The organism is Nocardioides stalactiti (assembly GCF_014180715.1).
In the GTDB taxonomy this organism is placed as follows: domain Bacteria; phylum Actinomycetota; class Actinomycetes; order Propionibacteriales; family Nocardioidaceae; genus Nocardioides; species Nocardioides stalactiti.
Genome location: NZ_JACEFC010000025.1, coordinates 1 through 45,417, shown reverse-complemented (window position 1 = coordinate 45,417; position 45,417 = coordinate 1). Strand labels below are relative to the sequence as shown.

Annotated in this window: 46 protein-coding genes and 1 pseudogene; 34 read left to right on the top strand and 13 right to left on the bottom strand. The window is 70.2% G+C overall.

Features of this window, described 5'->3' with window-relative positions; translation table 11 throughout:
* Window positions 1-194 precede the first annotated feature (194 nt).
* A complete protein-coding gene (locus H0487_RS07415) occupies window positions 195-842 on the bottom strand; it encodes a TetR/AcrR family transcriptional regulator (protein ID WP_183093594.1) in 648 nt (215 codons plus the stop codon).
* Between the two features lie 45 nt (window positions 843-887).
* A complete protein-coding gene (locus H0487_RS07410; protein ID WP_183093593.1) occupies window positions 888-2,042 on the bottom strand; it encodes an acyl-CoA dehydrogenase family protein in 1,155 nt (384 codons plus the stop codon).
* A 69-nt stretch (window positions 2,043-2,111) separates the two neighbouring features.
* Here H0487_RS07410 and H0487_RS07405 point away from each other — a divergent pair, with 69 nt between their 5' ends.
* Window positions 2,112-2,981: an HpcH/HpaI aldolase/citrate lyase family protein gene (locus tag H0487_RS07405; protein ID WP_183093592.1), complete on the top strand. Its 870-nt coding sequence runs from the start codon at window positions 2,112-2,114 to the stop codon at window positions 2,979-2,981.
* The gene (locus H0487_RS07400) at window positions 2,978-3,943 is read left to right on the top strand and encodes an acyl dehydratase (RefSeq protein ID WP_183093591.1); all 966 of its coding nucleotides are present in this window, start codon (window positions 2,978-2,980) and stop codon (window positions 3,941-3,943) included. The genes H0487_RS07405 and H0487_RS07400 overlap by 4 nt, the downstream gene beginning before the upstream one ends.
* Window positions 3,944-3,949: 6 nt before the next feature.
* Here H0487_RS07400 and H0487_RS07395 read toward each other — a convergent pair whose 3' ends face one another.
* Window positions 3,950-4,747: an SDR family NAD(P)-dependent oxidoreductase gene (locus tag H0487_RS07395; protein WP_183093590.1), complete on the bottom strand. Its 798-nt coding sequence runs from the start codon at window positions 4,745-4,747 to the stop codon at window positions 3,950-3,952.
* Between the two features lie 141 nt (window positions 4,748-4,888).
* Between H0487_RS07395 and H0487_RS07390 the strand changes: the two genes are divergently transcribed.
* The 15 genes from H0487_RS07390 (at window position 4,889) to H0487_RS23820 (ending at window position 17,541) form a co-directional block, all read left to right on the top strand.
* Window positions 4,889-5,656: an MlaE family ABC transporter permease gene (locus H0487_RS07390; protein WP_183093589.1), complete on the top strand. Its 768-nt coding sequence runs from the start codon at window positions 4,889-4,891 to the stop codon at window positions 5,654-5,656.
* Between the two features lie 10 nt (window positions 5,657-5,666).
* Window positions 5,667-6,506: an MlaE family ABC transporter permease gene (locus H0487_RS07385; RefSeq protein ID WP_183093588.1), complete on the top strand. Its 840-nt coding sequence runs from the start codon at window positions 5,667-5,669 to the stop codon at window positions 6,504-6,506.
* A 10-nt stretch (window positions 6,507-6,516) separates the two neighbouring features.
* The gene (locus H0487_RS07380; RefSeq protein WP_183093587.1) at window positions 6,517-7,587 is read left to right on the top strand and encodes an MCE family protein; all 1,071 of its coding nucleotides are present in this window, start codon (window positions 6,517-6,519) and stop codon (window positions 7,585-7,587) included.
* Window positions 7,584-8,600 carry an MCE family protein gene (locus tag H0487_RS07375; RefSeq protein ID WP_183093586.1) on the top strand — a complete coding sequence of 339 codons (1,017 nt, stop codon included), beginning with the start codon at window positions 7,584-7,586 and terminating at the stop codon, window positions 8,598-8,600. Before H0487_RS07380 ends, H0487_RS07375 begins: the two co-directional genes overlap by 4 nt.
* Complete coding sequence (locus H0487_RS07370; RefSeq protein ID WP_183093585.1) at window positions 8,600-9,661, top strand: MCE family protein; 1,062 nt, start codon at window positions 8,600-8,602, stop codon at window positions 9,659-9,661. The genes H0487_RS07375 and H0487_RS07370 overlap by 1 nt, the downstream gene beginning before the upstream one ends.
* Window positions 9,658-10,794 carry an MCE family protein gene (locus H0487_RS07365; protein ID WP_183093584.1) on the top strand — a complete coding sequence of 379 codons (1,137 nt, stop codon included), beginning with the start codon at window positions 9,658-9,660 and terminating at the stop codon, window positions 10,792-10,794. Before H0487_RS07370 ends, H0487_RS07365 begins: the two co-directional genes overlap by 4 nt.
* Window positions 10,794-12,047, top strand: a complete 1,254-nt coding sequence (locus H0487_RS07360) for an MCE family protein (protein ID WP_183093583.1) — start codon at window positions 10,794-10,796, stop codon at window positions 12,045-12,047. The genes H0487_RS07365 and H0487_RS07360 overlap by 1 nt, the downstream gene beginning before the upstream one ends.
* Window positions 12,047-13,213, top strand: coding sequence for an MCE family protein (locus H0487_RS07355; protein ID WP_183093582.1), 1,167 nt, complete (start codon window positions 12,047-12,049; stop codon window positions 13,211-13,213). Before H0487_RS07360 ends, H0487_RS07355 begins: the two co-directional genes overlap by 1 nt.
* Window positions 13,214-13,224: 11 nt before the next feature.
* Window positions 13,225-13,995, top strand: coding sequence for a hypothetical protein (locus tag H0487_RS07350; protein ID WP_183093581.1), 771 nt, complete (start codon window positions 13,225-13,227; stop codon window positions 13,993-13,995).
* Window positions 13,992-14,594, top strand: a complete 603-nt coding sequence (locus H0487_RS07345; RefSeq protein ID WP_183093580.1) for a cytochrome c oxidase subunit 3 — start codon at window positions 13,992-13,994, stop codon at window positions 14,592-14,594. Before H0487_RS07350 ends, H0487_RS07345 begins: the two co-directional genes overlap by 4 nt.
* 5 nt (window positions 14,595-14,599) lie before the next feature.
* Window positions 14,600-14,857, top strand: coding sequence for a cytochrome C oxidase subunit IV family protein (locus tag H0487_RS07340; protein ID WP_220793170.1), 258 nt, complete (start codon window positions 14,600-14,602; stop codon window positions 14,855-14,857).
* Window positions 14,858-14,885: 28 nt separating this feature from the next.
* On the top strand, window positions 14,886-15,941 hold the full coding sequence (locus H0487_RS07335; RefSeq protein ID WP_183093579.1) for an LLM class F420-dependent oxidoreductase: 1,056 nt from the start codon (window positions 14,886-14,888) through the stop codon (window positions 15,939-15,941).
* A complete protein-coding gene (locus H0487_RS07330) occupies window positions 15,938-16,642 on the top strand; it encodes a DUF4386 family protein (protein WP_220793169.1) in 705 nt (234 codons plus the stop codon). The genes H0487_RS07335 and H0487_RS07330 overlap by 4 nt, the downstream gene beginning before the upstream one ends.
* Window positions 16,643-16,759: 117 nt before the next feature.
* Window positions 16,760-17,281, top strand: coding sequence for a cytochrome c oxidase subunit 3 (locus H0487_RS07325; protein WP_183093578.1), 522 nt, complete (start codon window positions 16,760-16,762; stop codon window positions 17,279-17,281).
* A gap of 8 nt (window positions 17,282-17,289) precedes the next feature.
* Complete coding sequence (locus H0487_RS23820; protein WP_220793168.1) at window positions 17,290-17,541, top strand: cytochrome C oxidase subunit IV family protein; 252 nt, start codon at window positions 17,290-17,292, stop codon at window positions 17,539-17,541.
* Here H0487_RS23820 and H0487_RS07315 read toward each other — a convergent pair.
* Complete coding sequence (locus tag H0487_RS07315) at window positions 17,534-18,343, bottom strand: alpha/beta fold hydrolase (protein ID WP_183093577.1); 810 nt, start codon at window positions 18,341-18,343, stop codon at window positions 17,534-17,536. The genes H0487_RS23820 and H0487_RS07315 overlap by 8 nt on opposite strands.
* Window positions 18,344-18,450: 107 nt before the next feature.
* Between H0487_RS07315 and H0487_RS07310 the strand changes: the two genes are divergently transcribed.
* Window positions 18,451-19,806 (top strand): WS/DGAT/MGAT family O-acyltransferase, encoded by a 1,356-nt coding sequence (locus tag H0487_RS07310; RefSeq protein ID WP_183093576.1) that lies wholly within the window; start codon window positions 18,451-18,453, stop codon window positions 19,804-19,806.
* Here H0487_RS07310 and H0487_RS07305 read toward each other — a convergent pair.
* Window positions 19,799-20,398 carry a TetR/AcrR family transcriptional regulator gene (locus H0487_RS07305; RefSeq protein WP_183093575.1) on the bottom strand — a complete coding sequence of 200 codons (600 nt, stop codon included), beginning with the start codon at window positions 20,396-20,398 and terminating at the stop codon, window positions 19,799-19,801. The two genes, H0487_RS07310 and H0487_RS07305, sit on opposite strands and share 8 nt — an antisense overlap.
* Window positions 20,399-20,550: 152 nt before the next feature.
* Here H0487_RS07305 and H0487_RS07300 point away from each other — a divergent pair, with 152 nt between their 5' ends.
* A complete protein-coding gene (locus tag H0487_RS07300; RefSeq protein ID WP_183093574.1) occupies window positions 20,551-21,696 on the top strand; it encodes a phosphotransferase in 1,146 nt (381 codons plus the stop codon).
* Between the two features lie 34 nt (window positions 21,697-21,730).
* Here H0487_RS07300 and H0487_RS07295 read toward each other — a convergent pair whose 3' ends face one another.
* Together H0487_RS07295 and H0487_RS07290 are read right to left on the bottom strand one after the other, a co-directional pair.
* Window positions 21,731-22,549 carry an SDR family NAD(P)-dependent oxidoreductase gene (locus tag H0487_RS07295; protein ID WP_183093573.1) on the bottom strand — a complete coding sequence of 273 codons (819 nt, stop codon included), beginning with the start codon at window positions 22,547-22,549 and terminating at the stop codon, window positions 21,731-21,733.
* On the bottom strand, window positions 22,549-22,962 hold the full coding sequence (locus H0487_RS07290) for a nuclear transport factor 2 family protein (RefSeq protein WP_183093572.1): 414 nt from the start codon (window positions 22,960-22,962) through the stop codon (window positions 22,549-22,551). Before H0487_RS07290 ends, H0487_RS07295 begins: the two co-directional genes overlap by 1 nt.
* A gap of 89 nt (window positions 22,963-23,051) precedes the next feature.
* Between H0487_RS07290 and H0487_RS07285 the strand changes: the two genes are divergently transcribed.
* The 9 genes from H0487_RS07285 to H0487_RS07245 all read left to right on the top strand — a co-directional run bounded on the left by H0487_RS07285 (window position 23,052) and on the right by H0487_RS07245 (window position 33,286).
* Window positions 23,052-23,915, top strand: a complete 864-nt coding sequence (locus H0487_RS07285; RefSeq protein WP_183093571.1) for an IclR family transcriptional regulator — start codon at window positions 23,052-23,054, stop codon at window positions 23,913-23,915.
* The gene (locus H0487_RS07280) at window positions 23,912-24,904 is read left to right on the top strand and encodes an NAD-dependent epimerase/dehydratase family protein (RefSeq protein WP_183093570.1); all 993 of its coding nucleotides are present in this window, start codon (window positions 23,912-23,914) and stop codon (window positions 24,902-24,904) included. Before H0487_RS07285 ends, H0487_RS07280 begins: the two co-directional genes overlap by 4 nt.
* Window positions 24,901-25,950, top strand: a complete 1,050-nt coding sequence (locus H0487_RS07275) for an NAD(P)H-dependent amine dehydrogenase family protein (RefSeq protein WP_183093569.1) — start codon at window positions 24,901-24,903, stop codon at window positions 25,948-25,950. Before H0487_RS07280 ends, H0487_RS07275 begins: the two co-directional genes overlap by 4 nt.
* Window positions 25,951-26,051: 101 nt before the next feature.
* Window positions 26,052-27,503, top strand: coding sequence for an ABC transporter substrate-binding protein (locus H0487_RS07270; protein ID WP_183093568.1), 1,452 nt, complete (start codon window positions 26,052-26,054; stop codon window positions 27,501-27,503).
* A gap of 9 nt (window positions 27,504-27,512) precedes the next feature.
* Window positions 27,513-29,486 carry an ABC transporter permease gene (locus tag H0487_RS07265; protein ID WP_183093567.1) on the top strand — a complete coding sequence of 658 codons (1,974 nt, stop codon included), beginning with the start codon at window positions 27,513-27,515 and terminating at the stop codon, window positions 29,484-29,486.
* Complete coding sequence (locus H0487_RS07260) at window positions 29,483-30,319, top strand: ABC transporter ATP-binding protein (RefSeq protein ID WP_183093566.1); 837 nt, start codon at window positions 29,483-29,485, stop codon at window positions 30,317-30,319. The genes H0487_RS07265 and H0487_RS07260 overlap by 4 nt, the downstream gene beginning before the upstream one ends.
* Window positions 30,316-31,023, top strand: a complete 708-nt coding sequence (locus H0487_RS07255; RefSeq protein WP_183093565.1) for an ABC transporter ATP-binding protein — start codon at window positions 30,316-30,318, stop codon at window positions 31,021-31,023. Before H0487_RS07260 ends, H0487_RS07255 begins: the two co-directional genes overlap by 4 nt.
* A complete protein-coding gene (locus tag H0487_RS07250) occupies window positions 31,020-32,708 on the top strand; it encodes a hypothetical protein (protein ID WP_183093564.1) in 1,689 nt (562 codons plus the stop codon). Before H0487_RS07255 ends, H0487_RS07250 begins: the two co-directional genes overlap by 4 nt.
* 2 nt (window positions 32,709-32,710) lie before the next feature.
* Window positions 32,711-33,286: a hypothetical protein gene (locus H0487_RS07245; protein ID WP_183093563.1), complete on the top strand. Its 576-nt coding sequence runs from the start codon at window positions 32,711-32,713 to the stop codon at window positions 33,284-33,286.
* A 33-nt stretch (window positions 33,287-33,319) separates the two neighbouring features.
* Here the strand turns inward: H0487_RS07245 and H0487_RS07240 are convergent, their stop codons facing one another.
* Window positions 33,320-34,180 carry an NAD(P)-dependent oxidoreductase gene (locus tag H0487_RS07240; protein WP_183093562.1) on the bottom strand — a complete coding sequence of 287 codons (861 nt, stop codon included), beginning with the start codon at window positions 34,178-34,180 and terminating at the stop codon, window positions 33,320-33,322.
* Window positions 34,181-34,353: 173 nt separating this feature from the next.
* Here H0487_RS07240 and H0487_RS07235 point away from each other — a divergent pair, with 173 nt between their 5' ends.
* From H0487_RS07235 to H0487_RS07225, 3 genes are all read left to right on the top strand, one after another.
* Window positions 34,354-35,892 (top strand): adenylate/guanylate cyclase domain-containing protein, encoded by a 1,539-nt coding sequence (locus tag H0487_RS07235; RefSeq protein ID WP_183093561.1) that lies wholly within the window; start codon window positions 34,354-34,356, stop codon window positions 35,890-35,892.
* 105 nt (window positions 35,893-35,997) lie between these two features.
* Window positions 35,998-37,257, top strand: coding sequence for an LCP family protein (locus H0487_RS07230; RefSeq protein WP_183093560.1), 1,260 nt, complete (start codon window positions 35,998-36,000; stop codon window positions 37,255-37,257).
* Window positions 37,254-37,469 (top strand): hypothetical protein, encoded by a 216-nt coding sequence (locus H0487_RS07225; RefSeq protein WP_183093559.1) that lies wholly within the window; start codon window positions 37,254-37,256, stop codon window positions 37,467-37,469. Before H0487_RS07230 ends, H0487_RS07225 begins: the two co-directional genes overlap by 4 nt.
* 24 nt (window positions 37,470-37,493) lie before the next feature.
* Here H0487_RS07225 and H0487_RS07220 read toward each other — a convergent pair whose 3' ends face one another.
* The 4 genes from H0487_RS07220 to H0487_RS07205 all read right to left on the bottom strand — a co-directional run bounded on the left by H0487_RS07220 (window position 37,494) and on the right by H0487_RS07205 (window position 40,170).
* Window positions 37,494-37,835, bottom strand: a complete 342-nt coding sequence (locus tag H0487_RS07220) for an MscL family protein (RefSeq protein ID WP_183093558.1) — start codon at window positions 37,833-37,835, stop codon at window positions 37,494-37,496.
* 63 nt (window positions 37,836-37,898) lie between these two features.
* Window positions 37,899-38,573, bottom strand: a complete 675-nt coding sequence (locus tag H0487_RS07215) for an SAF domain-containing protein (RefSeq protein WP_183093557.1) — start codon at window positions 38,571-38,573, stop codon at window positions 37,899-37,901.
* A 76-nt stretch (window positions 38,574-38,649) separates the two neighbouring features.
* Window positions 38,650-39,726, bottom strand: coding sequence for a trypsin-like serine peptidase (locus H0487_RS07210; protein ID WP_183093556.1), 1,077 nt, complete (start codon window positions 39,724-39,726; stop codon window positions 38,650-38,652).
* Window positions 39,727-39,831: 105 nt separating this feature from the next.
* On the bottom strand, window positions 39,832-40,170 hold the full coding sequence (locus H0487_RS07205) for an FmdB family zinc ribbon protein (RefSeq protein WP_183093555.1): 339 nt from the start codon (window positions 40,168-40,170) through the stop codon (window positions 39,832-39,834).
* Between the two features lie 88 nt (window positions 40,171-40,258).
* Here H0487_RS07205 and H0487_RS07200 point away from each other — a divergent pair, with 88 nt between their 5' ends.
* Window positions 40,259-42,868 carry a penicillin acylase family protein gene (locus H0487_RS07200; protein ID WP_183093554.1) on the top strand — a complete coding sequence of 870 codons (2,610 nt, stop codon included), beginning with the start codon at window positions 40,259-40,261 and terminating at the stop codon, window positions 42,866-42,868.
* A gap of 123 nt (window positions 42,869-42,991) precedes the next feature.
* On the opposite strand, the gene H0487_RS07195 is transcribed toward H0487_RS07200, so the two are convergent.
* Complete coding sequence (locus H0487_RS07195) at window positions 42,992-43,567, bottom strand: 5-formyltetrahydrofolate cyclo-ligase (protein ID WP_312855853.1); 576 nt, start codon at window positions 43,565-43,567, stop codon at window positions 42,992-42,994.
* A 77-nt stretch (window positions 43,568-43,644) separates the two neighbouring features.
* On the opposite strand from H0487_RS07195, the gene H0487_RS07190 reads away from it, so the two are divergent.
* Complete coding sequence (locus tag H0487_RS07190) at window positions 43,645-45,030, top strand: UTP--glucose-1-phosphate uridylyltransferase (RefSeq protein ID WP_183093552.1); 1,386 nt, start codon at window positions 43,645-43,647, stop codon at window positions 45,028-45,030.
* Window positions 45,031-45,037: 7 nt separating this feature from the next.
* A pseudogene (locus H0487_RS07185) lies at window positions 45,038-45,417 on the top strand (gephyrin-like molybdotransferase Glp); the annotation flags it as partial.

Genomic DNA, 45,417 nt, shown 5'->3' with positions numbered 1-45,417 from the left:
TCGCTGCGGAGGCCGACATCAAGCTCCCGCCGCTGCCGCCGATCCCGCTGCAGCTCGAGCCGTCCAACGGCATCCCGCGCAAGGCACAGCGTCCGCCGGGCGAGTGGTGCCGGGTCAACGGCATCACGCCGCCGCCAGGGTCGTTCACCCCTCAAGCCGCAACCTCGATGGGCTGAGGCACTGAGGCAGACCGGTCAGGCGGTTGGGGCCAGGGCGTTCCGGACGAAGGCTTGGGCGTTGGCGACGACGCGGTCGATCGAGACGCGCCCCGGCTGCCACCACTCGGCGGTCCAGTTGACGGTGCCCATGACGAGCATCTGCGCGACATAGGGGTCGAGGTCGCTGCGGATCTCGCCCGCTTTGGCGGCCGACTGGAAGAGCTCGCGCCAGACGGCGCCGTACTTCTTCTCCTCCTGCTGCTGGCGCTCGCGGATCTTGTCCGGGAGCTGGCCCCCGTTGCGGATCACGGCCGTCGCGTAGTCGGAGATCTCGAGCTCGTGGCGCAGGTGGGCACCGACGGCGATGAGGATGCGTTCGAGACCGTCGGCGTCCTCGGGAGCTTGCTCGAGGGCGGTCGCGAGGTAGGCGCGCATGTCGGCGAGGCCGACCCACATGACCTCTTCGATGAGCTCCTCGCGCGAGGAGAAGTAGTAGTAGATCGCCGGCGCCTGGACCTCGGCGACCTCAGCGACGTCGCCGAGGCGCATGCCGGCATAGCCCTTGGCGCTCAGCACCTGCGCGGCGGCGTCGAGGATGCGCACTCGCGTGCGCGCCGACTTCTTGTCGAGGTTCTTCTCGTCATCTGCTGTCGCAAGCATCGGGCTCCCCGACTTCTTCGCCATGCAACGGATTCTAAGGGCGGTTCATTTCGAATCAGGGGAGGAGGTTCAGCGCAGCCCGCCGCGCTTGACCAGCTGGCCGGCGATGACGTTGCGCTGGATCTCGTTGGTCCCCTCGCCCACGATCATCAGGGGAGCGTCGCGGAAGTACCGCTCGACGTCGTACTCGGTGGAGTAGCCGTAACCGCCGTGGATCCGCACCGCGCTGAGGGCGACCTCCATGCCGACCTCGGAGGCGTAGAGCTTCGCCATCCCGGCCTCCATGTCGCACCGCTCGCCCGACTCGTACTTCTCGGCCGCGTGCAGGATCAGCTGTCGTGCCGCGGTGAGCTTGGTCGCCATGTCGGCGAGGTAGCCGCCGATCGCCTGGTGCTGCCAGATCGGCTTCCCGAAGCTCTCGCGGACCTGGGCATAGGCGAGCGCGTCGTCGAAGGCGGCCTGGCCGACCCCCAGTGCTCGCGCCGCCACCTGGAGGCGGCCGGTCTCCAGGCCGCGCATCATCTGGGCGAAGCCCTCGCCCTCGGTCGGGCCGAGCAGAGAGGACCGGGGGGTGCGGAAGTCGTCGAAGGCGAGCTCGCAGCTCTCGACCCCCTTGTAGCCGAGCTTGGGCAGGTCGCGCGAGACGGCCAATCCGGGCCCGTGCTCGACGAGGAGGATCGAGACGCCCTTGTGGCGGGGGGTGGCCTGGGGGTCCGTCTTGCACAAAAGGGCGATGAGTCCGGAACGGCGCGCGTTGCTGATCCACGTCTTCGAGCCGTTGACGACGTAGTCGTCGCCGTCCTTGCGGGCGACGGTCGTCATCGCCTGGAGGTCGGACCCGCCGCCCGGTTCGGTGAGCGCCATCGTGGCGCGCAGCTCGCCCGTGGCCATCCGGGGGAGGTAGGTCTGCTTCTGCTCCTCGGTGCCGTAGGCGACGATGAGCTTGGACACCACGGTGTGGCCGCCCATCGCACCGGCCAGGCTCATCCAGCCCCGCGCGAGCTCGGCGGTGACCTGCACGTAGCAGGGCATCGAGACGGCGACCTCGCCGTACGGCTCGGGGATCGCGAGCCCGTAGATCCCGAGCTGCTTCATCTGCTCGATCCACTTCTCGGGGTACTCGTTCGCGTGCTCGAGCTCCTGGACCTTGCCCTTGACGTCGCGGTCGATCCAGTCCCGCACGAGTGCGACGACTTCCTGCTCCTCGCTCGTGAGCACTGCCATGGTCCTGGGCTCCCCTACAGATCGCGCGGCTGTGTTGCCGTCCTACTGAGTTTAATCTAGATTCAAAACATGCAACAGGTCAATCTGCGCCGGAGGTCCGTCCTCTGCGTCCCCGCCGGGGATCCCCATCGCATGACCAAGGCGCTCGCCTCGGGGGCGGACGAGGTGGTCATCGACCTGGAGGACGCGGTGGCGCCCGCGGAGAAGGCGGTGGCGCGCGAACAGCTCGCTGGTTTTTCGTGGCCCGAGGATCGGCCCTCTGTCGTGGTCCGGGTCAACGCCATCGGGTCGCCCTGGTGTCACCGCGACCTCGAGGTGGTCGCCGCGCTGCCTCAGGTGGGTGGCGTCGTCGTGCCCAAGGTCGAGTCCCGTGCCGACCTCGCCTTCGTGGAGAGGTTGCTGGACGGACTCGAGTCCGAGGTCGGACGACACGAACGGGTCGCGGTGCAAGCGCTGGTCGAGACGGCGGCGGGGATCGCCGACCTGCGGGAGATCGTCAGCGGCCCCCGTCGCCTGGCGGCTGTGATCGTCGGCTACGCAGACCTGGCCGCGTCGTTGGGCAGGAGCAGGACGATCGGCCAGGGCGCGTGGCGCGGTGTGCAGGACGCGATCATCGTGCACGCCCGGGCGGCCGGGGTCGACGCGATCGACGGCCCGTTCCTCGGCACGGCCGTGGACGACGCCTTCCTCGGCGTCGTCGCCGACGCGGCAGCGCTGGGCTTCGACAGCAAGTGGGTGATCCATCCCCGTCAGGTGGACGCCGTCAACGCGGGGTTCACGCCGTCGGAGGCGGCGATCGCTCACGCGCGGCAGGTGATGGAGACCCTGGACGGTGCTCACGGCGCCGGCGCCGGCGCCATCGCCCTCGACGGAGCGCTCGTCGACGAGGCGATGGCACGGGACGCCCGACGGGTGCTGGCCAAGGCAGGGGACCGATGAGCGCGGTCGAGGTCGGTGGCCCCTTCTTCGACGACCTCGAGGTCGGCCGGGTCTTCGACACGGCGCCCGGGTGCACCCTCACCGAGGGGCGCGCTGCGCAGCACCAGTCGATCGTCGGAGACCGGTGGCGGCTGGCGCTCGACGACGACCTGGCTCGCCGTGTCGCCGGAGGTGCGGTCGCGGCACCCTCCCTGGTCTGGAACGTCGCCATCGGACAGTCGACGCTGGCCACCCAGCGGGTGCGGGCGAACCTCTTCTACCGACGGCTCGCGCTGCTGCGGCAGCCGGCGATCGGTGACACGCTGCGGACGACGACCACGGTGGTGGGGCTCAAGGAGAACTCCCGCCGCGAGGGTCGGCCCGCGACCGGGCTGGCGGCGCTCCACATGGTGACGTCGGACCAGGAGGGCCGGTCGGTCCTGGACTTCTACCGCTGCGCGATGCTGCCGGTCCGCGGTGGTCCCACCGGACGTGCCGACGACCTCGACGCCATCGGTGCCGGCACTGGCGGGACGGACCTGCTTCCGGTGCCGGACTGGGACAGGGACGCGTACGTCGCCGGCGGCACCCCGGTCGACCTGCCGTCGGACGGCACGGTGCTCGAGGTCGCCAGCGGCGACGTGGTCTCCAACGCTCCTGAGCTCGCCCGGCTCACGCTCAACATCGCGGCTGCCCACCACGATCGGCACGTCAGCGGGCAGCGGCTGGTCTACGGCGGTCACACGATCGCCGTGGCCGCCGCGCAGCTGTGCCGCGCGCTCCCGGGCCTGGCGACGGTCCTGGCGTGGGACTCCTGCGACCACGTCGGTCCGGTGCACGAGGGGGACACCCTCACGAGCCGGTTCACGGTGGAGCGCGTGGCGGGCGCCGGGGACTGGCGCACCGTCGAGCTCCGCGCCGAGGTCCTCGCCGATCGGGAACGTCCCGTTCTCGACTGGCGGTTCACCGCGCTCGCGCCGTGAGCGCGCTCACGGCATCGTGTAGCCGCCGCTCACGCTGAACAGCTGCCCCGTCACCTGACGGGCCGCGCGGGCCGAGGAGAGCCAGAGAACGGCGTTGGCGACGTCCTCGGCCGTGGTGAGGCTGCCCATGGGGGTGTCCTTCAGCAGGTACTGGGCCTGGTCGTCGGTGAAGACGTTGTCCTTGCCGACCGACCACAGGCTGTTGGCTCCGACGGCCTCCGGACCCTCGGGAACCACCAGGCCGGGGCAGACGATGTTGGAGCGGATGCCGTGACGGCCGTGCTCGCGGGCCGTCGTACGGGCGAACGCGACGACGGCTGCCTTCGTGGCGCCGTAGACGCCCTGCCGGATCTGTCCGAACGCTGCCTCGCTGGCGACGAACACGAGTGATCCGCTGCCCTGCTCCCGCATCGGGTCCAGCGCGGCCTGGGTCGCGGCGATGGCGGTGTAGAAGTTGATCTCGACCGTGCGCTGCCAGTTGTCGCGGTCGCGGTTCTTGGCGACGAAACCCGGGGTGCTCCACCCGGCGTTGTTCACCAACGCATCGAGGCCGCCCCACGAGCTGACGGCTGCGTCGACCGCACGCTGCGCTTCCCCCTCGCGGGTCAGGTCGCCGGCGACGACCTCGACGGCCGCAGCACCGCGGGCCAGTGCCTCGGTCTTCACGCGCTCGGCCTGGTCCTCGTCGATGTCGGCGATCACGATGCGGCTTCCCTCGGCCGCGAAGCCGTGCACGATGCCGCGACCGATGTTGGACGCCCCGCCGGTGACGAGGACGCGCGCTTCCTTCAGGCCCAGGTCCATCTCGTTCCTCACTCTCGTTCGAGCGGTGACGCTTGACACACCGCAGCGAGCCGTCCTACCTTTCCATAAGTCAACTTACCTTAATCTAGGTTCAAAAGTCTGCAGTCTGGGCTGCGGCAGGAGCACGGGGGCGAGCAACCGATGGCGAGTGGCCTGGAGCTGGCGGCGAAGCCGACCCGCGCGCTCGGAGACGTCCTCGCGATGTCGCTCGACGCACTCGTCATCATGTTCACCCGCCGCTTCTCGTGGCGCGAGGCTATCCAGCAGGCGTGGTTCATCGCGAGGGTCTCGCTCGTACCCACCCTGCTGGTGATGCTGGGCTTCACCCTCCTGGTGATCTTCGAGGTGAACCTGCTCCTCAAGGACCTCGGTGCCCTGGACCTCGCGGGCGGGATCGCCGGGATCGCCTCGGTCCAGCAGATCGGTCCCTTCGTGACGGTGGTGGTGGTCGCGGGCGCCGGGGGGACGGCGATGTGCGCCGACCTGGCCGCCCGGACCATCCGCGAGGAGATCGCCGCCATGCAGGTCCTCGGGATCGATCCGATCCAGCGCCTGGTGGTGCCGCGCATGGTCGCGGCGGTCCTGGTGTCGCTCGTCCTGAACATCCTGATCTGCGCCGGCGGGCTCGTCGGTGGCTACTTCTTCTCGGTCTACCTCCAGGGCGTCACGCCCGGTGCCTACGTCGCGAGCATCCCGCTGTTCACCGGCATCCCCGAGCTCTTCGTCAGCATGTTCAAGGCGTTCGTGTTCGGGCTGATCGCCGCGATCATCGCCTGCTACCGCGGGCTGAACGTGGCCGGCGGGTCCAAGGGCGTGGGGGACGCGGTCAACCAAGCCGTGGTCATCACGGTCGCGGTCCTCGTCCCCGTGAGCCTCTCCATCAGCCTCGTCCAGTTCGCCGTCCTCTAGCGAGATGATCATGTCGACCACGTTGCCCCGGCTGGGGTCCCTGCGTTCCGCCTCCGAGCGAGCGATCGAAGCGATCGGCGCCCAAGGCCTCTTCTACGCCCGCGTCCTGGGTGGCATCCCGCGCGCGGTGCGCAAGCACCCCGGCGAGATCCTCAAGCTCATCGCCGAGCTCGGGACCGGGACCGGTGCCCTCGCCCTGATCGGCGGCTCGGTCGTGATCGTCACCTCGATCACGTTCTTCGCCGGTGCCGTGGCCGCGGCCCAGGGCTTCGAGTCCTCCTCCAGCATCGGGGTCGGTTCCCTCAGCCCGCTCCTGGCGGCGTTCTTCACCGCACGGTTGTCCACTCCGCTGCTCGCCGGCGTCGCGCTCTCCGTCACCCTGGGGGCGGCGACGACCTCGCAGCTCGGCGCGATGCGCATCAGCGAGGAGATCGACGCGCTGGACGTCATGGCGATCCCCTCGCTGCCCTACCTCGCGACGACGCGGGTCGTCGCCGGGATGATCGTCATCACCCCCCTCTACGTCTTCGCCACGCTCGGCGGGTTCCTCGCCGACTACCTGCTGCTCGTCTTCTTCTACGACGTCGGGCAGGGGAACTTCTCGCACTACTTCTTCCTCTACCTGCACCCGCTCGACATCGTCTTCTCCTACATCCAGGTGCTCGGCATGGTCGTCGTGGTGATGCTCGTCCACACCTACTACGGCTACAACGCCAAGGGCGGCCCGGCAGGCGTGGGCGAGGCGGTCGGCCGGTCGGTCCGCGCCTCGCTCAGCGGGGTCATGATCGTGAACCTGCTCATCGGCATGGCCATCTACTCCAACTTCAACACCTTCCACCTGGCGGGCTGACGCGATGAGGATGAACGAGTCGAACAAGGTGCGTCTGGGCGCCCTGGCGATGGTGCTCACCATCGCCGCGGGGTTCAGCCTGACTGCGGCCTTCTACACGCGCGCGTTCGCCGACCCCGTCGAGGTCACCGTCGTGACCGCGCGCGCCGGTCTGGTGATGGACCCGGGCAACAAGGTGAAGCTGCGCGGGGTCGAGATCGGCCGGGTCGGGTCGGTCGAGCTGGTCGACGGCGAGGCGCAGATCGTGCTCGAGATCGATCGTGACAAGTTCGACCAGGTTCCCTCCGACGTCGTCGCCGACATCCGGGCTTCCACCGTCTTCGGCGCGAAGTACGTCGAGCTGGTGTCGCGGTCCGGCGACGGCCGGCTCAGCGAGGGAGCGACGTTGTCGACGCTCGGGGTGACGACTGAGGTCAACACCGTCTTCGACAGCCTCCAGCGCGTGCTGTCGGGCGTCGACGTCGCCGACCTGAACCAGACGCTCACGGTCCTGGCGACGACGCTGAGCGGGCGTGGTGACCAGATGGCCGCCTTCGCTGCGCAGGCCGACGACTACCTGACCAAGCTCCAGCCGCTCCTCCCGCAGCTGCGCGAGGACCTCCTCCAGGTCGCCCGCTTCGCCCGGGTCGCCGTCGAGGTGTCGCCGGCCCTCATCTCCATCCTGCGCAACGCGACCGTCACTGCGGGGACGGTCGTCGACAAGGACGCAGCCCTGGAGACCCTCCTCCTCGACCTCACGATCCTCGGTGGTCGCGGCGCCGAGGTCCTGGGCCTGAACGCGGACGCGCTCGGCGCCTTGGTGCGGGGCCTGAACCTGCCCTCCGGGACGCTGCGTGCCTACGCCACCGAGCTGCCCTGCTTCATCCTCGGCCTCGACCGCACCCGCCAGATCATGGCCGACGTGATCGGCGGCACGGACGCGACGCTGCGTGCGCTGGTGAGCGTCCGCTCGAAGCTCTCCAAGTACACCGCGCCGGACGACCTGCCGAGCTACCCGCGTGGTCGAGGCCCGAACTGTCACGGCCTGCCGGTGCTGTCCCCGAGCCAGGTCCCGGTGCCCGAGAGGGGGACCCCCCAGTGAAGATCCGCGGCGACGCGATCCGGTTGGCCGTCTTCGGCATCGTCGGAGCGCTGACGGCAGCCCTGCTCTACCTCACCCTCGGGGAGGTACGGCTGGGCCCGAGCAACGACTACCAGGTCGAGATGAACGACGTCACCGGGCTGCAGGCGGGTGATGTCGTCCGGGTCGCCGGTGTTCGGGTCGGTCAGGTCGACGGGCTCGAGGTCATCGACGACAACATGGTGCGCGTCTCCTTCCACGTGGAGTCCGGCCAGACGCTGACCGACCGCACCCAGGTGCTGGTGCGCTACGAGAACCTGCTCGGTGACCGCTACCTCGAGCTGCGCCAGCAGCCGGGGGTCGGAGAGGAGCTCGAGCCTGGCTCCGTCATCCCCGCTCGGCTCGCAACGCCCGCGCTGGACCTCGACGTCCTGCTCAACGGGTTCCGCCCGCTTTTCCGCGGGCTCCAGCCGGAGCAGGTCAACGAGCTGGCGACCAACCTCATCTCCACCCTCCAGGGCCGTGGCGGCACCATCGAGTCGCTCCTCGCCAGGACCTCGTCGCTGACCAACGGCCTCGCCGACGACAGCGAGGCCATCACGTCCCTGATCGACAACATGAACGTCCTCCTGGGCAGCCTGGACTCGCGCGACGCCCAGCTCCGACAGACGATCACGCAGTTCAAGAGGCTGGTGACGGGGCTGGCAGAGGACCGGGACCCGATCACCACGTCGGTCGTGGCCATCAACAGCATGGCTGCGGAGCTGACCGACCTGTTCGGGCGCGTCCGAGGTCCGTTCCGGTCCACGGTGATCGCCGTCGACCGGCTGGCGGGACTGCTGAACACGAACACGAAGACCCTCAACAAGGTCCTCGACTCGTTGCCGGCCGCCTACCAGACCCTCGACCGGATCGGTTCGCACGGAACGTTCTTCAACTTCTACCTCTGCTCGGTGCAGATCAAGATCACCGGCCCTGGCGGCAAGCCCATCAAGACGCCCGCCGTGCAGAGCCAAGTCGAACGGTGCAACTGATGCAGATCAAGATGTTCCGCGAGCGGAACCCGCTTCCGCTGGGCCTCATCGTCGTGGCCTGGCTGGTGGCGAGCGTCCTCCTCGTCCTCAACTTCTCCTCGGTCCTGAGCCTCTACGGCCGTCACTACCAGGCGGTCCTGCCCGAGGCCGCCGGCCTCAAGGCCGGTGACCCGGTCCGGGTCAGTGGCCTCCACGTGGGTCGTGTGGACAGTGTCGAGCTCGGGGACGAGGGCGTCGACGTCGAGTTCACCATCACCGAGACCAGTGTCGAGCTCGGCGACGAGACGACCGCCGAGGTCAGCATCGACACGGTCCTCGGCGACAAGGCGCTGGAGCTGGTGAGCTTCGGCGAGGGCGCTCTGGCAGAGGGCGCGGTCATCCCGGTCGAACGCACCTCGGTCCCCTACGACGTCACCGAGGCGCTCACGGACCTGGAGTCCGAGACCTCGCAGATCGACGTGAAGCAGGTCGCGAAGGCGCTCGAGCAGGTTGCCGTCACCGTCGAGGGCGCCACCCCGGAGATCCGCCAGGCCCTGCGCGGCGTCAGCCGGATCTCCGCGACCATCAACGGCCGTGACGAGGCGCTCCGACAGCTCCTCGACCGCGCCGACCAGTTCAGCGCGATCCTGGCAGACCGCAGCGACGACATGACCGAGATCATCGGCCAGGGCAACCTGTTGTTCGCCGAGCTCGTCGAGCGACGCGACGACATCTCGGCCCTCCTCAACAACCTCTCCTCGATGTCGCGACAGCTCAGCGGGTTCGTCGCCGACAACAAGCAGAGCCTCGGCCCGGCGCTGGACTCGCTCGACACGATCATCCGGACCCTGCAGGACAACAAGGACAACCTGAGCAAGGCACTGAGCGGGATGGCCGTCTACGCGACCGGTCTCGGCGAGGTCGTCTCCTCGGGTGAGTTCTTCACCGCCTACCTGCAGAACCTGCTGCCCGGCAACCTGCTGACGCCCAACGTCGACTTCGCCGATGTGCTGCCCCGACAGGCGCCTGCTGACGTCACTCGCGAGCAGAGCTCCGACCGAGACCGAGGGGGTCTCCGATGACCGGGAACCGACGCTTGTCCCGCCCGCAGAAGCCGTGGCTGGTGGTGCTGCTTGTCTTCGTCGTCCTGCTCGGGGTCGTCGCAGCCGGGTGGAACCGCTCCGATCGCACCGACCTGGTCGCCTACTTCGAGAGCACCGACGGCATCTACGCCGGTGACGAGGTCCGCGTCCTCGGTGTGCCCGTCGGCAAGATCGACGACATCGAGCCGGAGGACGGCCGGGTCCGCGTCGAGTTCCACGTCGAGGGCATCGACGTGCCGGCCGAGGCCAGGGCCGTCATCGTCGCGCCGTCCCTGGTGAGCAGTCGCTACATCCAGCTGACGCCGCAGTACATCAGCGGTGCCAAGCTCCCTGACGGTGCGACCATCCCCGAGGAGCGCACCGCGGTCCCGGTCGAGTGGGACGACATCAAGGGTCAGCTCAACGACATCGCCGTCGCCCTCGGCCCGCGGGGCGCCAACAAGGACGGGGCACTCTCCGACGTCATCGACGCGACCTCGGGCGCGCTGCGAGGACAGGGCGGAACGCTCAACCAGACGATCTCCGACCTGGCAGGCGCCATCGAGGTCCTCAACTCCGGCGGGGACGACGCGTTCTCCGTCGTACGCAACCTCCAGGTGTTCGTGACGGCGCTCGGGCAGAGCGACGTCCAGATCGGGGAGTTCCTGGAGCGGCTCGACGCCGTCTCGCAGCTGCTCGCTGACGACAAGCACCTGGTGCGGGCGGCCCTCCGGGACCTGTCGAAGGCCGTCGGCGACGTCGAGGGGTTCGTCGCCACGAACCGCGGCGGTCTCACCAAGGCCATGCGGGGACTGACGGACGTCATCAGCGTGGTCGCGCGCCAGCAGGGCGACCTGGCGCAGATCCTCCACGTCGCTCCGAACGCTCTGGAGAACCTCACCGAGTCCTACCACCAGAAGCAGAACGCCGTCGGTGTGGACCTGCACGCTGCCAACGTCAACTCGCCGGGTGCGCTCATCTGCGGTGCGATGGGTGGGGCTGCAGGCACCAACGCCCAGGGGACGCAGGAGCTGTGCGACCGACTCATCGGTGACCTGCTCGACCAGGTCGCCGGCAGCCCGCAGTCCCAGCAGCTCCTCAGTGCGTTGCTCGTCCTCCTGGGAGGCATGTGATGACGACTCCGCGCAAGGGAATCCGCAGGCCCGCGCACACGACGGCGGTCGTGGCTGCCGCTTGCCTCGCGTTGGTGGGATGCCGCTTCGACGGGGTGGGGGAGATGGCTCTCCCGGGCGGCACGGGCACCGGGGACGACGCCATCGAGGTCGTCGTCGAGCTGCCTGACGTGGGCACCCTCACCCCCAACGCCCAGGTCAAGGTCGGCGACATCGCGGTCGGCACGGTGCGCGAGATCAACGCCGTCGACTGGCACGCCGAGGCGGTCCTCAGCATCGAGCCCGACGTCGAGCTGCCGGCGAACGCCGTCGCGAGCGTCGGCGTCAACACGCTGCTGGGAGCGTCGTACGTCGAGCTGTCCGCGCCGGGTGACGCGAAGGGCGTGCTCGCCGACGGCGACCGGATCCCGCTCGAGCGAGGCCACGCCTATCCGTCGACCGAGCAGGTGCTCTCCGCTGCGTCGGTCACCCTCAACGGTGGGGGCCTGGAGCAGATCAGCACGATCACGACCGAGCTCAACCGGGTGCTCGCTGGCAACGACGGCGCGGTCGGTGACCTGTTGCCGCGACTCGACGGGTTCCTCGGAGCGCTCGACGAGCAGCGCGACGACATCATCGCCACCGTCCGTGACCTGGCCACCGTGTCGAAGAAGTACGCCGGCCAGCGTGAGGTCATCACGCGCGCGCTCGACGAGATCGGCCCCGCGCTCGCCGTCCTCTCGGACCGGCGCCCCGACCTCACCCAGGCTCTCCAGGCCCTCGACGGTCTTGCCGAGGTCGTGGTGCCGCTGGTCCGCGATGTGCGCGACGACCTCGTCGCCGACCTCGAGAACCTGCGCCCCGTGTTCGAGGGGATCCTCCGGGCCGGAGACGCCACGGTGACCGCTCTGGGCTTTGCCGTGACGTTCCCGTTCGCGCCCGAGACGGTCACCAACGCCTGCCGTGGCTCCTACTGCAACCTCGGCCTGGTCCTCGATCTGACCAACTCGGCGCTCGCGAACGGGTTCATCACCCCGGACGGCACGCCGGGCCTTCCGGGCTTCCCCGGGTTGGACGTCGGCGCGCTCCTCGACTCGCTCGGCCTCGGGGGAACCCTGAGCGGCGTCACCGGGCTCCTCAACGGGCTCCAGACGACCCCCAGCCAGCAGGGTGGCGGTACGTCGGCGGGCGAGCAGTCGAACGAACAGTCAGCCGCCCCCGGTCTGCCCTCGCTCGAGGGTCTTCTCGGCGGCCTCACCGGAGGAGGGAACTGATGAAGGGCGCCTCGCCTCTGATCAAGAAGCAGCTCATCGCGTTCGGCATCGCGTCGGTCGTCGGCATCGTCGTGCTCGCGATGACCTTCCTGCGGGTGCCCGAGACCTTGGGCTTCCAGCGCTACGAGGTCGACGCGGAGTTCAAGGAGGCAGCCGGGCTCTACGAGGGTGCGGAGGTGACCTACCTCGGCCACCCGGTGGGCAAGGTGGAGTCGCTGGAGGTCGAGGGCGACCACCTGGTCGCGCGGTTGAACCTCGCCACCGGTACCGACATCCCTGCCGGGGTCGGGGCGGAGGTCCACAGCCGCTCCGCCGTCGGTGAGCAGTACGTCGACCTCGTTCCCGCGGGCGACGGCGGTGACGACGTCCTGGCGGACGGCGACGTCATCCCCCTCTCGCGCACCTCGGTGCCCGTCGAGATCGGCCCGGTCCTCGACAACGTCTACGCCCTGGTGCAGAGCCTCGACGAGCAGGAGCTGTCCGTCCTGCTCCGGGAGACGAGCAAGGGTCTGGACTGGCGCACGGGTGACCTGCAGACCATCCTCGACGACGGGGCTTCCCTGATCCGGCTCGCCGATGCCAACTTCGAGCAGACGGCGGCTCTCATCCGTGGTGCCGGCCCGCTGCTCTCCACCATCAACGGTCGCTCGGCCAACATCGTCAGGCTGACGAGCAACCTGCAGCAGGTGACCGACGAGCTGCGCGCCGGCGACGACGACATCCGCGCGCTCCTCGACGACGGCCCGCGGTTCACCGCCACGACCAACCTGCTCCTCGACGACCTCGAGGTGGACCTGCCTCCCCTGCTGCAGGCGACCAACACGGTGTCGCGAGTGCTCAACCGCTACGACCCCTACCTCCAGCAGATCCTGAGCGACTACCCGTTGGCGGTGGCGACGGTCCAGTCGGTCACCCTGCCGGCGCTCGACGACAAGGCGGTCCGGCTGACCTTGGCCAACTTCGACGACCCGCCGGAGTGCATCGAGGGCTTCCTGCCGGTCTCGGAGTGGGCATCGCCGTTCGACCTCGAGCCTCGGAAGACCCCGCTGGTGTTCTGCACGGCACCGCACGACGACCCGCGCTCCGTCCGAGGCGCTCGCAACATCCCCTGCCCCCAGGACCCGGCCCGCCGCGAAGGCGACGCCGCTGCCTGTCTGCGTCCCTGAGGAGACCTGAGATGACCATGAGCGACACCCGCCCCACGTCGGCGGAGACCGCCGCCCAGACGCGCGCGGACTACCTCATCACGAGGATCGGCCTGCTGCTCGTCGTGCTGTACGTCGTCCCGGGACTGCTCGGGTTCGCCGTGTTCGCGGGATTCTGGCCTCCGCCGGGGCCCGACCTGACCGCGCAGCAGATCGCCGACTACTTCGTCGAGCACCAGACCGGACTCACCATCGGCATGGTGCTGATGGCCTTCTGCGGGCCGTGGTACGTCGTCTGGAGCGCTGCCATCAGCCGCGTCATCGAACGGATCGAGGGCCCCATGGGGATCCTCGCGCACGTCCAGTTCATCGGCGGCGTGCTCACCGGCCTGGTCACCTTCACGCCGGCGACGATCTGGATCACCGCGGCGATCCGGGCCGAGGACCACTCGCCGGAGACGATCCAGACACTCTACGACTTCGGCTGGATGTTCTTCGACACCACCTTCGTCTGCTCGGCCATCCAGAGCATCGCCATCGGCGTCGCGGTCCTCATCGACCGGCGCGCGACCCCGTTGTTCCCGCGATGGTTCGCCTGGATGAGCTTCCTGACGGCCGCGTGCTACGTGCCCCTCATGCTGATGCCGTTCTTCCGGACGGGCCCGGTCGCGTGGGACGGCGCGGTCAGCTTCTGGGTCGTCTTCGTCGAGTTCTTCGCCTTCACCGCGGTCGCGACTGTGCTCACCTGGCGTGCGTTGAAGCGGCTGGAGTCCGAGGACCTGCTCGAGGCTGCCGCCGGATGAGTGCGCTGATGGAGCGCAGCGACCAGGGCGCCCCCGCCGGGAAGGGCAGCCGTCGCACGATGCCGGGCATGGACGGGTTCTGGGTCTTCGTCGCCGGCGACCTGGCGATGTTCACCCTCATGTTCGTCACCTTCGCGCTGGCGCGTGCCGACGACCCCGCTGGCTTCGAAGCGGCGCGCCTGACGCTCGACGCGGACCGCGGGGGCATCAACACCCTCGTCCTCCTGACCAGCTCGGCGTGCATCGCGTCGGCACTGACGGCACTGCGCCGCGACGCGGTGGGTCAGGCTCGCCGCTGGATCCTCGCGGGGGTGGGCGGGGGAGCGGTCTTCGTGGTGCTCAAGTCTCTCGAGTACGCCGCGGGATTCGACGCCGGGCACGCGCCCGACACCCACGAGTTCTACGTCTACTACCTCACCCTCACGGGTGTGCACCTCGGCCACGTGGTCGCCGGGTGCGTCCTGCTCCTGGGGTTCTGGGTGCGGCTGGGCCGTCGACCGGAGGGAGGAGTCGTCGGCTTCGAGACCGCCGCGGTCTTCTGGCACCTCGTCGACTTCCTCTGGCTCCTCATCTTCCCGCTCCTGTACCTCGCGAGGTGACCACGGTGCTGACCGAACGACCGACCTGGATGACGTGGGGCCTGCTCGCCGCCGCGAGCATCGTCACGACCTGGATCCTCAGCGCTGATTCCGTGGACCGGCGCTGGGCGCTGGTCGCCATCTTCGTGGTCGCCGCCTGGAAGGTCAGGCTGGTGATGACGGACTTCATCGAGCTCCGGCGAGCACCCCTGCTCGGCCGGCTCGCCTTCGAGGGCTGGGCCGTCCTGGTCCCGCTGACCCTCGTCGTCCTGCTGTGGCAGTGAGCCCGGCACCCGAACGAAAGGACCACCCGTGCGACTCGGCATGATCATGGACTACTCCGGCGGCTTCGCAGAGACCGTCGAGCTCCTCCAGGAGTACGAGCGACAAGGTCTCGAGCTGGTCGCCGTCGCCGAGGCGTACTCGTTCGACGCGGTGAGCCAGCTCGGCTACATCGCGGCGAAGACGGAGTCCTTGCAGCTCCTCTCCGGGATCCTCCAGGTCTACTCGCGGACCCCGTCCCTGACGGCGATGACCGCTGCGGGACTCGACTACGTCTCGGGTGGCCGCTTCAACCTAGGACTCGGGGCCTCTGGTCCCCAGGTCGTCGAGGGATTCCACGGCGTGAGGTACGACGCGCCGCTCGGTCGTACCCGCGAGACGATCTCCATCTGTCGACAGGTCTGGCGGCGCGAGCCGGTCGAGTTCGCGGGCGAGCACTACCGGGTGCCGTTGACCAAGGAGGACGGCGGCTCCGGGCTGGGCAAGCCGCTCAAGCTGATCAACCACCCGGTCCGCTCCGAGATCCCGATCTCTGTCGCGGCGCTCGGACCCAAGAACGTCGAGCTCGTCGCGGAGGTCGCCGACGGGTGGCAGCCGCTGTTCTTCCACCCGGGTCGGGCGAAGCAGGCTTGGGGGGAGGCGCTCGACGCCGGTACGAGCCGGCGTGATCCCTCGCTCGGCGAGCTCGACATCCAGCTGCAGGTCAGCTTCCACCTCGGCGCCCCCGACCCCGAGGCGATCGCGACGGTTCGCAACCAGCTCGCGCTCTACGTCGGGGGCATGGGCGCGCGGGACAAGAACTTCTACAACCAGCTCGCGTGTCGCTACGGCTACGAGACCGAGGCCAAGGAGATCCAGGACCTCTACCTCGCGGGCAAGAAGCGTGAGGCCGCGGAAGCCGTGCCGGGCGACCTCGTCGAGGCGGTCACCCTGATCGGTGACGAGGACAGCGTCCGCCACCAGGTCGAGGAGTTCCACGCTGCGGGGGTACGGACCCTCCTGGTCAACCCTCTCGCGAGAACTGCGGACGAGCGCGTCGAGCAGGTCGGTCGCCTCGCCGGCATCCTCCGGGGAGGGACGAAGTGAAGCGCATCCTCGACATCGCGGCCCTCGGGGGACCGGCGGCCGTTGTCGTCACGCTGGTCGGATGGCTCATCGCGGGGATGCTGCCGCTCCCGATGGGACCAGGCGAGAGCACGCCCGACGTCGTCTCGTTCTTCACCGAGGAGCCCAACCGGGTGATGGCAGGTTTCGTCCTGTCCTCGATCGGGGTCGTCCTCATGATCCCGATGCTCGTGCTCGTCTCGGTGCACCTCCTGCGCATGGAGGGTCGGGTGCCCTTGATGGCCTTCACCCAGCTGCTCGCCGCTGCCGTGACGGTCGTGATCAACATGTTCCCGCAGCTGATCTTCGCGATCGCGGCCTTCCGGACCGATCGCGACCCGGGTGACATCGTCCTGCTCAACGACCTCGCCTGGCTGCTGCTCTTCACCGGCATCACCCCGTTCATGGTCCAGAACGTCGCGATAGCCCTGGCCATCCTCCGCGACAAGTCCGAGGTGTTCCCGCGATGGCTGGCTTACCTCAACTTGCTGGTGGCGTTCGCCTTCATCCCCGACGTCCTGGCCTACTTCTTCAAGAGCGGTCCGTTCGCCTGGAACGGGGTGTTCGTGTTCTGGCTGGCGCTGACCGCCTACTGCGCCTTCCTGGTCGCGATGAGCTATGCCTGCCGCAAGGCCAACGAGACCCTCATGGTCGATCGTGACGTCGTCCTGGCAAAGGCCTGATCGTTGATCGCCGAGAGTGCGTCCTTCCTCTGGACGGAGGATCCGCCGGCGCCGGCTCCTCAGCCGGCGCCGGGTCGCACGCCCGCCGCAGGCCTGCCGGGTGAGGTGGGCCTGTGGGTGTTCGTCCTGGGAGACATGTCGATCTTCGGGGCGTTCTTCGCCGTTTTCTGCTGGGAGATGCGAGAGGACGAGGCGGGGTTCGCCGCGGCTGCCGCTGATCTCCACCAGCCGATCGGGGTGGTCAACACCCTGCTGCTGCTCCTCGGTTCGTACGCCGTCGTGGCAGCGCTCCAGGCGCACCGCCGCGACCGCCCGGGGCCGACCGCCGGCTGGCTCCGTGTCGCAACGGGGACCGGGTTCGCCTTCATCGCCGCCAAGGCGGTGGAGTACTCCCTCGAGATCAGCGGCGGTCACACCCCGGGGACCAACACGTTCTTCACGTTCTACTTCGTGATGACCGGCGTGCACCTGCTGCACGTCGTCGTCGGCCTCGTCCTGCTCGGCACCTGGTCCCGGAGGACGAGGGCCGGTCGGCGACCGAGCCGTGTGTTCGTCGAGGCGGCCGCCGTCTATTGGCACATGGTCGACCTGCTGTGGGTGGTCATCTTCAACCTGCTGTACCTGGGGCCGTTGTCGTGATCGGTGGGGTGCCCGCGCGGGTCCTCGCGGTGTGGCTCGTGCTGGTCGCGGTGACGGCGATGACGTTCTGGATCGGGACCGGGCACCACGGGCCGGCGGACCTCGGTCCGGCGGTCGTCGTCGCTGCCGGCTTCGTCAAGGCCTTCCTGGTGGGTCGTCACTTCATGGAGGTCCGGGAAGCGCCGCGCGCCCTCCGGATCGCACTCGCCGCATGGACGTCGACCTTCGGCGCGCTCTGCGTCGCGTTCCTCCTCAGCTGACCTTGCGCGACGACTCGGCGCGGGCGACGGCGTCGGCGATCAAGCGGGCGACCGCCTGCGGGTCGTCGAGCATCGGCAGGTGGCCCAGCCCCGCGAGCTCGAGCTCGTCGGCGCGGAGGTGGTCGAAACCGTGGCGAGCCCGACGCCTGCTGAGCACGCGGTCCTCGCCCGACCACGCGATGCGGGTCGGCGCGGCCAGGGAGTCGACACGGGCGAGCGCCCGTGCGTCGGGGCTCGCGAGCGCCAGGCGCAGTGCCTGGCAGTCGGCCATGTCCCGCACGAACCGTTCCACGTCTGCGGCGGGCACCTTGTCGGGATCCGCGACCACCGGCGCCAGCACGGCATGGCGTAGGCGGGGAGAGCCGAGGAGGGCCGGGCGACGCGCCAGCGCTCGGGCAGCCTGTTGCCCCAGGGCGAACCTCGAGATGAGCAGGCGTTCGAACACGCTCCCTGGCTGCCAGCCTCCCGCGGGAGCCAGGCACAGGACGCTGAGTGCCCGACCTCGCTCGGCCAGGCGAAGGGCGAGCCACCCCCCGAGCGAGTTGCCCACCACGTGCAGGCGTGCGATCCCGCGCTGGTCGAGGGCTGCCTCGATGTCGTCGAGCATCTGCTCCGAGGCGCGCCGGTCCGCCGCAGCAGCGAGCGGCGTGCCGCCTCGGTGTCCGGCGATGGTGACCGCAACAGCGACGAGGTGAGCGGGCAGGTGCTCCTCGACGGAATCCCAGACCCAGGGTCCGCACCCCATCCCGTGGAGGAGGAGCACGTGGTCGGTCGCATCGCGGCCTGGCGGTTGCTGTTGCACGTTCCCTCGTCTCAGGCTGCGGTGTGCGCAACGACACTCTATCTTTTTTTAAGTTAGATTCGATAGATTGTCCATGCTCCTGGACGATCGAGACGGAGGTCGCGACCTTGACCAACATTGCTGTCGGCGATGCGATGTTCCTGCTCGGTGAGGCGGCCGGCCGGCCGGCCCAGGTCATCACGCTCCAGCTGTACCGCCCTCCGGTGGACGCTGATCCCGACGAGTGGGTGGCCGACTACTTCCAGCACCTCCTCGCGAGCGACGACCTCAAGCGCGTGTTCCGGCGCCGGCCGGCGCGTTCGGCGGTCTCGCCGTCGACGCTGCGGTGGATCGATGACGAGCCGGTCGAGATCGACCACCACGTGCGGCGCTCGGCTCTGCCTGGCCAGGGACGGGTCCGCGAGCTCCTCGAGGCGGTGTCCGTCCAGCACGGGATGCCCTTGGACCGTCGCCGGCCGCTGTGGGAGTTCCACGTGTTCGAGCGTCTGGAGGGTGGCCGTTTCGCGACGGCCTTCAAGACCCACCACGCCATCGCGGACGGGATGTCCCTCGCCAAGCACGTGCTGGGCAGCCTCTCGCCCGACCCGGAGAAGCGGGACTGCCTGCCGCCGTGGGCAGTGGACCCCAACGTGATCCAGTCGCCCCGCAAGCCGCGGCCGTCCGAGAGCAGGCTCGCCCCAGTCCTGCGCAGCGCGTCCGTGGTCCGTTCACTGGTCGACATGGCGCGGGACGACAGCTCTCGGGTGCCGTTCGAGGCGCCGCCCTCGCCCCTCAACGTCAAGGTGGGCGGAGCGCGACGGTTCGCCGGAGACCAGTGGCAGGTGGAGCGGCTCAAGGCAGTCGCCCGTGCTGCGGGCTGCACGGTCAACGATGTCGGGCTCGCGATGGCGGGGGGCGCGCTCCGGGCCTACCTCGACGAGATCGGGACCCTGCCGGACCGATCGCTGATCGCCATGGTGCCGGTCTCGGTGCGCCGCGAAGGGAGCGACTTCGCGGATGGGGAGGGCAATGCGTTCGGCGCGATGCTCTGCGACCTCGGCACGGCCGGGGACGACCCGGCTGTGCGCCTGGGCTCGATCCACGCGCAGACGAAGGCGGCCAAGGACCGGTTCGGCGCGATGTCGCCGGCGGAAGTGATCGCGGTCAGCAAGCTGATCATGGGCGGGGCGATCATCTCGTCCCTCACCGGCATCTCCGCGCTTCCCCGGCACCCCTTCAACCTGATCATCTCCAACGTCCCGGCGACCAACGTCCCGCTCTACTCCAACGGGGCGCGGATGACGGACATCTACCCCGTCTCGATGATCTCCGAGGCGCAGGCGATGAACATCACCCTGACCCGGTACGACGACCTGATGACCTTCGGCATCGTGGGGGACCGGCGGGCGCTCCCGCACCTGCAGCGCATGCTGATCCACCTCGACGAGGCGTTGACAGCGCTGGAGAAGGCGACCGCTACCTGAGGTAGATCGACCGGGTCCAGATCAGCGACAGCGAGTCGGCGAGGTCGCGGTCCGGCGGGCTGCCGCCGACGATGGCGCGGACGTCGCGCCCCATCGCGTCGAAGGTCGTCTCGACCAGAAGCCTGGTGATGCGGTCCGTGGCGTCGCCCAACATGGTCGCGTCCGCGCGGACCACCGGCAGCGCTCGCTCGACGTAGGCGTCGATCCAGCCGTCCAGCACCCGGCGGGCTGCGGGGTCGGCTGCTGCGGCGCGCACGACCGCGTCCATCACCTGGGAGTGAGCCCGCCATAGGTCGACGGTCGCGGCCATCCCCGCTCGGAAAGCCGCGGACTCATCTGCGCTGCCGTGCTCGTACCAACCCGTGGCGACCCCGGTGAACTGGTCGAAGAGCCGCTCCATCAGCGAGGAGAAGGCGGCGCCGAGCGACTCGAAGTGGAAGTAGAACGCCGGCCGGGTCACGTCGGCGCGGCGGGTGACCTCGGCGATCGTCACCCGCTCGTACCCCAGTTCTTCGATCGCCTCCTCCAGCGCGGTCAGGATGCGCCGGCGCGTGGCCGCTCCCTTGCTCTCGCGAGGGTCCGGCCGCTGCATGGGGTCTGTCTACCGCACGCGCTCACGGTGGCGGTCGATCCTCCAAAAAAATGAAAATGTATTAGAAATTAATTGACGCCCGTAAATTCGAGATCTACCGTGAAGGCCTGCGGTCGCGAGAGCGCGACCGCACGGGATCGAAGGGGAACCTCATGCGACACGGACTGGCGTCGGCACGCGACCTGGCTCTGGGGGTCTCGCCCTGGGTGCCGAGGCAGGGGCGCTACGGCCTGGACTCGATCACGACGGCCGAGCTCGGTCGGGCGATCGGACGCGGCGTGCCCGGAGCGCGGCTGGAGTCCCACGAGGTGGTGATCGACTCGAGGGGCACCACGGATCGTGCCCGGATCATGCTCCGTTGGAACCAGGCGGGCACGGACGCCGGGCTCCCCGCGTCCGCCTTCGCGAAGGGGACCTCCACCCAGGTCGCACCGCGCGGGATCGTCTCCGGCTTCGGCTGCCACTCCTACGAGACGCGGTTCTTCCAGCAGATCCAGCCCTCGCTCGAGGACCTCACGGTCCGGCCCTTCCTCGCTCGGCACGGCATCGGTGGCCGCTACGTCATCGTGTTCGAGGACCTGGCTCTCCGCGGCGACGTAACCTTCCTCAACGCCGACGACGAGTGCACCAAGGAGCATGCCGAAGGAGTGATCGACCTCCTCGCGAAGCTGCACGGCCGGTTCTGGCGCTCGCCGCGCTTCTCGACGGACCTGGCCTGGCTCGAGACCTACTCGCGTCGCCCCGGATATCCGTTCATGCGACAGCTCTTCAAGTGGAGCGAGAAGAGATTCATGAACCAGGACCGCGAGGTCCCGGACTCGGTGCGGCGCCTGACCAAGACCTATGTCGACAACCAGGACGTGTTCGTGAAGGTCTGGGAGTCGATGCCCATGACGTTGTGCCACGGAGACACGCACCTGGGCAACACGTTCAGCGACCCGGACGGCACGGCCGGGATCTATGACTGGCAGGTCTTCCACAAGATGAACGGCCTGCGCGACGTCGCGTACTTCCTCATGCACTCCATCCCTACCGAGCTCCGGCGAGCAGAGCAGGAGAACCTGCTGCGGCGCTACCTCGCTGGGCTGGCAGAGCACGGGGCGGGCGGCGAGGTGCCGTCCTTCGACGAGGCCTTCGACCGCTACCGGCTGCTGACGATCGACGGATGGATCGCGATCGTGTTCAGCCTCGCCGCCGGCGGCATGCAGCCTGACGACCGGATGGAGGTCACCGCCGTGCGGGCGATCAACACGCTCATGGACCTCGACGTCGAGAAGGTCGTCGACGCCGAGCTCTGAGGGTGCCGCCGCGACGAGCCGCTCGTGCTGACACTCAGTCGGCTGGGCCCATCGCCTTCGCGCTGGCTCTGGCCATCAGCCGCGCCATCCGGTTGCGCCCCATCGGGAACATCGCGCGCGACCCGAGACGCATGGTCCGGTTCGCCAGGTAGACCGGGCCGTCGGTGAGGTGCGCGAACGCGTCGGCGACGACCTGCTCGGGGGTCGAGGCCCGGCGGACCGGCTCGTCGGGGCCCGACAGTCCGCGCTGGTGCCGCACGCGGCGCAGGCCGGGGGTGTCGGTCTCGCCGAGCACCAGCCCGAGGACGTCGACGCCGTGCGGTCGCAGCTCGCCGTACAGGCCCTCCGCGAAGACCATGTCGAACGCCTTGGTCGCGCCGTAGACGGCCATGTTGGGTGCTCCGGCGAAACCGGCTCCGGACCCGAAGAGCACGATGGCGCCGCGGCCGCGCTCCACCATCGGACCGGCGAACGCGTGGCACAGCTGGACCATCACCGTGCAGTTGCGATGGATCATCGCGTCGGCCGCCGCCACCGGGCCGGCCAGCAGCGGGCGGTAGTCGGCGTCGGCACCGGCGCAGTAGACGAGGTAGCCGATCTCGAGGTCGGCGAGCGCGGTCGTGATGGTCGCCGTCGCGTCGGGCCGGGCGAGGTCGACGGCGAGCGTGCGGACCTCGGCACCCGTGCGGCTCCGGATGCCGGCCGCGACCTCGTCGAGCGCCGCCTGGCGCCGGGCCAGGACCACCACGTTCAGGCCGCGAGCGGCGAGCTCCTCGGCGTACAGCGCACCGACGCCCTCCGACGCCCCGGCGACGAGCGCCCAGGGGCCGTACTGCGCGGCGAACGTCGGCATCACACGCTCGCGAACCGGGCGGGGGTGAAGACCCGGTCCGAGATCCGCCAGCCGGTCGTCGTCCGGACCAGGCGGTCCTCGTAGGAGCCGGCTGCCTGCACGCCGCCGGTGCCCTCGGGGTTCATCAGGAGGGCGTCGACGTACGCCGTCGCGGTCGCTGTGTCCCCAGTTGCGCCATCGACCTGAGCGACGACGTTGGTGATCCGGTGCAGCGTCAGACCGGCGCCGAGGTGGGCCTCGACCATGAAGGCGACCAGCTCCTCGATCCCGTTCCAGCGGCCGACCGGGCCGTAGTCGATGGTGCAGTCCTCGGTGAACACGGTCCGGAACAGGTCCCAGTCGCGGGAGTCGATCCCGGTGGCGTAGCGGACCAGGACGTCGGCGATGTCCTGGGCGTCGTGGTGGTGGCTCATGCGAGCGCCCGTCTCCTTGACCCTCGAATATCCGAGAACTAGATTCGAACTATCGAGAAACGGTAAGGCTGCGCGTCGAGGAGGTCAAGGTGTCCGCATCACCGCCGACCGCGCGTGCGCTCGACGTGCTCGAGCTCCTTGGGCGTCCGGGCGCGGGCGACCTGCGCTTCTCCGACATCGCCCGCGAGCTCGACCTCACCCAGGCCACGGGCCACGCCATCCTGACCACGCTCGAGGAACGCGGGTGGGTCGTCCGCGACCCGCTCGAGAAGACCTACGCCCTCGGCCCTGGTCTGGCGGTGCTGGCCGGTCGCGCCGAGACCGCACGACCGCTGGTCGTCGCGGCCCGCGCCCGGGCGCGCGAGCTCCAGGTCGCCCACGGGTGTCCCGCCTCGGTGATCGAGCGAGTGGCGGGGTCGGTGGTCGTCACCGCGTTCGAGACCGGGTCGCCCGGGGTGACCCTCCCGGTCGGCGACCACCTGCCGTACGCCGCACCCCTCGGGACCGCGTTCGCCGCGTGGGAGTCCCCGGCGGAGCAGCAGGCGTGGCGGGAACGCAGCGGCGTCACCGACCCCGGGCTGATCGCGCGCCTCGACGCGCACCTCGCGACGGTCCGCGAGCGCGGCTACGAGTACGACCACATGACGCCGGCGATGGCGCCGCTGGTCGGCCTCGTCGGCACCCTGCGTGGCGAGGGCGTCTCGCCGGCGATCCAGTCCGTCGTCCAGGCGCTGCTCGGGCAGATCGTGGCCGAGCAGATCGACGGGCCCCATCGCGACCACGAGGTCAGCACCGTCTCCGCGCCGGTCTTCGGCCCGGACGGCCGGGTGGCGCTGCTGCTGTCGGTGCACCCCGGCAAGCGGATGACGCAGCGTCAGGTGGCGACCCTGGCGCGCGAGGTGACCACGGCGACGGCCGACCTCCAGCCGTCGACAGGAGAGGGAGCCAGATGAGCAGGACCACGTTGGTGATGGGAGGCAGCGGGTTCCTCGGCTCCCACGTGATCCGACAGCTCGTCGCGCGCGGCGACGCGGTGCGGGTCTGGCTGCGTCCGTCCAGCTCGACCGCTGCGATCGACGACCTCGACGTCGAGATCGTGCGGGGCGAGCTGTCCGACGGCCCCGCGCTGCGAGCCGCGATGACCGGCGTCGACGCCGTGCACTACTGCATCGTCGACACCCGGGCCTGGCTGCGCGACCCTGGGCCGCTGTTCGCCACCAACGTCGACGCCCTGCGGGGAGTGATCGACGCGGCGCTTGCTGTCGTCGTCCCGCGGTTCGTGTTCTGCAGCACGGTCGGGACCATCGGGATCGCCGATCGCGGGCTTGCCGACGAGTCGACGCCGCACACCTGGCGGCACCTCGGCGGTCCCTACATCGAGACCCGGATCCAGGCCGAGGACCTGGTCCTGGAGGCCGCGCGCGACCGCGGTCTGCCGGCCGTGGTCCTCAACGTCGGCACGACGTACGGTCCGCGTGACCTCGGGCCGACGCCGCACGGCGGACTCGTTCGCGCGGCCTCCCGCGGCAGGATGGCGGCGTACGTGAAGGGCGCGGCGATGGAGGTCGTCGGCATCGAGGACGCGGCGCGTGCGTTCCTGCTCGCGGAGGACAAGGGGCGGGTCGGCGACCGCTACATCATCTCCGAGAGCTACCTCTCCATCCGCGACCTCTTCTCGGTCGCAGCGGACGAGGGCGGCGTCGAGCCGCCGAGAGTCGGGTTGCCGATCCCGGTGATGAAGGTGCTCGGAAGCGTCGGCACGGCGTGGTCGCGGATCTCCCGGAAGGACACCGTTGTCACGCTGACCAGCGTCCGGTTGATGCACATCCAGTCGGCGCTCGACCACGGCAAGGCCATCCGCGAGCTCGGCTGGGAGCCGAGCCCGACCGAGGAGTCGATCCGCGCCGGGGTGCGCTGGTTCAACGACAGGAGACCGTCATGACTGCTCAGCCGCCGTTGCGCGTGGTGCAGTGGACCACCGGCAACGTCGCCCGCGCCACGGTGCAGGCGATCCTGCGTCGCACCGACCTGGAGCTGGTCGGCTGCTACGCATGGAGCCCGGACAAGGTCGGGCAGGACGTCGCCACCCTGTGCCGGCTGCCGGAGACGTGCGGGGTGACCGCGACCGACGACGTTGACGCGCTGCTGGCCCTGCGGCCCGACTGCGTGGTCTACACACCGCTCCGGTTCGACGTCCCGACCGTCGAGCGGATCCTGCGGTCCGGCGCCAACGTGGTGACGACGGCCGAGTTCCTCACCGGGCACAGCATCGCCGGGGCGCGCGAGGCCCTGGCCGCGGCCGCCGAGGCCGGCGGAGCGAGCCTGTTCGGCAGCGGTATGAACCCGGGCTACGCCCAGCTGCTCGCGGCCGTCGCCACCGGTATCTGCAGCGAGGTCCGCCACGTCCGCTCGGTCGAGTCCGTCGACGTGAGCAGCTTCGCCGGCGACTCCAACATGGACGGGCTCGGCTGGGGCCGGCCCCTCGACGACGCTGGTCACGCCGACGACATCCGGGCGGCCGTCGCGGTCTTCGAGGACGGCGTGCACGTCCTCGCCGACTGTCTCGGTGTCGACCTCGACCGGGTCGACTGCCGCGTCGACGTCAGCGCCGCCGTCCGCGACCTCGACCTCGTCGGCCGCCCGATCGCGGCCGGCACGGTGGCGGGTATGGACGTGCGGTTCCTCGGCGTCGCCGGTGGCCGCGAGGTCATCGAGCTCCACCAGCGCTGGGTGATGTCGGGCGAGCTCGACCCGCCGATGCCCGCCGAGCACGGCTACAAGATCGAGATCGACGGATCGCCCCAGGTCTCGCTGACGCTCGGCCTGCTGCCCGACCAGCCGCTCGAGACACTGACCGTCGAGGACATGCACGGCATCGGCATGACCATCACCGGCATGCCCGTCGTGCACGCGATCCCGCACGTCGTCGCAGCGCGTCCGGGCCTGGTCTCCTATGCCGACATCCCCACCCCCGCCGCTCGAATGTGAGCCAGATCACATTTTGAAGAACGTGTCCCGGGTCACAGTCGCTCGTTCTTACTAGAACGTGTTCTAGCCGCCATTCCGGCGGCGCGCTGAGAGGTGCCCCCGTGGTTCGTGCTCGCAACGCCTTCGTGGCGTCGGTCCTTGTCCTTCTCCTCGCAGCCTGCGGTTCCCGGCTCGATCCGGAGACGGTGGCGCAGGCCGGGGGTCAGCAGCCAGGCGGGGACACCGCAGTCGACGGTGTTCCCGGCGCCGACAGCGGGGTGGACGCCGGCGCGGACCCCGGATCCGATACCGGGGCCGGCCCGGGCACGGACAGCGGAACCGGCACCGACAGTGGCACCGGTACCGACACCGGGGCCGGTGACCCGGGGGACACGGGTGCACCTGGTACCAAGAACGACGCGACCGGCGGGGCGAAGCAGGCCTCCTGCGACGGGTTCAAGAACCAGACCGGGGTGACCGACGACAAGATCGTGCTGGCCAACGTCGCCGACATCTCCGGGCCGGTCCCGGGCATCTTCGAGTCCTCCCAGCTCGCGGTCCGGGCGTATGCGGAGTTCTTCAACTCCCAGGGCGACGTCTGCGGGCGCAAGCTGGAGATCCTGCCGCTGGACAGCCGGGCCGACGCGGGCGCGGACCAGCAGGCCTACGCCAAGGCGTGCGACGAGGCGTTCGCGGCGGTCGGGTCGATGGGGGCGTTCGACTCCGGTGGTGCCTCGCTGGCTGAGGACTGCGGCCTGCCGGACATCCGGACGGTCAGCACGACCTCCGAGCGGGGGGCATGCACGACCTGCTACGCGACCTACACCACCCAGCCGTTCCTCATCCCCGACTCCTACCCGAAGTGGTTCCTCAAGGAGCACAAGGACGCCACGCAGAGCGTCGGCGTCCTCTGGATCAACGGGGGTGCGGCGCCGGAGAACGCGAACTACCAGGCCGATGCGTGGGAGAAGGTGGGCTGGGACGTCGACTACCGCCAGAGCATCGATGTCGCGGAGTTCAACTTCGCTCCCTACGTCCAGCAGCTCAAGGACAAGGGCATCAAGATGGTCGTCTACACCGGGCCCTACCAGAACACGGTGAAGCTCCAGCAGGCCATGCAGCAGCAGGGCTACGAGCCGGAGGTCTACCTCCAGGACCCGACGATCTACGACGGTCGGTACGTCGAGCTGGCCGGAGGCCTCGCCGAGAACGTCTACGTCTACTCCACGACCGACCTCTTCGAGAACCGGTCCAACCCCGAGATGCAGAACTACCTGGCCTGGTTGCAGCAGGTGAAGCCGGGCGCGGTCCCGAACTTCTACGGCCTCTACGCGTGGTCGGCGGCCCGGTTGTTCGTCGAGACCGCGATCGGGCTGGGTGGCAAGCTGACCCGATCGACAGTGCTGGGGGAGATCTCCCGGACCAAGGGCTGGACCGGGAACGGTCTCCACGCCCCGCAGAACGTCGGCGGCCGCGTCACGGGTCCGTGCACGATGGTCATCCAGTACGACGGCGGCTGGCGCAAGGTCTCGCCCGGCACGTTCATGTGCGGAAGCGTCGTCAACGCCAAGTGAGGGCCTGATATGAGCTCACTCTTCGCCTTCACGCTGCTCGGGCTGTTCACCGGTGCCGCCTACGCCATCGTGGCGTCCGGGATGGTGCTGACGTACACGACGACGCGGGTGTTCAACATCGCGCACGGTGCGTTCGGGATGCTGCTGGCCTTCACGTTCTGGGACTTCACGGTGCGGCAGGGGATGCCGACGCTGCTGGGGCTGGCGTTGGTGCTGTTGGTGGTGGGGCCGGCGATCGGGTGGTTCACGCAGCGTTTCATCGCGCGGGGGCTGGGTGAGGCTCCGGTGTCGGTGTCGTTGGTGGTCACGGTGGGTCTGCTGGTCGGTCTGATCGGTCTGACCCAGCAGATCTGGCCGCCGGAGCCGCGGATCGTGCTGCCGTTCCACCCCGAGACCGGCTACCAGATCGGCGACACCTACATCACCTTCCACCAGGTGGTCACGATCGTCTGCTCGATCGTGGTCGCCGGCCTGCTGTACGGCCTGCTCAACTTCACGCGGATCGGGACCGCGATGCGCGCCTCGGTGGACAACCCCGAGCTGCTCAAGCTCTTTGGTGGTCGGCCGGACACGGTCGCGGCCCTGTCGTGGGCGATCGGGATCTCGCTGGCGGCGCTGGGTGGCATCCTGCTCACGCCGACCGTGGGCCTGGACTACTTCGCGCTGACGCTGCTGGTGATCAACGCCTACGCCGCGGCGATGCTCGGCAAGCTGAAGAGCCTGCCGTTGACGTTCGTGGGGGCGATGGGCCTGGGGATCGCGGAGTCCTACGCGGTGGCCTACCTGCCGACCGACGGGTTCCTGTCGACGTTGCGGCCGGCGATCCCGGCGCTGTTCCTGTTCGCGGTGATGATCCTGATGCCGCAGGCCCAGCTGCGGATCGGTCAGGTCAAGGGCATCGTGACCGCGCCGGTGCCGCCGTTGCGATCAGCAGGGGCCTGGGGGGCCGGCCTGCTGGTCGCGGCGGCACTCCTCGTGGCGGGGCTCTCGACCGCGAACCTGCTGCTGGTGGGCACCGCGGCGACGTACGCGATCGTGATGCTCTCGATGGTGCTGCTGACCGGGTACGGCGGGCACGTGTCGCTGGCCCAGTTCACCTTCGCCGGCGTCGGTGCGCTGACCTACGCCAAGCTCGAGGAGCCCAACCTGTTCGCGGTCGTGATCGCCGGGCTGGTCGCGGGCGCGGTCGGTGCGCTGGTCGCGATCCCGGTGCTGCGGCTGACCGGGCTCTACCTGGCGCTGTCGACGCTGGCGTTCGCGGTGCTCATGGACAAGGTGATCTTCCAGCAGGACTGGGCGTTCAAGTTCAACGGCACCCTGAACGCCGAGCGGCCCTCGTTCCTGGGGATCGACCTGTCCGGCGACGCCGTCTACGTCTGGACGATGGTGCTGGTGTTCGTGCTGGTCGGGATCGGTCTGCTGGCGGTGCGCCGCGGCGTCCTGGGCCGACTGCTGGTCGCCATGCGCGACAGCCCGTCGGCGTGCGGCACCCTCGGGCTGGACATGCGGTGGTTCCGGGTCGGGCTGTTCGGTCTCTCGGCCACGATCGCCGGCGTCGCGGGCGCGCTGTTCGCCGGCCTTCGGGGCACGGTGGGGTCGGCGGACTTCCTCTACTTCCAGTCGTTGCTGATGCTGCTGCTGGCGGTGGTGTTCGGGGTGACGTCGGTGACCGGGGCCGCGCTGGGTGGCGTGGCGCTGATGCTGATGCCGGTCTGGCAGGCCGACAACCCCGAGATCGCCGGAGTCCTGTTCGCGATCGTCGGGTTCGGTGCGGTGGCGCTGGGTCGTGACCCGAACGGTGTGGCCAACCACCTCTTCAAGCTCGGCCGCCGGATTCGCGCCCGCTTCGAGCCACAGATCCGCGAACGGCTGGACGGACTGATGCCCAAGGGCCACGTGTCCAGCGACGAGCTCGCCGCCGCCGGTGCTGCCGACGTGCCGCTGGTGTCGGTCGGCGCCGAGGGGAAGGGGGAGGAGCGATGACGCTGCTCGAGGTCGACAACGTGGTGGTCCGGTTCGGTGGGGTGACCGCCGTCAACGAGGCCAGCTTCAGCGCCGAGCCCGGCGCGATCACGGGACTCATCGGCCCCAACGGTGCGGGCAAGACCACCTGCTTCAACGTGATCAGCGGCCTGCAGAAGCCGACCAAGGGCAAGGTCCGGTTCCGGGGGAAGGCGATCACCTCGATGCCGGTGCACCGCCGGGCCCGCAAGGGCATCGGCCGCACGTTCCAGCGGCTGGAGGCCTTCGGGTCGCTGTCGGTGCGGGAGAACGTGCGGGTCGCCTACGACATCCACCGGGGCTTCGCCGGCATCATCAAGCCCGGCGCCGCCGACGTGGACGCCCTGCTGGAGCGGGTCGGGATCACCGCCTACGCCGACGAGCGCGCCGACTCCATCCCGACCGGCACCGCGCGCCTGCTGGAGCTGGCCCGCTGCCTGGCCTGCGACCCCCACCTGCTGCTGCTCGACGAGCCCTCCTCGGGCCAGGACGAGGCCGAGTCGGTCGCGTTCGGCCAGCTGCTCAAGGACCTGGCCGACGAGGGCCGCGGGATCTTGATGGTCGAGCACGACATGGACCTGGTGATGAGCGTGTGCGACCAGATCCACGTCCTGGACTTCGGCTCGGTGATCGCGTCGGGCACGCCGGCCGACATCCGCGCCAGCGACCGGGTCCAGCGTGCCTACCTGGGCTACTCCGACGTCGACACCGACGCCGTGGAGGCGATGACCGCGGTCGGTTCCGCCGCTGGTGTGCGGCTCGACGACACGACTGACACCGCGGTGATCCCGGCCGTGAAGGAGGGGCTGGCATGAGCGTCCCGATCCTGGAGGTCATCGACCTCCACGCCTCCTACGGCCGGATCGAGGTCCTCCGCGGCGTCGACCTCACCATCCCCAAGGGTGCGGTCATGGCGCTGCTCGGCCCCAACGGTGCCGGCAAGTCCACCCTGGTCAAGGTCGTCTCCGGCCAGAAGTCGCCGACGTCCGGCGACATCCACCTCGCCGGCGTGCACGTGAAGAACGCCGGGTCCGACGACCTGGCCCGGGTCGGCCTCTGCACGATCCCCGAGGGCAGGTCGGTCTTCCCGAACCTGACGATCGAGGAGAACCTCCGACTGATGTCGTACGCCGGCATCCCCGCCGGTGCCGTGCTCGACACCGCGTTCTCCTACTTCCCCCGGCTCCACGAGCGCCGCCGCCAGCTGGCCGGCACCCTCTCGGGCGGCGAGCAGCAGATGCTTGCGATGTCCCGCGCGCTCGCGTCGGACCCGGCCCTGCTGCTGCTCGACGAGCTCTCGATGGGACTGGCTCCGATCATCGTGGAGGAGCTCTACGAGACCGTCGCGCAGATCGCCAACAGCGGCGTCTCGATCCTGTGCATCGAGCAGTTCGCCCGGACCGCGCTCAAGGTCTCGGACTACGCAGCCGTCATGACCGGCGGCCGCATCGTCGCCTCGGGCGAGCCCGGAGAGATCCTCGACACCATGGCCGACGTCATCCTCGGAGGAGCCGCATGAAGCCTCGCCTGCTCGCCCACGGCCACCAGCACACGCCGGAGTGCGCCCGGCCCAGCCGTGAGCGCCGGTCGCCCGTCGTTCCCACACTGCGTGCGCTGGTCGCTGCGGGTCTGGTCGCGGCGGTGCTGCCGACCACCGCGCCCGCCGCGCACAGCGACCCCCGGGCCGGCCGCGGTGCGCCCGCTTCGACTGCTGCGGCCGAGCCCGGTTACGGCGGCTTCAGCTCGACCGCCTGGGCCACCCCGGTCCGGGTCGAGGTCTTCGAGCCGTCCATCCCGATCCCCAGCACCCCGCAGCTGGAGTTCAAGCTCGCCTACACCAAGACCGTGGCCGACTCCGGCAGTGCGAAGGGCCGGGCGAGCTACTTCTGGCCCGGCGACCCGGTCGGGGAGGGTCTGGTCACCTTCGCCGAGCAGCTGGGCCTGCCGCCCGAGGCGTTCGAGGGTGGCTATCCGGTCCAGGTGAACGCGAGCTTCCCGTCGGACCAGACCAGCCAGAAGGACGAGCCGTTCCCCGGCATGGTGATGCGGACCGAGGCCGGGGACAAGACCGCGACGGCCCAGTCCGGGTTCTCCCCGGACAGCGGCGTGTCCGACCCCGATCCCGGCGGTGCCGACGGCGGCGAGGGTGGCGAGGGCGGCGACGACGGCGGACTGCCCGGCCTGCCGGGGCTCCCCGGCCTGCCCGGGGTCCCGGGCACGGCGACCACCGCGGAGGAGACGCCGGGCGTGCCCGGTCTGCCCGCACCGCTGGCCGCCCTGGTCGACCTCGAGGGCTATGTGTCGACCAGCAAGGCGACCGCGGTCGACGGCCCGGTCGTCGGCGCGTCTCGCGCGATCCTTGGCGACGTCCACCTGCTCGGCGGGCTGGTCACCCTCTCCGGCCTCGACGTCCGCGCCCGCGCGGAGTCCGACGGCGCGACCGGCACCTCGGGTGGACGCTCGGACTACGGATCGATGCTGTTCGCCGGCCAGGAGTTCGCGATCGGTCCCGACGGCATCATCGCCGGCGGCTCCCCGCTCAACCTCCCCGGCCTGCCCGTGGATCCCGCGACCGCGCTGCTCCAGCTCGGCATCAGCATCCAGGTCCCCGAGGCCCAGCGCACCGTCGAGGGGGACCTGGCCACCAGCGTCAGCCAGGGCCTGGTCGTCGTCATCGACACCAGCATCCTCGCCCCGCTCCTCCAGGCCCTGCCCACCGCGGCCCTCGCCCAGCTCCTTCCCGACGAGGCCGGCCCGCTCAAGAGCCTGCTCGGCGGGTTCGGCTCGCTGAAGCCGATCATCGTGACCACCCTGGGGATCGCGACCGCCGCGGTCGACACCCAGCCGCCGATCGTGATCGAACCCACCGACCCGGTCGACCCGACCGACCCGCCCGAGGACCCCGGCACCGACGCCGGCCCGAAGGGCAGCGACCCGGGACCGGCCGCCACGGTCGACCCGCCGGCACCGGACGCCGGTCCGGCCCCGAGCGTCGACACCGCGCCGTTCGTCCCCACCGCGGCCGACGCCGGCCCCGGCCTCCCGCCCCTGTTCTCCATCCCCGGGATGCTCCTGCTCCTGGCCTTCGCGGGCGCCGCGTTCGCCGGCAGCTGGTTCCGCCGGATCGGGGCGATGGCGCTGGGCACCGGCGGTGCCTGCACCCACGGACTCGACACCGGTCTCCCCGACCTCCGAAAGGCATGACCATGACCGCATCCAACGTCGGCACCCCTGCCAGCGGCTCGCGCATCGGCGCCGGCACCGCCCTCCCGCGCGTCGGATCCTCCTCCCGCAGCGGCATCGCGCCGCTGCGGGACCAGCACTACGCACTGCTCCAGGTGATCCTGTTCTGGGCAGGTGCGGTCCTGCTCCCGCTCGGCCTGGTGGTCATCGTCCTGGGCTGGTACGGCGCCGCCAACACGCCGTACCAGTACGACCAGCTCTCCTACCTGGTCTCCGGCGGCCTGCTCGGACTCGGCCTGACCTTCATCGGCGGGTTCCTCTACTTCGGCGCCTGGCTCGCCCGGATCGCCAACGACGGGCGGGAGTCCTCCAAGCGGCTCGCCGACACCCTGCTCGTCCTCGCCGACGTGACCAGCCGGGTCGCGACCACCGACGACCGCGGCGTCGACGTCGGCTCCATCCCGGTCACGGCGGGTGGCGGTACGACGATGCACCGGCGCGACTGCGCCCTCATCGCCCACCGCGAGGACCTCACACCCGTCGGGGACGGCGACGACCACCTCACCCTCTGCCGGATCTGCAACCCCGGCGGCCGGTGACGGTCTGAACGCCCCGAGAGGCCGAGGACGAGGTCAGTCGCGGTAGCCGAGGCCCGGGGCGAGGTGCTCGAGGGCCAGCCGCGCGAGCGGTACCTCGATGCCGAGCTCCTCGGCCAGGGCGATGCCCTGCGTCAGGTCCTTCCCGGAGAGCTGGCGCAGGTGGTCGAACGCCTGGTACCAGAACGACCCGGGCTCGAGCGGCTCCGTGGAGTCCCGGTGCATGATCGCGCCCGGCCCGCCGGTGATCGCGTCGGTGTGGCGGACGACGTCGCCGAGGGCGACGATGTCGAGCCCGGCAGCCTCGGCCAGTCGCTGTGCCTCGGTCGCGGCGGCGAACGCGGTGTAGTGCATCAGGTTGCGCGCGAGCTTGAACCTCGTGCCCGCCCCGATCGGGCCGGCGTGGACGACCTTGGTCGCCATCGCTGCCATCACCGGGCGGACCCGTTCGAAGGCGTCGTCCGAGCCGCCCACCATGATCGCGAGGGTGCCGGCGGCCGCGCCCGCGGCACCACCGGAGACCGGTGCGTCGACGAGCGACGATCCGCGCGCCGCGGCGTCACCCGCGAGCTCCGCGGGGGTCGACGGGGCCACGGTCGAGTGGATGGCGATGGCCGGAGCGTCGCCGTCCCCGAGTGCCGCCAGCAGGTCGGCCACGACGCTGCGGACCTGGGCGTCGGTGTTGACCTGCACGCTGACGACGTCGCAGGAGGCGAGTCCGGCGACCGAGCCGACGGCCTTGGCCCCGGCCGCGACGAGCTCCTCGACCGGCCGCGGAGCCAGGTCGAACACGACGACCTCGAGGCCGCGCTCCTCCTGGACCTCGACCAGCCGCAGGGCCATCGGCTTGCCGATGTCCCCCAGGCCCACGAAGCCCACTCGGGTCAGCTCGGACATCAGCACTCCTCGGCCTCGACGACGGGGGCACGTTCCTGCACACCCAACTGGACAGGTGTCCAGCATAGGGCAGTGCTCGCGCGATTTCCAGGGCGAACTAGAACGAGTTCTCGTTCGCTGCTCCTGTGCTGTCCGCCGGGTGACGCACGGCTCGGCACCGCTACGGTCGGGCCATGAGCTGGCAGCCGACCCTCCTCGGAACGCTGGCTGCGCGGCAGCGTGAGGTACGACGACGGTTCCAGCGGTCGACCGCGTTCGTGCTGGTCGGGATCGACGTCGTCGGCGCGGCGCCCGCCGGGCTGCTGGTGCTGCTCGTCCTGCCGCTGCCGGCCGAGGCGCGGTCGCCGGAGGTGCTGTGGGGGACGACCGGAGTGGCCGCGGGCTACTCCTTCCTCGCCACGCTCGTCGGGACCAGGTGGGGGTCCAAGATCCTCGAGCCGGTCACCCGATGGGTCGCGACCGATGGGGCGGCCGACGTCCGGACGCAACGGCGCCTGCTCGATGCCCCGCTCATCTTCGCTCGGCGGGTGGCGCTCCTCTGGATCCTCGGGGCGGCGCTCGCGGCGTCGTACGCGGCGCTGTTCGACGGTCTCATCAGCCTCTCCGTCGGGCTGGGGTTCGGCCTCGCCGGGCTCTTCGCGTCGACGGTGACCTTCCTCGTCGGTGAACGCGCGCTGCGCGGGCTGGCCAGCCGGGCGCTGATGGAGCAGGTCCCCCGTCGGCGGCTCGACCGGGCGCTCGCCAAGCGGCTCGTCTTCACGTGGCTGATGAGCAGCGGCACCGGCCTGCTGGGGATCGCGCTGATGAGCCTCATCGTGATCGCCCGGCCGGCGGTGACCGACCTGCGCGGCCTCGCCGAGACGACCCTGATCCTCTCCGTGCTGGTCAGCCTCGCCGGGCTGCTGGCGATCCTGCTCGTCGCGCGAGCGACCGCCGCACCGGTCGAGGACCTCATCGAGGCGATCGGGCGGGTCGAGGTCGGTCAGCTCGACGCGCGGGTGAAGGTGTGGGACGCCACCGAGCTCGGAGTGCTCCAGGCCGGCTTCAACGCCATGGCGTCCGGCCTCGAGGAGCGAGAGCAGCTCCGCGACCTGTTCGGCAAGCACGTGGGCACCGACGTGGCGACCGCCGCCATGACCGACACCCCGTCGTTCGCGGGCGAGCTGAGGGACGTCTCCGTGCTCTTCGTCGACCTGATCGGCTCGACGAGCATCGCCGAGTCGAAGGACCCGCACGAGACGATCGGCGTCCTCAACGCCTTCTTCGACATCGTCATCGAGGTCGTCCACGAGCACCACGGCTGGATCAACAAGTTCCAGGGCGACGCGGCGCTCGCCGTCTGGGGCGCGCCGCTGCGCGTCGACGACCACGCCCGGCTCGCGCTGTCGGCCGCCCGCACCCTCAACGCGCGGCTCCTCGCCGAGCTGCCCGACGTCCCCGCCGGAGTGGGCGTCTCGGGCGGCCAGGTCGTGACCGGCAACGTCGGAACGGCGGAACGCTACGAGTACACCGTCATCGGGGACCCGGTGAACGAGGCAGCCCGTCTCACCGAGCTGGCCAAGTCGCTGCGGATCCGGGTGGTGGCCAACGGTGCCCTCCTCGACTGGGCCGCCGACGACGAGGTCGCGTGCTGGACCGAGTCCGAGCCCGTCGTCCTGCGGGGCAAGGCCGAGTCGACCCGGATCGCCTTCCCCTTCGACCGCGGCGTGTGAACGTCGGCCGGTCCCGCGGTTCGATTCGTGTTGCAACCGCCCGCCAGCCACAATGGAAGGAACTCTCGGGCCCAGCCCCCACAGTTCCAGCCAGGTGACGACACTTTGACCGACAGCCCCGAGGCCAGCAAGCCGCAGGCCCGCCGCGTGACCGGTTCGGTGACCAACAAGACGGTCGCCGGCAAGCGTCGACGCCGCCAGCGCCACACCGTCGCGAAGGTCATCACCGCCACGCTCCTGGTGCTCGCCGTCGGTACGGCGGCCTCCGTGGTGCTCGCCTACAACCACTGGAACAGCAACCTGGACGTCAAGGACCTGACGCCGCAGCTCGGCACCGACCGCCCGGTCAAGAAGAAGGTCGAGGGTCCGAAGGAGCCGATGAACATCCTGGTGATGGGCTCCGACAGCCGCGACTGCCAGGGCTGCAACATCGACGGCCTCACCGGCGACGGCGAGCGCTCCGACACCACGATCATGCTGCACCTCTCGGCGGACCGGAAGCGCGCCTACGGCATCAGCATCCCGCGGGACACCCTCGCCGACCGGCCGACCTGCTTCGAGGAGGACGGCGCGGAGATCCCCGGCGCCCAGGACGTCATCTGGAACGACGCCTACGCCGTCGGCGGGCCCGCCTGCACGATCCGCCAGTTCGAGAAGACCACCGGCATCCGGATCGACAACTACGTCGTCATCGACTTCCAGGGCTTCAAGGACATGGTCAACGCCCTCGACGGCGTCGAGGTCTGCATCCCCGAGGACATCAACGACCCCGAGCACGGCATCACCCTCAAGGCGGGGACCCGCGAGATCCGGGACCAGGAGGCGCTCAGCTACGTCCGCGTGCGCCACGTCGGCGACGGCACCGACCCGCAGCGGATCCGGCGCCAGCAGGCGTTCATGGCGGCGATGATCAACAAGGCGATCTCGGCGGGCATGCTGGTCCGGCCCGACCGGATGCTCTCCTTCCTCAACGCCGTGACCGGCTCCATCCAGACCGACTACGCCAACCTCGGCGAGCTGTCGGAGCTGGGCGAGAGCTTCCAGGGCATCGGGCTCGACAACATCAAGTTCGTCACCGCGCCGTGGGTCTACTCGACCGCCCAGGTGGGTCGGGTCGAGCTGACGCCGGAGGCCGAGCTGCTCTGGCAGCTGGTCATCGACGACAAGCAGCTCACGCCCCAGTTCGCCGAGCAGAGCATCAGTGCGGCCGACGACCCCGAGGGCGGCGGCTCCTCGCCGGGCGAGGCGCCGGAGACCGACGCCACCGACGACCCGACGGACGGCGCCACCGACGACGGGGGCAAGAAGGACCGCGACGAGGGCCTCTCCGACGACGCCCGCGAGAGCGCCGGGCTCTGCACGTGACCGAGGACCGTCGTACCGACGCCGAGGCCGACGCCGCTGCTGCTGACGCGGAATGGAAACGGCGCAAGCGCCGCGCCGAGGTCTTCGGCGAGACGCTGCCCGAGACCACCCGCGACGAGCGCGGCGAGTCGGACGCGGGCGACCGGTCGGGCCGCGAGTCCGCGACCGACCGCTGGCTCAAAGCACAGGTGCCGCCTCACCACGGTGGGTGACGCGGCACCTGGGTGCTGTGAGCGTCAGGCCCGGCTGGCGAGCGAGTCGCGGATCTCCGTGAGCAGCTCGACCTCGGTCGGCCCGGCCGCCTCGGTGGGGAAGAAGCGCTCCTTGGCCTTGGTGTAGGGCACCACGATCAGGAAGTAGACGACCGCGCCGAGGATCACGAACGAGATCAACGCGTTCATGAACGCGCCGAACGTGTTGGGGTCGTTGGTGAACGTGTCCTCCATGCCCTTGGGGAGCTGGTCGGTCAACCAGGCGACGAAAGTCGTGACGACGGTGCCGAACGCGGCCGCCATGATGAAGGCGACGGCGACCTCGATGAGGTTTCCGCGCAGCAGGAAGTTCTTGAAACCGGACATGGTGGCTTCTCTCCTCGTATCCGAGACAACGTGTCCTACCCCCCGGTAGGACCGGATCTGAACTTATCGGCTCGCCCAGGCATAAGTCACGAACGCGGTGACCCCCGCGGCGGTGACCTCGGTGACGGAACCGACCGGGATCCCGATCACGACGAGTCGTCCGGTGAGCGCGTCGGACGTTGTCGGATCCGGTGCCGGAAGGGCAAGGACGACGACGTCGTGGGCGATCGTCTCCGTGGTCCGGGCCTCCGGGTCGGTCGCGAGCAGGTCGACCACGTCGCCGACCGTGAGCAGGGCGGCCTGCGCCGCGTCCGAGAGCCTCAGCGGCGTCGCTACCGTGGCCGGGGCGGCGGCGACCAGCCCGGCGCCCACGAGGCGGACGTCGGTGAGCGGCTCGCCCCGTCGCAGCGGTGAGGCCAGCACCGCGTCCGTGGCCCGGTCCGGGTCGGTCACCGCTCCGTCGGGGACGTCCCGTTCTTCGACGGCTGACGGGTGGAGGTCGTCGGCGGCCAGTGAGGCGCCTGCCGGCAGGTCGCGCGTGGCAACGAGCACCGTGACGGTCGCCGGCGGCGGCGGAGCGATCGCGTGCACACCGGCCCCGACCGCGCCGGCTGCGAGCAGCGCGGCGAGCGGGCGCCGACGACGGAGCACGGCTCGGCGGAGCCGGGTCGCCAGGTCACGGACGCGGGCGAGGGGTGAGCCGGTCGCGGGAGAGCGGCGCTCGTCGGAGATCGACATGGTCCGACGCTAGGTCCGACCCGACACGCCGCGCGCCTCCTGCGGACGTTGTCCACAGGAGGCGCGGGTCGGTCGGTCAGCGGGCGCGGACGTTCTGGAAGACGGCCTGCTCGGCGGAGCCGAAGTACGGGGCGAACAGCGTCGCCGCGTTGGGCTTGTAGGAGTTCACCGTCGTGACCGTGCCCATCCAGGCGCTGGAGGTGTTGGCCAGCCAGGGGCCGCCGCTCGCGCCGCCGGTCATCCGGCAGTAGATGCCCATCGTGCCGGCGTACGGGCCCGAGGTGTAGTAGCTGTTGTCGCCCTGGCAGTAGTAGAGGTCGTTGCCGCTGGAGGTCCACCCGGGCCAGCGCGAGTCGGTGACCGGGTAGCCGAGGGAGGTCTTGAAGCCGGAGGTGCTCCCGTTGAACTGGATCCCGTGTCCACCGACCCGGTCGACGAGCGCGACGCCGGCGGAGTCGCGGTTGAGCGCCACGAACGCAGCGTCGTCGGCGAAGGAAGCGTTGTAGAACCAGTTGTTGGTGGTCGAGATGTAGCGCGCGGTCCACTGGCCGTAGGGCGCCCGGCCGTTCTCGAACGCGGGGATGAAGGTCAGGTTCTGGTACCAGCCACGCGCACCGGTGCTGAGGGTGCCGTAGACGCAGTGACCGGCGGTGGCGATCGTCGACTTGTTCTCGGAGTTGATCGCCGTCGCGGTGCAGTGCTTCCAGCTGACGGCGGCGCTCGGGTCGATGTCGAAGTAGAGCTTGCCGACCTGGCGGTTGGGGTTGGCCGTGTTGGCGTAGGGCCACAGGGCGCCCTCGTTGCCGCTGGCTCGGTGGCTGGTGACGCCCGCCGGAGCCTCGCCAGCGGTCCCCCGGTAGGTCACGGTCGGGCCGTCGGTCTCGTCCTCGACGTTCGTCGGCGCGGTGCCGTCACGCTCGCTGATCCGCAGCGGCTTCGAGACCCGCTCGAGGTGCTTCACGTCGACGTTGGCCGCGCGGCGCTGCTCCGCCGGGGAGACCCGGTGTCCGACGGCCGGGGAGGAGCTGTCGGCGGAGTGCGTCCGATCGGCGTGGGCCGCCGGGACCGGGGCCGTGCCGAGGCCGGCGGCCAGGGCGGTCGCGGCGCCGGCGAGGGCGAATCGGCGGAAGGTGCTCGTCGTGATGGTGCGCATCGTGATCTCCTGGTCCGGAGGCGGGGATCGCCTCGTTGGACCAGAGATTCCTGCGCCGTGCCTACCGTGCGCTTAGCGCGCACTTAACGGGCGTCGAGGGCGCGTTCAGCTCGCGGCGGGAGCCGCGGCGGACGCGGCGCTCGAGGAGCCGGACGAGCTCGACGACGAGCTCGAGGCGGCGCTCGACGAGGAGCTGCTCGAGGAGCTGCTCGAGGAGTCGGACGTCGAGGTGGTCGAGGAGCTCGACGTCTCGCTCGCGGAGCTCTTGCCCCGGCTGTCGGTCCGGTAGAAGCCGGATCCCTTGAAGACCACGCCGACGGCGTTGAAGAGCTTGCGCAGGCGGCCGTTGCACTCCGGGCACTCGGTGAGCGAGTCGTCGGAGAAGCTCTGGAACTGCTCGAAGGCGTGCTCGCACTCGGTGCAGGCGTACTGATAGGTGGGCATCGGGACTCCGCGGTGACGTTTAGCACTCTCGTGTTTCGACTGCCAATGATAGGCGACGTAGCCCGGAGTCGGCACAATGACGACCACCATGACCGCTGCCCCTCGCCGCTTCAGCAGCTGGCCGGCCCCCCTGCGGTGGACGACCTACGTTGCCGCCGCCCTCGTCCTCCTCCTCGTCTTCCTCCTGACCGTCTCGGTCGTCGTGGTGCGCCGCTCGTGGCCGCAGACCGACGGCGAGCTCGAGGTGGCCGGCCTCGACGGGGAGGTCGAGGTGCTCCGCGACGAGCACGGCATCCCCCAGATCTACGCGGACTCCGTCCACGACCTGATGATCGCCCAGGGGTTCGTACACGCCCAGGACCGCTTCTTCGAGATGGACGTACGACGGCACGCCACCGCCGGTCGCCTGGCCGAGCTGTTCGGGGAGGACGCCGTCGAGACCGACCGGGTCGTGCGGACCCTCGGCTGGCGCCAGGTCGCCGAGGAGGAGCTGACCCTGCTCGAGCCCCGCACCCGCGAGCTCATGGACGCCTACGCCGAGGGCGTCAACGCCTACCTCGAGGACCGGTCACTGTCCGAGATCTCCCTCGAGTACGCCGTGCTCGACCTGTCGGGCCTGGACTACAACCCCGACGACTGGACGGCGGTCGACTCGATCGCGTGGCTCAAGGCGATGGCGTGGGACCTCAAGGGCAACCTGGACGACGAGATCGACCGGGCGCTCTCGATCGCCGCGGTCGGGGCGGAGCGGACCGACCAGCTGTTCCCGCCGTACCCCTATGACGAGCACCCGCCGATCGTCGGCCAGGGTGCCGTCGTCGACGGCGTCTTCGAGCAGGACGCGACGTCCTCCGGCACCCGGCTGCCGCAACGGCCGCCGCTCGGACCGCAGGTGGAGGCGGCGCTCGCCGGCGTACGCGACCTGGTCGACGGGATGCCCGCCCTGCTCGGCAAGGGCGACGGGATCGGCAGCAACGCCTGGGCGGTCAGTGGTGAGCACACCGCCACCGGTGCGCCGATCCTGGCCAACGACCCGCACCTCGGCATCTCGTTGCCGGGTGTCTGGACCCAGGTCGGACTGCACTGCCGCGAGGTCTCGGAGGCCTGTCCGCTGGACGTCGCCGGCTTCAGCTTCTCCGGAGTGCCCGGCGTGATCATCGGTCACAACGCCGACATCGCCTGGGGCTTCACCAACCTCGGCCCGGACACCACCGACCTCTACGTGGAGAGGGTCCGCGACGACCGGTGGCAGTACGACGGCCGCAGCCTGCCGCTGACCGTGCGCGAGGAGACGATCGAGGTGCGCGGCGGCGACGACGTCACTGTGCGGGTCCGGTCGACGGACCACGGACCGCTGCTCTCCGACCTCGCCGGCGACCTCGGTGACACGGCGGACGACGTGGCCGGCAGTGGAGTCGTCCCGGGCGAGACGGTCCGGTGGGACCACGCGGTGTCGCTGGCCTGGACGGCCCTCGACCCGCAGCCGACCGCCGACGCCCTCCACGCCCTCAACCTCGCGACCGACTGGACCTCCTTCCGCACCGCGCTCTCCGACTTCGCGGTGCCCGGGCAGAACGTCGTCTACGCCGACACCGAGGGCCACATCGGCTACCAGGCGACCGGCCGGGTGCCGATCCGCAAGGCCGGCAACGACGGCCGGATGCCGGCTGCGGGCTGGCTCAAGGAGAACGACTGGACGGGGGAGCACGTCCCCTACGACGCATTGCCCAGCGTCCTCGACCCGGTCTCCGGCATGGTCGTGACGGCCAACCAGGCCGTCGTCGACCCCGGCACCTCGGGGTCGGGCTACCCCTACTTCCTCACCGACGACTGGGACCGCGGCTACCGGTCCGCGCGGATCCTCGACCTGCTCGAGTCCGAGGTGTCCGGCGGGAACCTCGACGTCGCCGCCATGGGACGGATCCAGACCGACGACCGCAACCCGATGGCGCCGGTGCTGACGCCGTACCTCCTCGACGTGCTGCTGCCGCCGGGCTACTACTCCGATGGTCAGCGGCTGCTGCGCGACTGGAGCTTCCGGCAGGGGCCGGGCAGTCCGGCCGCGGCGTACTACAACGTCGTGTGGCGCGAGCTGCTCGCCCGTACCTTCCACGACGAGCTCGACGAGGACCTGTGGCCCGACGGCGGCCAGCGCTGGTTCGCGGTCGTCACGGACCTGCTCACCCGCCCGGGTGACCGCTGGTGGGACGACGTCGACACCGAGGACCGCGTCGAGACCCGCGACGACGTGCTCGAGGCGGCGTTGAAGGATGCCCGCGACCAGCTCACCTCGCGTCAGTCGCCCAACCCGGACGAGTGGAGCTGGGGGCGGCTGCACCGCCTCGACCTGCGCTCCTCGACCCTCGGCGAGTCGGGCATCGGCGTCGTGGAGCGCCTCTTCAACCGCGGCGGCTGGGAGATCGGCGGCGGCGGGTCGATCCCCAACGCGACCGGCTGGGACGCCGCCGAAGGGTACGACGTCGTCACCGCGCCGTCGATGCGGATGGTCCTCCCGATGGACGACCTCGACGAGGCGCGGTGGATCAACCTCACCGGCGTCTCGGGCCACGCCTTCCACGCCCACTACACCGACCAGACCGACCTGTTCGTGCGCGGCGAGACGCTGCCGTGGGTGTTCTCGGTCGACGAGGTCGAGGACGCCGCCGAGGACACCCTCACCCTGGTGCCCCCGGACTAGTCGAATCCGTACCTTCCTGAGTCGAATCGGTACTTACCTGGGTCGAACCGAGACCACGACCCGGGTAAGTACCGATTCGACCCAGATAGGTACCGATTCGACCCAGGTAGGTCCCGATTCGACTCAGGAAGGTCCCGATTCGACGGGGAAGCGGAGGATGCCGGACGGGGTCGCAGCCGCGGTGACGAGGCGGTCGTGCGGCTCGGTCGGGACGGCGTGGCCGGTCTCGTCGTCGTACAGCAGCACGCAGGTGAAGGTGCCCAGCGGCATCCGGGCGAGCGCCCGGTCGTAGGAACCGCCGCCGCGGCCGAGCCGCTGCCCGCGGGGCGAGACCGCCAGACCGGGCACGAGGACCACGTCGGCCGTCGCCACCGCGTCCGGACCGAGCCGCTCGCCCACGGGCTCCAGCAGGCCGCGGCCCGCAGGCGCCAGCGACGTCGCCCCCCGGTAGGTCGCCCAGTCGAGGTCGTTGTCCGGCAGCAGCACGGGGACGATGACCCGCTTGCCCGCCGTGACCAGCGCGTCGAGGAGCGCGGACGTGCCCGGCTCGGTGCCGACGGAGACGTAGCAGGCGACCGTCGCGGCGCGCCGTACGTCGTCGGTGGCGATCAGGTGCGCGGTCAGCGACCGGGCGGCCTCGCCGACCTCGACGAGGGAGCGGCGGCGCCGGGTGGTGAGCAGCTGGTCGCGCAGAGCCACCTTCGCGAGAGCGGAGTTACCGACCGGTTCTGGGTGCGATTGCCTGCCCGCCACGGGACCAGCCTACGATCGGGTACATGGGTAGCGCCGGTTTGGAGATGGCACGAGCGAAGATGGCCGACGCTGGCGTCGACCCCGTCGCGATCGAGACGTTCGCGCACTACTACCGGCTCCTCGAGCACGGGGAGACGGGACTGATCGCCGAGGCGAGCATCGCGCCGGTCGACATCGAGTCGCTCGCCGACGCCGACGTGCCCGACGACGTGGCGGCGGAGGCGATCCAGCACACCGCGATCATCAAGCTCAACGGCGGCCTCGGCACGTCGATGGGCATGGACCGCGCCAAGTCGCTGCTCTGCGTGCGCCGCGGCTTGTCGTTCCTCGACATCATCGCCCGCCAGGTGCTCCACCTGCGCGAGAAGTACGACGCCCCGCTGCCGCTGCTCTTCATGAACAGCTTCCGCACCTCCGAGGACACCCTCGAGGCGCTGGCCCGCTACGAGAGCCTGCCGGTCGCCGGCCTGCCCCTGGAGTTCCTCCAGAACAAGGAGCCCAAGCTCCTCGCCAAGGGCCTGACCCCCGCGAGCTTCCCCAAGGACCCCGACCTCGAGTGGTGCCCGCCGGGCCACGGCGACGTCTACACCGCCCTGCGCGGAAGCGGCGTGCTCGCCCAGCTCATCGAGGCGGGCTTCCGTCACGTGTTCATCTCCAACTCCGACAACCTCGGCGCCGTGCCGGCGCCCCGGGTCGCCGGCTGGTTCGCCCAGAGCGGCGCGCCGTTCGCGATCGAGGCGGTCCGTCGTACCAACCAGGACAAGAAGGGTGGCCACTTCGCGCGCCGCAAGGCCGACGGCCGCCTCGTCCTGCGCGAGACCGCGCAGACGGCCAAGGAGGACCTGGCCGCGCTCGCCGACCTCGAGCGCCACAAGTACACCTCGACCAACAACATCTGGATCGACCTCCATGCACTGCGCGACACCCTCGACCAGCGTGACGGCGTGCTCGGTCTGCCGATGATCCGCAACACCAAGACCCTCGACCCGAGCGACGCCAGCACGCCCGACGTCATCCAGATCGAGACCGCCATGGGTGCGGCGATCGAGGTGTTCGAAGGTGCGACCCTCGTCGAGGTGGGCCGCGACCGGTTCGTCCCGGTCAAGACGACCAACGACCTGCTCATCCTGCGCTCCGACGTCTACACGATCGGCGCCGACTTCGTGCTCGACCTGGTCGCCTCCGACGTGCCGTACGTCGACCTCGACCCTGCCCACTACAAGCTCGTCGGCGAGTTCGACAAGCGGTTCCCCGAGGGGGCGCCGTCGATGGCGAAGGCCTCGTCACTGCGGATCGCGGGCGACTTCACCTTCGGTCACGGGGTCGAGATCGTGGGCGACGTCGCGCTCGACGCGCGCACCGCCCAGCGGGTGGCCGCCGGGGAGACCCTCGCCGGGGACGGCAGCTGAACCGCCGATGACGGGTCCCGGGGCCCCGGTCGACGCCCATCGCGACCGGATCCTCAGCCTCGTCGAGCCGCTGCCCGCCGGGGCGGTGCCACTGGAGCTGGCGGCGGACCGGACCTGCGCCCGCGACGTGCTCGCCGCGGTCGACCTGCCGCGCTTCGACCACGCGGCGATGGACGGCTATGCCGTGCGTGCGGCCGACCTCGCCGCCGGTGCCCAGGGCGGAGCCGTTGTGCTGCCCGTCGCCGGGGTGGTGGCCGCCGGCGACGCGGCGCTGCCGACCCTGGAGCCGGGGACGGCCTGGCGGATCATGACGGGTGCTCCGGTCCCGGCCGGTGCCGACGCCGTCGTACCGTTCGAGTGGACCGACCGCGGCCACGACGAGGTCCG

What these genes read in the sequence shown, in the direction of transcription:
- H0487_RS07415 (WP_183093594.1), bottom strand. Translation starts at nt 842, where the DNA reads ATGGCGAAGAAGTCGGGGAGCCCGATGCTTGCGACAGCAGATGACGAG.
- H0487_RS07410 (WP_183093593.1), bottom strand. Translation starts at nt 2,042, where the DNA reads ATGGCAGTGCTCACGAGCGAGGAGCAGGAAGTCGTCGCACTCGTGCGG.
- H0487_RS07405 (WP_183093592.1), top strand. Translation starts at nt 2,112, where the DNA reads ATGCAACAGGTCAATCTGCGCCGGAGGTCCGTCCTCTGCGTCCCCGCC.
- H0487_RS07400 (WP_183093591.1), top strand. Translation starts at nt 2,978, where the DNA reads ATGAGCGCGGTCGAGGTCGGTGGCCCCTTCTTCGACGACCTCGAGGTC.
- H0487_RS07395 (WP_183093590.1), bottom strand. Translation starts at nt 4,747, where the DNA reads ATGGACCTGGGCCTGAAGGAAGCGCGCGTCCTCGTCACCGGCGGGGCG.
- H0487_RS07390 (WP_183093589.1), top strand. Translation starts at nt 4,889, where the DNA reads ATGGCGAGTGGCCTGGAGCTGGCGGCGAAGCCGACCCGCGCGCTCGGA.
- H0487_RS07385 (WP_183093588.1), top strand. Translation starts at nt 5,667, where the DNA reads ATGTCGACCACGTTGCCCCGGCTGGGGTCCCTGCGTTCCGCCTCCGAG.
- H0487_RS07380 (WP_183093587.1), top strand. Translation starts at nt 6,517, where the DNA reads ATGAACGAGTCGAACAAGGTGCGTCTGGGCGCCCTGGCGATGGTGCTC.
- H0487_RS07370 (WP_183093585.1), top strand. Translation starts at nt 8,600, where the DNA reads ATGCAGATCAAGATGTTCCGCGAGCGGAACCCGCTTCCGCTGGGCCTC.
- H0487_RS07365 (WP_183093584.1), top strand. Translation starts at nt 9,658, where the DNA reads ATGACCGGGAACCGACGCTTGTCCCGCCCGCAGAAGCCGTGGCTGGTG.
- H0487_RS07360 (WP_183093583.1), top strand. Translation starts at nt 10,794, where the DNA reads ATGACGACTCCGCGCAAGGGAATCCGCAGGCCCGCGCACACGACGGCG.
- H0487_RS07355 (WP_183093582.1), top strand. Translation starts at nt 12,047, where the DNA reads ATGAAGGGCGCCTCGCCTCTGATCAAGAAGCAGCTCATCGCGTTCGGC.
- H0487_RS07350 (WP_183093581.1), top strand. Translation starts at nt 13,225, where the DNA reads ATGACCATGAGCGACACCCGCCCCACGTCGGCGGAGACCGCCGCCCAG.
- H0487_RS07345 (WP_183093580.1), top strand. Translation starts at nt 13,992, where the DNA reads ATGAGTGCGCTGATGGAGCGCAGCGACCAGGGCGCCCCCGCCGGGAAG.
- H0487_RS07305 (WP_183093575.1), bottom strand. Translation starts at nt 20,398, where the DNA reads ATGCAGCGGCCGGACCCTCGCGAGAGCAAGGGAGCGGCCACGCGCCGG.
- H0487_RS07300 (WP_183093574.1), top strand. Translation starts at nt 20,551, where the DNA reads ATGCGACACGGACTGGCGTCGGCACGCGACCTGGCTCTGGGGGTCTCG.
- H0487_RS07295 (WP_183093573.1), bottom strand. Translation starts at nt 22,549, where the DNA reads ATGCCGACGTTCGCCGCGCAGTACGGCCCCTGGGCGCTCGTCGCCGGG.
- H0487_RS07290 (WP_183093572.1), bottom strand. Translation starts at nt 22,962, where the DNA reads ATGAGCCACCACCACGACGCCCAGGACATCGCCGACGTCCTGGTCCGC.
- H0487_RS07280 (WP_183093570.1), top strand. Translation starts at nt 23,912, where the DNA reads ATGAGCAGGACCACGTTGGTGATGGGAGGCAGCGGGTTCCTCGGCTCC.
- H0487_RS07275 (WP_183093569.1), top strand. Translation starts at nt 24,901, where the DNA reads ATGACTGCTCAGCCGCCGTTGCGCGTGGTGCAGTGGACCACCGGCAAC.
- H0487_RS07265 (WP_183093567.1), top strand. Translation starts at nt 27,513, where the DNA reads ATGAGCTCACTCTTCGCCTTCACGCTGCTCGGGCTGTTCACCGGTGCC.
- H0487_RS07260 (WP_183093566.1), top strand. Translation starts at nt 29,483, where the DNA reads ATGACGCTGCTCGAGGTCGACAACGTGGTGGTCCGGTTCGGTGGGGTG.
- H0487_RS07255 (WP_183093565.1), top strand. Translation starts at nt 30,316, where the DNA reads ATGAGCGTCCCGATCCTGGAGGTCATCGACCTCCACGCCTCCTACGGC.
- H0487_RS07250 (WP_183093564.1), top strand. Translation starts at nt 31,020, where the DNA reads ATGAAGCCTCGCCTGCTCGCCCACGGCCACCAGCACACGCCGGAGTGC.
- H0487_RS07245 (WP_183093563.1), top strand. Translation starts at nt 32,711, where the DNA reads ATGACCGCATCCAACGTCGGCACCCCTGCCAGCGGCTCGCGCATCGGC.
- H0487_RS07240 (WP_183093562.1), bottom strand. Translation starts at nt 34,180, where the DNA reads ATGTCCGAGCTGACCCGAGTGGGCTTCGTGGGCCTGGGGGACATCGGC.
- H0487_RS07235 (WP_183093561.1), top strand. Translation starts at nt 34,354, where the DNA reads ATGAGCTGGCAGCCGACCCTCCTCGGAACGCTGGCTGCGCGGCAGCGT.
- H0487_RS07220 (WP_183093558.1), bottom strand. Translation starts at nt 37,835, where the DNA reads ATGTCCGGTTTCAAGAACTTCCTGCTGCGCGGAAACCTCATCGAGGTC.
- H0487_RS07215 (WP_183093557.1), bottom strand. Translation starts at nt 38,573, where the DNA reads ATGTCGATCTCCGACGAGCGCCGCTCTCCCGCGACCGGCTCACCCCTC.
- H0487_RS07210 (WP_183093556.1), bottom strand. Translation starts at nt 39,726, where the DNA reads ATGCGCACCATCACGACGAGCACCTTCCGCCGATTCGCCCTCGCCGGC.
- H0487_RS07205 (WP_183093555.1), bottom strand. Translation starts at nt 40,170, where the DNA reads ATGCCCACCTATCAGTACGCCTGCACCGAGTGCGAGCACGCCTTCGAG.
- H0487_RS07200 (WP_183093554.1), top strand. Translation starts at nt 40,259, where the DNA reads ATGACCGCTGCCCCTCGCCGCTTCAGCAGCTGGCCGGCCCCCCTGCGG.
- H0487_RS07190 (WP_183093552.1), top strand. Translation starts at nt 43,645, where the DNA reads ATGGGTAGCGCCGGTTTGGAGATGGCACGAGCGAAGATGGCCGACGCT.